This window comes from Parapedobacter sp., assembly GCF_035556095.1.
Taxonomy (GTDB): Bacteria; Bacteroidota; Bacteroidia; order Sphingobacteriales; family Sphingobacteriaceae; genus Parapedobacter.
This window is the reverse complement of the sequence record NZ_DATMFT010000017.1, coordinates 1-57,671: the sequence shown is the minus strand read 5'-3', so window position 1 is coordinate 57,671 and position 57,671 is coordinate 1. Positions and strand designations below refer to the sequence as shown.

56 protein-coding genes (1 of these 56 running past the window's edge) are annotated in these 57,671 nt (G+C 46.4%); 16 read left to right on the top strand and 40 right to left on the bottom strand.

Annotated elements, in window-relative coordinates; genetic code table 11:
* From VNQ80_RS08075 to VNQ80_RS08065, 3 genes are all read right to left on the bottom strand, one after another.
* Positions 1-114, bottom strand: partial view of an Rrf2 family transcriptional regulator gene (locus VNQ80_RS08075; RefSeq protein ID WP_325637287.1) — the start only. 324 nt of this gene lie to the left of the window's left edge; 114 of the gene's 438 nt are visible here — the first part of the coding sequence; its start codon is at positions 112-114; its stop codon lies off the left edge, out of view.
* A 142-nt stretch (positions 115-256) separates the two neighbouring features.
* Positions 257-1,117: a DUF808 domain-containing protein gene (locus VNQ80_RS08070; RefSeq protein ID WP_325637285.1), complete on the bottom strand. Its 861-nt coding sequence runs from the start codon at positions 1,115-1,117 to the stop codon at positions 257-259.
* A 149-nt stretch (positions 1,118-1,266) separates the two neighbouring features.
* Positions 1,267-2,364, bottom strand: a complete 1,098-nt coding sequence (locus VNQ80_RS08065) for an NAD(P)-binding domain-containing protein (protein ID WP_325637283.1) — start codon at positions 2,362-2,364, stop codon at positions 1,267-1,269.
* A 224-nt stretch (positions 2,365-2,588) separates the two neighbouring features.
* Between VNQ80_RS08065 and VNQ80_RS08060 the strand changes: the two genes are divergently transcribed.
* The 4 genes from VNQ80_RS08060 (at position 2,589) to VNQ80_RS08045 (ending at position 6,366) form a co-directional block, all read left to right on the top strand.
* Positions 2,589-3,587 (top strand): type IX secretion system membrane protein PorP/SprF, encoded by a 999-nt coding sequence (locus VNQ80_RS08060; protein WP_325637281.1) that lies wholly within the window; start codon positions 2,589-2,591, stop codon positions 3,585-3,587.
* A 12-nt stretch (positions 3,588-3,599) separates the two neighbouring features.
* Positions 3,600-4,847: a gliding motility-associated C-terminal domain-containing protein gene (locus tag VNQ80_RS08055; protein ID WP_325637277.1), complete on the top strand. Its 1,248-nt coding sequence runs from the start codon at positions 3,600-3,602 to the stop codon at positions 4,845-4,847.
* A 118-nt stretch (positions 4,848-4,965) separates the two neighbouring features.
* Positions 4,966-5,955 (top strand): hypothetical protein, encoded by a 990-nt coding sequence (locus VNQ80_RS08050; RefSeq protein WP_325637275.1) that lies wholly within the window; start codon positions 4,966-4,968, stop codon positions 5,953-5,955.
* 60 nt (positions 5,956-6,015) lie between these two features.
* On the top strand, positions 6,016-6,366 hold the full coding sequence (locus VNQ80_RS08045) for a VOC family protein (protein ID WP_325637273.1): 351 nt from the start codon (positions 6,016-6,018) through the stop codon (positions 6,364-6,366).
* Between the two features lie 147 nt (positions 6,367-6,513).
* Here VNQ80_RS08045 and VNQ80_RS08040 read toward each other — a convergent pair whose 3' ends face one another.
* The 11 genes from VNQ80_RS08040 to VNQ80_RS07990 all read right to left on the bottom strand — a co-directional run bounded on the left by VNQ80_RS08040 (position 6,514) and on the right by VNQ80_RS07990 (position 15,369).
* Positions 6,514-7,332, bottom strand: a complete 819-nt coding sequence (locus VNQ80_RS08040) for a hypothetical protein (RefSeq protein ID WP_325637271.1) — start codon at positions 7,330-7,332, stop codon at positions 6,514-6,516.
* Positions 7,333-7,420: 88 nt separating this feature from the next.
* Positions 7,421-8,101: a hypothetical protein gene (locus tag VNQ80_RS08035; protein WP_325637269.1), complete on the bottom strand. Its 681-nt coding sequence runs from the start codon at positions 8,099-8,101 to the stop codon at positions 7,421-7,423.
* Positions 8,102-8,182: 81 nt separating this feature from the next.
* Positions 8,183-9,295, bottom strand: coding sequence for a helix-turn-helix domain-containing protein (locus VNQ80_RS08030; protein ID WP_325637267.1), 1,113 nt, complete (start codon positions 9,293-9,295; stop codon positions 8,183-8,185).
* Positions 9,296-9,350: 55 nt separating this feature from the next.
* Positions 9,351-9,953: a hypothetical protein gene (locus VNQ80_RS08025; RefSeq protein ID WP_325637265.1), complete on the bottom strand. Its 603-nt coding sequence runs from the start codon at positions 9,951-9,953 to the stop codon at positions 9,351-9,353.
* Between the two features lie 51 nt (positions 9,954-10,004).
* Positions 10,005-11,231, bottom strand: coding sequence for a DUF4185 domain-containing protein (locus VNQ80_RS08020; protein WP_325637263.1), 1,227 nt, complete (start codon positions 11,229-11,231; stop codon positions 10,005-10,007).
* Positions 11,225-11,380 carry a hypothetical protein gene (locus tag VNQ80_RS08015; RefSeq protein ID WP_325637261.1) on the bottom strand — a complete coding sequence of 52 codons (156 nt, stop codon included), beginning with the start codon at positions 11,378-11,380 and terminating at the stop codon, positions 11,225-11,227. Before VNQ80_RS08015 ends, VNQ80_RS08020 begins: the two co-directional genes overlap by 7 nt.
* Positions 11,381-11,774: 394 nt before the next feature.
* Positions 11,775-12,314 (bottom strand): hypothetical protein, encoded by a 540-nt coding sequence (locus tag VNQ80_RS08010; RefSeq protein WP_325637259.1) that lies wholly within the window; start codon positions 12,312-12,314, stop codon positions 11,775-11,777.
* Between the two features lie 33 nt (positions 12,315-12,347).
* Positions 12,348-13,154, bottom strand: coding sequence for a hypothetical protein (locus VNQ80_RS08005; RefSeq protein WP_325637258.1), 807 nt, complete (start codon positions 13,152-13,154; stop codon positions 12,348-12,350).
* Between the two features lie 166 nt (positions 13,155-13,320).
* On the bottom strand, positions 13,321-13,797 hold the full coding sequence (locus VNQ80_RS08000; RefSeq protein WP_325637256.1) for a SecDF P1 head subdomain-containing protein: 477 nt from the start codon (positions 13,795-13,797) through the stop codon (positions 13,321-13,323).
* A complete protein-coding gene (locus tag VNQ80_RS07995; RefSeq protein WP_325637254.1) occupies positions 13,781-14,017 on the bottom strand; it encodes a PLD nuclease N-terminal domain-containing protein in 237 nt (78 codons plus the stop codon). The genes VNQ80_RS08000 and VNQ80_RS07995 overlap by 17 nt, the downstream gene beginning before the upstream one ends.
* Positions 14,018-14,175: 158 nt before the next feature.
* Positions 14,176-15,369, bottom strand: a complete 1,194-nt coding sequence (locus VNQ80_RS07990) for an MFS transporter (RefSeq protein WP_325637252.1) — start codon at positions 15,367-15,369, stop codon at positions 14,176-14,178.
* Between the two features lie 129 nt (positions 15,370-15,498).
* Between VNQ80_RS07990 and VNQ80_RS07985 the strand changes: the two genes are divergently transcribed.
* Positions 15,499-16,176, top strand: a complete 678-nt coding sequence (locus VNQ80_RS07985) for a helix-turn-helix domain-containing protein (RefSeq protein ID WP_325637250.1) — start codon at positions 15,499-15,501, stop codon at positions 16,174-16,176.
* A 9-nt stretch (positions 16,177-16,185) separates the two neighbouring features.
* On the opposite strand, the gene VNQ80_RS07980 is transcribed toward VNQ80_RS07985, so the two are convergent.
* From VNQ80_RS07980 to VNQ80_RS07945, 8 genes are all read right to left on the bottom strand, one after another.
* Complete coding sequence (locus VNQ80_RS07980; protein WP_325637248.1) at positions 16,186-17,406, bottom strand: glycoside hydrolase family 99-like domain-containing protein; 1,221 nt, start codon at positions 17,404-17,406, stop codon at positions 16,186-16,188.
* A gap of 27 nt (positions 17,407-17,433) precedes the next feature.
* Positions 17,434-19,605, bottom strand: a complete 2,172-nt coding sequence (locus tag VNQ80_RS07975) for a glycosyl hydrolase (RefSeq protein ID WP_325637246.1) — start codon at positions 19,603-19,605, stop codon at positions 17,434-17,436.
* A gap of 3 nt (positions 19,606-19,608) precedes the next feature.
* Positions 19,609-20,823 carry a glycoside hydrolase family 99-like domain-containing protein gene (locus VNQ80_RS07970; RefSeq protein ID WP_325637244.1) on the bottom strand — a complete coding sequence of 405 codons (1,215 nt, stop codon included), beginning with the start codon at positions 20,821-20,823 and terminating at the stop codon, positions 19,609-19,611.
* A 12-nt stretch (positions 20,824-20,835) separates the two neighbouring features.
* The gene (locus VNQ80_RS07965; RefSeq protein ID WP_325637242.1) at positions 20,836-22,617 is read right to left on the bottom strand and encodes a RagB/SusD family nutrient uptake outer membrane protein; all 1,782 of its coding nucleotides are present in this window, start codon (positions 22,615-22,617) and stop codon (positions 20,836-20,838) included.
* Positions 22,618-22,629: 12 nt separating this feature from the next.
* Positions 22,630-25,944, bottom strand: a complete 3,315-nt coding sequence (locus VNQ80_RS07960; RefSeq protein WP_325637240.1) for a TonB-dependent receptor — start codon at positions 25,942-25,944, stop codon at positions 22,630-22,632.
* Positions 25,945-26,193: 249 nt separating this feature from the next.
* Positions 26,194-27,354: a FecR family protein gene (locus VNQ80_RS07955; protein ID WP_325637238.1), complete on the bottom strand. Its 1,161-nt coding sequence runs from the start codon at positions 27,352-27,354 to the stop codon at positions 26,194-26,196.
* A 34-nt stretch (positions 27,355-27,388) separates the two neighbouring features.
* Complete coding sequence (locus VNQ80_RS07950) at positions 27,389-28,003, bottom strand: RNA polymerase sigma-70 factor (protein WP_325637236.1); 615 nt, start codon at positions 28,001-28,003, stop codon at positions 27,389-27,391.
* A gap of 84 nt (positions 28,004-28,087) precedes the next feature.
* Entirely contained in the window at positions 28,088-28,474 is a 387-nt protein-coding gene (locus tag VNQ80_RS07945; RefSeq protein ID WP_325637234.1) for a (deoxy)nucleoside triphosphate pyrophosphohydrolase, read from the bottom strand.
* Between the two features lie 190 nt (positions 28,475-28,664).
* Here VNQ80_RS07945 and VNQ80_RS07940 point away from each other — a divergent pair, with 190 nt between their 5' ends.
* The 3 genes from VNQ80_RS07940 to VNQ80_RS07930 all read left to right on the top strand — a co-directional run bounded on the left by VNQ80_RS07940 (position 28,665) and on the right by VNQ80_RS07930 (position 30,193).
* Positions 28,665-29,333, top strand: a complete 669-nt coding sequence (locus VNQ80_RS07940; protein WP_325637232.1) for a DUF2975 domain-containing protein — start codon at positions 28,665-28,667, stop codon at positions 29,331-29,333.
* 4 nt (positions 29,334-29,337) lie between these two features.
* Positions 29,338-29,538: a helix-turn-helix transcriptional regulator gene (locus VNQ80_RS07935; protein ID WP_325637230.1), complete on the top strand. Its 201-nt coding sequence runs from the start codon at positions 29,338-29,340 to the stop codon at positions 29,536-29,538.
* A gap of 109 nt (positions 29,539-29,647) precedes the next feature.
* On the top strand, positions 29,648-30,193 hold the full coding sequence (locus VNQ80_RS07930) for an AAA family ATPase (RefSeq protein WP_325637228.1): 546 nt from the start codon (positions 29,648-29,650) through the stop codon (positions 30,191-30,193).
* A gap of 515 nt (positions 30,194-30,708) precedes the next feature.
* On the opposite strand, the gene VNQ80_RS07925 is transcribed toward VNQ80_RS07930, so the two are convergent.
* The 10 genes from VNQ80_RS07925 to VNQ80_RS07880 form a co-directional block, all read right to left on the bottom strand.
* Entirely contained in the window at positions 30,709-31,041 is a 333-nt protein-coding gene (locus tag VNQ80_RS07925) for a KilA-N domain-containing protein (protein ID WP_325637226.1), read from the bottom strand.
* Positions 31,042-31,055: 14 nt separating this feature from the next.
* Positions 31,056-31,187 (bottom strand): hypothetical protein, encoded by a 132-nt coding sequence (locus VNQ80_RS07920; RefSeq protein ID WP_325637224.1) that lies wholly within the window; start codon positions 31,185-31,187, stop codon positions 31,056-31,058.
* Positions 31,188-31,560: 373 nt separating this feature from the next.
* The gene (locus VNQ80_RS07915) at positions 31,561-32,355 is read right to left on the bottom strand and encodes an NUDIX domain-containing protein (protein ID WP_325637222.1); all 795 of its coding nucleotides are present in this window, start codon (positions 32,353-32,355) and stop codon (positions 31,561-31,563) included.
* Between the two features lie 53 nt (positions 32,356-32,408).
* Positions 32,409-34,850, bottom strand: coding sequence for a hypothetical protein (locus tag VNQ80_RS07910; protein ID WP_325637220.1), 2,442 nt, complete (start codon positions 34,848-34,850; stop codon positions 32,409-32,411).
* A 118-nt stretch (positions 34,851-34,968) separates the two neighbouring features.
* Complete coding sequence (locus VNQ80_RS07905) at positions 34,969-36,012, bottom strand: OmpA family protein (protein WP_325637218.1); 1,044 nt, start codon at positions 36,010-36,012, stop codon at positions 34,969-34,971.
* A gap of 195 nt (positions 36,013-36,207) precedes the next feature.
* Positions 36,208-36,492 (bottom strand): hypothetical protein, encoded by a 285-nt coding sequence (locus tag VNQ80_RS07900; RefSeq protein WP_325637216.1) that lies wholly within the window; start codon positions 36,490-36,492, stop codon positions 36,208-36,210.
* Positions 36,493-36,673: 181 nt separating this feature from the next.
* Positions 36,674-37,627, bottom strand: a complete 954-nt coding sequence (locus VNQ80_RS07895; RefSeq protein ID WP_325637214.1) for a HipA domain-containing protein — start codon at positions 37,625-37,627, stop codon at positions 36,674-36,676.
* The gene (locus tag VNQ80_RS07890; protein ID WP_325637212.1) at positions 37,620-37,952 is read right to left on the bottom strand and encodes a HipA N-terminal domain-containing protein; all 333 of its coding nucleotides are present in this window, start codon (positions 37,950-37,952) and stop codon (positions 37,620-37,622) included. Before VNQ80_RS07890 ends, VNQ80_RS07895 begins: the two co-directional genes overlap by 8 nt.
* A gap of 2 nt (positions 37,953-37,954) precedes the next feature.
* Positions 37,955-38,173 carry a type II toxin-antitoxin system Y4mF family antitoxin gene (locus tag VNQ80_RS07885; RefSeq protein WP_325637210.1) on the bottom strand — a complete coding sequence of 73 codons (219 nt, stop codon included), beginning with the start codon at positions 38,171-38,173 and terminating at the stop codon, positions 37,955-37,957.
* A gap of 194 nt (positions 38,174-38,367) precedes the next feature.
* The gene (locus VNQ80_RS07880) at positions 38,368-38,622 is read right to left on the bottom strand and encodes a hypothetical protein (protein ID WP_325637208.1); all 255 of its coding nucleotides are present in this window, start codon (positions 38,620-38,622) and stop codon (positions 38,368-38,370) included.
* A 364-nt stretch (positions 38,623-38,986) separates the two neighbouring features.
* On the opposite strand from VNQ80_RS07880, the gene VNQ80_RS07875 reads away from it, so the two are divergent.
* Entirely contained in the window at positions 38,987-39,178 is a 192-nt protein-coding gene (locus VNQ80_RS07875; protein WP_325637206.1) for a hypothetical protein, read from the top strand.
* 358 nt (positions 39,179-39,536) lie between these two features.
* Here VNQ80_RS07875 and VNQ80_RS07870 read toward each other — a convergent pair whose 3' ends face one another.
* Complete coding sequence (locus VNQ80_RS07870) at positions 39,537-40,463, bottom strand: hypothetical protein (RefSeq protein ID WP_325637204.1); 927 nt, start codon at positions 40,461-40,463, stop codon at positions 39,537-39,539.
* Positions 40,464-40,566: 103 nt separating this feature from the next.
* Between VNQ80_RS07870 and VNQ80_RS07865 the strand changes: the two genes are divergently transcribed.
* Positions 40,567-40,986 (top strand): hypothetical protein, encoded by a 420-nt coding sequence (locus VNQ80_RS07865; RefSeq protein ID WP_325637202.1) that lies wholly within the window; start codon positions 40,567-40,569, stop codon positions 40,984-40,986.
* On the opposite strand, the gene VNQ80_RS07860 is transcribed toward VNQ80_RS07865, so the two are convergent.
* The 3 genes from VNQ80_RS07860 to VNQ80_RS07850 are packed head-to-tail and all read right to left on the bottom strand — an operon-like array spanning position 40,902 to position 42,319.
* The gene (locus VNQ80_RS07860; RefSeq protein ID WP_325637200.1) at positions 40,902-41,309 is read right to left on the bottom strand and encodes a (deoxy)nucleoside triphosphate pyrophosphohydrolase; all 408 of its coding nucleotides are present in this window, start codon (positions 41,307-41,309) and stop codon (positions 40,902-40,904) included. The genes VNQ80_RS07865 and VNQ80_RS07860 overlap by 85 nt on opposite strands.
* A gap of 10 nt (positions 41,310-41,319) precedes the next feature.
* Positions 41,320-42,096: a hypothetical protein gene (locus VNQ80_RS07855; protein WP_325637199.1), complete on the bottom strand. Its 777-nt coding sequence runs from the start codon at positions 42,094-42,096 to the stop codon at positions 41,320-41,322.
* A 16-nt stretch (positions 42,097-42,112) separates the two neighbouring features.
* Entirely contained in the window at positions 42,113-42,319 is a 207-nt protein-coding gene (locus VNQ80_RS07850) for a hypothetical protein (RefSeq protein WP_325637197.1), read from the bottom strand.
* A 132-nt stretch (positions 42,320-42,451) separates the two neighbouring features.
* On the opposite strand from VNQ80_RS07850, the gene VNQ80_RS07845 reads away from it, so the two are divergent.
* The gene (locus tag VNQ80_RS07845) at positions 42,452-42,889 is read left to right on the top strand and encodes a hypothetical protein (RefSeq protein ID WP_325637195.1); all 438 of its coding nucleotides are present in this window, start codon (positions 42,452-42,454) and stop codon (positions 42,887-42,889) included.
* On the opposite strand, the gene VNQ80_RS07840 is transcribed toward VNQ80_RS07845, so the two are convergent.
* Together VNQ80_RS07840 and VNQ80_RS07835 are read right to left on the bottom strand one after the other, a co-directional pair.
* On the bottom strand, positions 42,840-45,977 hold the full coding sequence (locus VNQ80_RS07840) for a DUF3427 domain-containing protein (protein WP_325637193.1): 3,138 nt from the start codon (positions 45,975-45,977) through the stop codon (positions 42,840-42,842). The genes VNQ80_RS07845 and VNQ80_RS07840 overlap by 50 nt on opposite strands.
* Positions 45,968-46,360, bottom strand: a complete 393-nt coding sequence (locus VNQ80_RS07835; protein WP_325637191.1) for a (deoxy)nucleoside triphosphate pyrophosphohydrolase — start codon at positions 46,358-46,360, stop codon at positions 45,968-45,970. Before VNQ80_RS07835 ends, VNQ80_RS07840 begins: the two co-directional genes overlap by 10 nt.
* A gap of 53 nt (positions 46,361-46,413) precedes the next feature.
* Between VNQ80_RS07835 and VNQ80_RS07830 the strand changes: the two genes are divergently transcribed.
* From VNQ80_RS07830 to VNQ80_RS07810, 5 genes are all read left to right on the top strand, one after another.
* Positions 46,414-47,373 carry an HNH endonuclease gene (locus VNQ80_RS07830; RefSeq protein WP_325637189.1) on the top strand — a complete coding sequence of 320 codons (960 nt, stop codon included), beginning with the start codon at positions 46,414-46,416 and terminating at the stop codon, positions 47,371-47,373.
* A gap of 294 nt (positions 47,374-47,667) precedes the next feature.
* Complete coding sequence (locus VNQ80_RS07825) at positions 47,668-48,960, top strand: hypothetical protein (protein WP_325637187.1); 1,293 nt, start codon at positions 47,668-47,670, stop codon at positions 48,958-48,960.
* Between the two features lie 174 nt (positions 48,961-49,134).
* Positions 49,135-50,577 carry a hypothetical protein gene (locus VNQ80_RS07820; RefSeq protein WP_325637185.1) on the top strand — a complete coding sequence of 481 codons (1,443 nt, stop codon included), beginning with the start codon at positions 49,135-49,137 and terminating at the stop codon, positions 50,575-50,577.
* A 63-nt stretch (positions 50,578-50,640) separates the two neighbouring features.
* The gene (locus tag VNQ80_RS07815) at positions 50,641-53,094 is read left to right on the top strand and encodes a sensor histidine kinase (protein WP_325637183.1); all 2,454 of its coding nucleotides are present in this window, start codon (positions 50,641-50,643) and stop codon (positions 53,092-53,094) included.
* On the top strand, positions 53,087-54,922 hold the full coding sequence (locus VNQ80_RS07810; RefSeq protein ID WP_325637181.1) for a hypothetical protein: 1,836 nt from the start codon (positions 53,087-53,089) through the stop codon (positions 54,920-54,922). Before VNQ80_RS07815 ends, VNQ80_RS07810 begins: the two co-directional genes overlap by 8 nt.
* 542 nt (positions 54,923-55,464) lie before the next feature.
* On the opposite strand, the gene VNQ80_RS07805 is transcribed toward VNQ80_RS07810, so the two are convergent.
* Both VNQ80_RS07805 and VNQ80_RS07800 read right to left on the bottom strand, forming a co-directional pair.
* Positions 55,465-56,868: a GmrSD restriction endonuclease domain-containing protein gene (locus VNQ80_RS07805; RefSeq protein ID WP_325637179.1), complete on the bottom strand. Its 1,404-nt coding sequence runs from the start codon at positions 56,866-56,868 to the stop codon at positions 55,465-55,467.
* A gap of 145 nt (positions 56,869-57,013) precedes the next feature.
* The gene (locus VNQ80_RS07800; RefSeq protein WP_325637177.1) at positions 57,014-57,523 is read right to left on the bottom strand and encodes an ATP-binding protein; all 510 of its coding nucleotides are present in this window, start codon (positions 57,521-57,523) and stop codon (positions 57,014-57,016) included.
* Positions 57,524-57,671: the final 148 nt, after the last annotated feature.

Here is a 57,671-nt window from a genome sequence, read left to right as displayed (position 1 = left end):
CTTGGGGATACGTTCAGCTTCTGCAATGCGCAGGATCTGCATGGGTTCCTTACCGTAATTCCGGCCCAACACAATCAGTGCCTTGATGGCGTATTTCGTTTTTTTGGATAACATGCCTGACTCCTAGTGGTTCTCAACTAACAAAGATAGCAATAATTTTCGGTCGATTCACCGAAGCATTTCCGGTAGCGTCTGCGGCGTTCAGACATCCGCCAACTCTCGAAAACGGAATATCGGGATTATTTTGGGTACCCGGTTATCTTTTGCCAAATATCCGCTTCCCTACACTCACCAATGCCACCGCGATCAATCCCCCGCCGATGCCAAAAGCCAACTCTTTAATGACGGGCGGTACGGTGGGCAACAAATGGTGGAAATAGTCGATATTGTGAACAAAGATACCGCCAGAAACCAGCAGGAGGGCGACGGTGCCGATTACGGCTAGGCTTTTGATGACGATAGGGAGTGACTTCACCAGCAACTTCCCCAGCGTGGATAGCCATCCCTTTTCGTTGCTGTACTTAATGAGGCGATGGCCGGCATCGTCCATCCGGACGATGAGCGCAACGATGCCGTATACACCCACGGTAGCCAGCAGTGCTACCACCGATACGGTCAGGATTTGGATGGACAGGGTTTGGGTCAGCACGGTGCCGAGTGCGATGATCACAATCTCTACCGATAGGATGAAGTCGGTGGTGATGGCCGATCTGATTTTCGTCTTCTCGGCATCGACCGGTTGTGCCTGTTGCTCTTCGATCACTTCGTGCCCCTTTTTCTGACGGTGAAATAAAAACTCGATGATTTTCTCTACCCCTTCATAAGCCAGGTAAAACCCGCCCAATATGAGGATCACCTTGATGGCAGCCGGAAAAAAGGCATTCAACAGCAAGGCCACCGGGACAATGATTAGTTTATTCAAGAAAGACCCTTTCGTGATTGCCCACAGTACCGGTAGCTCGCGCGATGCCAGGAACCCCGTTGCCTTTTCCGCATTGACGGCAAGGTCGTCTCCCAGTATGCCCGCAGTCTTACGTGTGGCGATTTTACTGGTTACGGCCACATCATCCATCAATGCCGCGATATCGTCTAAAACCGCAAAAAAACCTGATGCCATTGTCTATTATGTTGTTGCGGCTGTAAAAATATCAATTTCATCTAGCTATTTATTTTTTTTCAGTTTATACCTCGGTGTCCTTTGAAAATAATTGGTTTTGACAGCCTCATGAAACTTGCATTTCACTAGCAGCATCAACCGTTGAGGGCTCATTTACCCATGCCGAGGTAATCGGTAAGTTCCTGTGCGGCTGCCCTTCCGGCGCGGTTGGCACCGATAGTCGATGCCGATGGGCCGTAGCCCACCAAGTGTATGCGCGGGTCTTTCGCCACCAGCGTAGCCAGCCGGCCCGCCATAATGATGCCCCCCGTGGGTTCGCGTAGCATTAGCGGCATCAGGTGGTCGAGCGAGCTGTGGAAGCCGGTGCACCACAGGATGACGTCTACCTGTAGTGTGCGGCCATCGGACCAGCGTACCCCCGTGGAGGTGATTTCGCTGAACATCGGCTGGCGGTTCAGCACGCCGCGCTCGCGCATTGCCGCTACTGCCGGTGTGATGGGCAGGCCGGTAACCGATACCACGGATGCCGGCAGCAGGCCTTGGCGTACACGTTCCTCCACGAGGGCCACCGCCGCACGGCCCCGCTCGGGCGTAAATGGCCCCGGTTCAAAAACCGGTGGCCGGCGGGTCACCCAGGTTGTGTCCGTTACCTGCGAGATCTCGTCGAGCAGTTGGATGGCCGAAATGCCGCCACCCACGATGAGTACGTGCTTGCCCGCAAAAACAGCAGACGTTTGGTAATCCCGGGTGTGCAGTTGCGTGCCCTCAAATAGGGATGCACCCGGGTATTCCGGTATGTACGGCTTATCCCATGTCCCCGTAGCATTGATGATTCCCCGGGCCGAAAACAGTCCTTTGTCGGTTTCGATGCGTAGTCGCCCCTCGCGTTCGCAAACCACGATTACCTTTACGGGGCGGTATACCAACAGCCCAAATTTACGTTCGTAAACATCGAAGTATTGGGGCACAGCGTTATTGGCCGCTACTTCCACGGCACGCGTGTCGGCCACCGTTTCGGCAAAAGGAAGGCCCGGTAGATCGTGTATGCGGTTTGCCGTGCTGAGCGTGAGCGACGGCCAGCGATATTGCCAGGCACCACCTGGTTGGGGCGACTGGTCCAGCACTACGAAATCGCGCCCCGGGGCCAGTCCCAATTGTTTAAGGTGGAAAGCTGAAGAAAGTCCGGCCTGCCCTGCGCCGATTACGGCGATGCCCGTTTTGTATATCAGTTGGGGTGGAGGTGCCATAGCGTGCTAATTTTTGACTTTAACTACCGGTAAGTCGCTCAGTCGGTTTTACAAACATAATAATCTTATTGCGATGTGAATACCCCTGTTTTGAAATGCATCCTACGGTTCGCCGTGTAGCTTTGCTATCTGCCTATACCGGCATGGCGGGGCAACCGCGGCAAGTTGATGCAATGGATTAAAATTATTACTATTATTGCTGACGGATTATAAACGAAAGATACGTGAGATCAGCGGCCTTGCTCATTATTGTCTGCAACTTTGCTGTGGCGCTCCATGCGCAGCAGCGGCCGCAGTACACCCAATACCTGTTCAACAACTTTCTCATCAATCCTGCGGTCGCCGGTATCGAGCGTTATGTCGATGTGAAGCTTGGTGGGCGCAGCCAGTGGCATGGGGTGGAAGGTGCACCGCAGACCGCGTATCTATCGACCCACTTCCCGGTCAATGGCCGCCACATCCAGGATGGTGCACTGTCGTTTGCTGAAGGTGGTTACAATCCTTATAGCCGGGGTTTCAGCCACCGGTACCGTGCCTCAGCCCCACATCACGGTGTGGGTATCACGGTTCAGCACGACCGCGCAGCGCAATTCGTCCGTACCGATGCATTGTTCGCCTATGCCTACCATCTGCGCGTTGCCGAAACGGTGAACCTATCGGTAGGGGCGAATGCGGGATTTTCGCAGGTACGGCTAGACATGGCCGGCATCGACAACCCCAGCGATCCCGTGCTGGCCAACTATGCCGATAGCCGTATCTCACCCGAGCTGGGCCTCGGTATCTGGCTTTACGGTGCACGCTTTTTTGCGGGTGCTTCTGCTCAGCAACTGCTGGGCAACCCGCTTGCATTTTCAGACTATGCACAGCGCATGGGTGGCCACCAGCAATTTTTCTTTATGGCGGGCTATAAGCTGCACCTTGGCAGCGAGATGGCCCTGGTTCCTTCCGTGCTGTTCAAACAGATGGCGCGAATGCCTTTCGTGGGCGACTATAATCTTAAGCTGGCTTTTCGCGATCGCTTGTGGGTGGGTGGCGGCTACCGCAGCCACGAGTCATTTTCGGCTATGGCGGGGTTCAATATCAGTGCATTGTTCAATGTCAGCTATTCGTACGATTTCAGCACGGGCCCTGTGCGTACGTTGGCACATGGCAGCCACGAGGTCGTGCTGGGTTTCCTTCTCAACAACCGGTATAAGGTGTATTGTCCACAAGTGATGTTTTAGCAAGCTTTAGCCATGAATCGTACCGTGCTAATCTGCTTTTCGTTAGGAGTTGTGTTGCTGTTTAACAGTCGGCTGGTTGCCCAACCGGCATTCACTTTTGATTATCCGGATACGGTAATGTTGTGCGACGGAGATTCCTTTCTCTTGGAAGTAACAGACGTGCAGCCCGGTTACCGTTACCAATGGTACCGTAACGGGAACATCATCGATGAACAGACTTCATCCCTATTCTATGCGACGACTGCGGGGACCTACATGGTGAGGATAAATGACCCCGGCAGCAATTCCGTTTACACTGATTCGGTAACCGTAATTTATCACTTGAGAAGGCCGACCACCACGGACCGCAATATACCCGTTTGTGAAGGCGAAACGCGCACGCTCACACTTACGGGCTATGCGCCAGATGCCGTAAAGCGTTGGTACCGGAATGGAGAACTTATCGTCGGAGCTTCTGATACCGCCCTACGGGTAAGCGAACCCGGAAACTATCGGGTTGAAATTTCTAACGGTACATGTTCGGTATCGTCAGATGAACTTAGTGTGCATTTTCTTGCACCACCGGTAGCACGCATCCAAGCGGCAAGTGACGAACCGATCTGCTCGGGCGCCACCAATGTGCTCACGGCATTACACCCTGCCGATGGCTCCTATAGCTACCGGTGGTCTACCGGTGAGACCACCCAAAGCATTGAAGTGAACAGTGCCGGTATATATACGTTGATACTGACCAACGCTGGCGGCTGCGCCGATACGGCTGAAATCGAAGTGTTGGCTCACGAGCAACTAGTGGCACCGCAAATCCCCGATACGGTTATCTGCGTGGCCGAACGGGAGGTGGTACGCATTGAGGCACCGTTGGGATATACGGCCTATTATTGGAATGGTGGCACCAGTAGCGGCACTTACCTCGACGTCACCAGCCCCGGCACCTACGCCCTCCAAGTGGAGGGTGAAAACGGTTGCTTAGTCAGTACCACGTTTGAAGTGCGTGCGTACTGCAAAGAATTGACCATCCCCAATATGTTCTCACCCAACGGTGATGGGGTGGGCGATGTATGGGAAGTCAGCGGCCTGGAAGAACGAAACGCTGCGGTAACTATTTTCGACCGAAACGGGCAGGCCGTATTCCAGTCGCGTGGGTACAACACTCCCTGGGACGGTTCCTACAATGGGCGCCTTGTACCTGTAGGCACTTATTACTACCTCATCATCGTCGGCGACGAACATTACCGAGGCCCGGTAACGGTGTTGTATTAACGCAGAAGTACGAGGGATACCTGCTACGATTACGAATTCCTTGTTTTCGTGGATTGCCATCCTTTGGCAGAACTCGTATTTTTGACCGGTTTAATACGATAATAAAAACGAATTTTACATGTATCTATTTTCTGAACGGACGACAAAACGACTATCCCATTACCTATTCATTGCCTTACTGCTGTTTTCGGCATGTGCGAAGAACGATCCGCTGGACCCTGACGAGCAACCCGGCGACAATACGCCGTTTGTCGAAGGAACCATCGAAATGGGCATGTACAGCCATGGGGTAGACCTGGGTTTTTTTATCAAGGAAATCGACTTTTCGCGCGATGATGTGCCCCAGCAATTTGCCGCGCTTGCCGAAAACAACGAAGAAGCACAGCAGTTTCTTGCCCTATTGCAGGAGTACTCGTCGACCAATCCTTTTGCCGCACTGGGACTCATGATGAATAGTGTTATTGGGACCTATTACGTCAAGGGCGACGTCGTGCTAGGCAAAGCCCGTGGATTTGGTTTTCAGTTTGATAACTACCACGATGTGAAAAATGATGAGGGAAAGGTATTCATGCGCACGTTGGTACAGACGGATGAGATTGCTGCGGAAGACCGCGAGCTGTCGTTGACCTATGTGCCCTCCGTCGACCTTGGTGTTGGTGGTGGCGGCGCGCTTGACGTCTCGATATATAATCGCGAAGTCTCCGCAGAAAATGCCATAGTGGGCGGATATTCCTGCGAGGTGTCTACGTACACCATCAAGTCCCAGCATATTCCCGATCCCGATCCCAATAATCCGCTTCCGGAGACGCCCATTGCTTACAAGCTGGTGGTCTATACAGCCGGTGCTTTTAATAAAACGATCAATTTCACGCACCCGTTTTATTTGCCGGAAGATGCCGGTATCCTGAAGCTCGAGATTTTCTACGATAGTGGTGAGGAACCCACATTGGTGATGCAGCCCGAAAAAATCACGGCCCGCACCATTACGGATACCGAATTGCAGATCGAGGTGAAAGATCCGGTTTACGACTTTACCGATGTCGGAGTCGCTTGGAAGATGCTCGCTATCCTATTCAGTGGCTGGGGAGTGCTGGAAGACAGCGAGTAACACGTTTATGTGGGGCCATGCTAATTTTGTAGCTTTGTGTTAATAAAAATCAATTAATGCATGGCAGTACGGAGAATTGTGGTAAACACGGCAACGGAAGATATAGACGCCGCACAGCGTTTCTACGGTGAAATCCTGAGCTTGGAAATAGTGATGGACTTAACTTTTATTCGTACATACGGCAATGATAGTACCATGCGGGTACAGATCAGTTTCGCCTCGGAGGGTGGCTCCGGCACGCCGGTGCCGGATATCTCCATTGAAGTTGATGATGTGGACGCAATATACGGTAAGATGCAAGAGGCGGGATTTTCAGTGATTTATGGCATTGTGGATGAGCCTTGGGGTGTCCGACGGTTCTACGTGAAAGACCCTTTCGGTAAGACCGTAAACATCCTTTCGCATTTGTAACAGTTTTTATTAATCGTCTGCGTCAACTACGATTTGCTTTACGCGCTTTTCCCGATTTACTTGTTTTTGTTCAATCTTACCATGATTCTCCTCACGGAAAGGAAGCAGCCTGCTTGACGTGTTAAGCAGGCTGCGGCGCCCCATGGGTTAAGGCGCATCCAACCAACGAATAATATTCAGCAAAAATTGTGCGTTTTGAGTCGCATCGGGGTGGTTCATCCCGCGCTTATGGCTTTTTATCCCTTGCAACTGGGCGGTAAACGGTGCGCCATCCGCAACAATAAATACCCGCCCGCGCCCGCATTGCAAGATAGCTCCGTTGGCTAATCCCGTGCCGCTGATTTTCGGTACGGTTGGGGCGACATGGTGGTTCATCTCCGCTACTTGGGCAGGGAGAAACACCTCATAGTCTTCACCCAATGAAGAAACAACCACGGCATTCGGGGGCGGAAAGAATCCCGTGCCACCCCATACGCGGATGCTGTCTATCACAGCTCCTTCAACGTCCGTCACGGCATTGGACGTGAGGTTGCCCCGCTTACGCGAAAAAATCTCCGGCAGACCATCTTTCCGTTGCGCGAAACCGTTGATGAGGTTAAATCCGAAACGCGCCGCCAGCTTGCTTACCGACCCGGCACACGGCATGTGGTCGGTAATGATAAACAACGAACCACCGTGCTGGTGCACCCACGTATACAGTGTTTCAACCTCCTCGTCCGTATAAACATTTCCTGTGGGCAAGTCCAGGTTCTCCAAGTCGTGCATCGCATTTACGGTCACAAAAACACGGGCGCCGGATAGGGCTTCGACCATTATCGGCCCCTGTGTTGCCAGCCGATAACCATCTGCCTCAAGCACCCGCCCAAAGGCCGAATATTGGCCTTTGAGGCTAAGCGGATTGTTATGGCCCCCATCATATAGGATGAGGGGGCCTTTTCCATCGCTATAATGGGGACGGGCGGCCATGTAGTGAAAACCTGTATCGGCCACACTTTGGGCACAAAGGCAAGTCGGCAGAAGCAACACGCAAAAAAGCATTGCCCGAAAACTGCTATTAGTCATGCGCTATCCTTTCCCATTGGTCCGACTCGAAACAGATGAGTTTTATGGCCACGCCATCTTCTACCACAAACGTCAATGGAAAGGTCAATTCCGCATTAAAGAATACCGTGGGCGAGAACGCGTCAAAGACTAGGGTTTGGTTATCCCATTGTTGTGTTAAGGCCAGCTTCCCATTCTGTATCGCGATCTTTAGCTCCATGTTAGGGTCTTTCTCCAATCGGTACCTTCCCACCAACGGCTTCAACTGTTCTACCGTTAGCGCCACATGCCGGGTAGGATTGTAGGTAACCCTTTCCAGGACAATGCGATCGAGGATTTTAGCCTTATCGATTTTGCCGGCGTTGCCTTCGAGGAATTCAATTTTATACCCCTCATCGTTTGACTGGAACAAGCGGGGGCCAGTACGGTGCAACGGGTACACCCGGCCATCCCATACCTGTTGCGCAACGAATTGCCCGTCTTGCTCGAAGAAACGGATGTGTGCCGCCCGATTGGGAAACCTATAATATCCCGCAAGGGCATCCCACGCCACACTGTCGGTGTAGTTGATCGTGGTCTGTACAAGTGCGGAGGCATGTTCCATACCGACCGTCCGGTGAGTCAATGCTGATAAGCCAAGGGCAATGATCGTACCGGCGCTTAATGACAGGTGTTTTGCTGTTCTTGTTTGCATAATCATCTCTATTTGTTTTGATGATGCAATAGTCAGCATTGAAGTTGAACAAGCTGTTCGGCTGGACCCAAGTGTACGTAATTAGCTCTGCTGGCTGGAAAGATAAGCCTTGGGTGTCATACCCGTTATCTTTTTGAATGCCGCGTAAAAAGTGGTTCTGGAATTAAAGCCTGCATATATGGCAATGCCGCCAATATCTTTGTTGCGGAAATCCGGATGTACCAACAGCCGTTTCGCTTCCGCTACACGGAGTTCATTGATGTATTGGTAAAAATTCTTGCCGAAGCCCTGGTTGAGCACGAAAGACAGCTCGTGGGTACTGATGCCTACCTTATCGGCTAGCGACGGCAAATTGAGTAGCGGATCGAGAAAAAATTCATTATCCACTACCAGCCGGTGTACCTTGTTTTGCAAAAGTTGCACTTGTTCGTCGGTCAGTCGGGCGTATGGTGCAGCTGGCGTGGTTATCGCGTCGATGACCTCAACCAGTTGATCGTTGTCGACCGGATAGATAACCTTTTGGTTCAGCGAATGGTAAGCCATGAATACCGTTAGCGCGAAATATCCAGCAGGAACGATCGCCGCAATGAGCGGATAGTTTTTACCAAGCAGCCAAAGGGCGGTCATGGCCAGCACGGCAAATAAGATAAACGTTATCCACGCCAAGTCGATCTGCTCAACCGTCGCGGAAAATCGCTTGATTTGCCGGTGATGGTGTCGCAAGAGGAAGAATGATAGCGCCCAGTATAAGAGCGCCTGTCCGAGAAACAGGTGCCGGATGACCCACACCATGCTTGCCGGAAGATGAAATGGGATTTGGGTATCTGCATACCTGTTCGGGAACATAACGCATGCCGCGTATAAGCAAAATAAGAAAAAGGGAATGAAATGCCATACGGCTGTCCGTGATGGGGCTGTTGGGTTTACAAAATAAACCAAAGCGAGAAAGAAGCAGGGGAAGGTGGCCCAGCGGGGGAGTTCCAATAAAGGGATGAGCCAGCCCAGCGGGTTCCGGTCCGCCGGGGCGGCCGCCTCAATGAACAGTTGCGCAAACAAAGTGGCGAGACAGAAAAAGAACAACCCCAGCCACCGGTTCGCTTGCCGGTTCACCCGGGGGAGATTGGTGAGCAGCAGAAAAGCCAGTAGTGCTGAAGCACCTGTAGTTAATGCGTGCCAAAGAAACGATGTGTCCACGGCCTAAAAGTACGAAAAGCCGCGGGATACGGCTGTCCGTTTGGATACATTCGCACTAACGAATTCCCATTTGCCGGTCTATCGAACGGAAATCGTCTGAATAATTCGGGGTTGGCGCTATGAAGGAGGCATTGCCTCTAATACGGATTTCTTTGGACTTCCGGATGTTTTCTTCCGACCGGGTCAAAAGTTTCACTACGTTGATGTCCGGTTGGTCTTCCGTCTCACTTAGGGTATTTACTTCAATCTTCAGAATGTATTTTTCGTCTACCATAAGGTTTTCATAGCCGCTAGTGATGAGCCGGTCGTCTATCATGAAAACCGTAGGGCCGGATTTGAGCGAAGTATATTTCTGTTTAAGCTCGTTGAGCGAAATGAATATAGGGGTATACTCTTCCTTCAAGGTCATCCACAACACGGCTTTGTATGTACGCCCGTCCACAACCGTATCTTTAATGACATTGACGCTTTCTATACCGCTGGGCACTAACGTTTGAACAGCCAGGCTTGCTATAAAATCCCCATTAATCATGAATGCGAAATCTTGGTTCTGCGTTGTCTGCGCGTATACCACATCTATGGATAACGAATCTTCCGTTTGGGCGAAGGCTCCGAATGAAAGCAGCATGATGGCCGATAAGGTGGTTAGTAGCTTCATGGCATTTTTTGTAATTGATTTGTACTAAGGTAGTAAAAAAGCGTCTTGGCGCTACAAAAATTTTACTCGGATGAACCTCGGCCGGTAAAGGTTGGGCGTTTTCCGGATATCCGCTAGGAAATCGAAAGAGTTCACGTTATAACTGATGAGTAGTTCCCCTTTTTTAGACAGGTTGAAATGCGCCTTCGCGTTATATACGAATATGCCTTTCTGCTCCACTTCGGGGCAATCCCACAATACCTTGATGGGGCCGAATGGCCCTGCCGGTGAAAGACCGATACGCAACCCCACGGTCGTGCCGATGCCGTCCGTTTGGAAAACAAGTGCATACCGGCCATCGGGTAGCGGCGTTACGCTGAGCTCATTTGATACGCGGTCGGCTATCGGCGCCGCTTTATACATATCGGTATTCCAAGCCGCTCCATCCCAAAAGCGCCACGCCGTAAAGTGCTCAAAGTCCTTGGGTTTCACTCGGGCCACCAGTACCTGCTTCGCCGGGCCCCGCACACCGTACACATATACATAACCATCCGGGGTTGGGGCGCCAGCGGCCGCTGTGTTTACAAAGATGCCGGCCCCGAATGAACCGTTGTTGCGGCTGTCCACCGAATCGCGGATGAAAAATGGCGTGTCCATCTGCCGATGGTCTTTAAAGGGTGGCTGGCTTCCCGCCGGAATGGCAATCAGCGTATTGCCCACTTCTTCGAAGGGGAACACCTTCGCGTCGGTACGCCGAATGCGGTAACCAAAAACATACGTTGTATTGCCCAACTCCTGGTTCACGAATCCGTCGCCGAGCCAAAAATACTCGCCTGGTTGGGCTTGGGGCGTCTTCGGCACGAACACCGATAGGGGCTTCCCCGCGCTATCGCTGTCCCAGAAAAACCGGATACGGCTTTCATCGGGCGTGACCCCATCTAGTATGGCCACCGAATTATTGATCATCACCGAGCCCGGCTGCAACTCACCATCTTCAATCTCGCCGATCATGGTATCGCTAAATACCAGCAACGTTTTGCTTCCTTGGCCAGACTGCGGGGTATCCACGCCGTGGAGCGGTATCGAGAAAATGCCGTCGGCGCCAAACCAGCCCGAGGTACGGTCAAACAGCCGTGTCCATTCGGGGGCTTCTTCCACGGTATAGCTGAGGTTTACGGTGTCGGTGGCCAGCGCGGCATCCTGTTGCGCGGCGGTACGGCTGCCACAAGCCATGCCCAGAAAAAAGGCAACAGCCGCAAGCCCCCTCCATATGATATCGTTATTCTTCAAAATCACCATTGGTCCACCGGCTTCTGTTGGTCAGGTATCCCCATTTTCATCCACACGTTATCGAGTATCTCGGGGTCAGCAGGCGCTGGCCCGGTTTCTTTCTTACATGAAAAAAATATCGTAAATACAAAAACGGTTAGTGACAGCAGGTACCTCATAATGTATAATCAATGATTATGAATTGATGGTAAAGGTACACAATTTGAAATTCCCACCAATGCATAGTGGTTTTGCGGATGCCCCATGAAGCATTTAAAATCAGTTAAAGGTAAGGGTCGCTTTTCTGAAAAGCAATTGTTTTCGATAAAAATAGCGCGCCGGCAATGAACGAGTAACAGCACCGGGAAAAAATTCAAAAAATAGTTTGCAAAGTGTAATAAATACACTATCTTTGCAGTATCATAATTTAGGTTTATAATTGGTTAGTAAAGGTCTCCATTCTCCCCGTTTGGAGATCTTTTTTTTCAGCCATCATTACGGCAGTTGCATCCGATATTTCGTGTCACCGATGTCTAGCAATATCGCACAAGCATGTGCCGATGTGATTAGCTATCAAGGCCTCAATGTCCGCTGTACCAGATAAGGGTGGTGTTTAGCCAATTCTGCGCGGAATACATCCAAACCATACAGAAGCGAGCTGATCCGCAAGCGTCGTCCATCTTTGGTATATAAACGGATCTCGTTCATCAAACTGCTGAAATCAGCTGATTTTATATCGGTCCAAGCGCCACTTTTCGATTCACCCCACGCATTGAAAACGGTTAGCCCCGTCTCGGTCAGCTCAACGCGGTGCCTACGATAATATGCTAAGCAATAAAAGCAGCCAAAACCCGCTGACGGCATGAATACAGCTAGCGACACTATTGAATACCAGAAATCGTCTCCTTTACCCAAGCCTACAAAGCCAACGAGCACAATAAGGCCTAGAAACATAGCGCCACATACGTATCCCAGAATGGCAAAGACCACGTTATTTTTCAATAACGTTACTCCCGGAGAGACGATTGTTGCATTGTTCCCTTGCCGATTTGTCCACCAGTAAATCGCCACAACCGCAGTCACAATCAGCGAGATCGTAATGGTATTCTGCATAATTCAATTAATTTTTTATTTGCAATTTCATTTTCATTGATGTTGCGCTTTTTCAACCCAGTTTTTGAATAGCCTCCTCAAGTATTGCGCATAGCTTGACGAATCGGTCTCTTCTATTTTAATATAAGTAGATGAATCGGCCGGGTTTTTAAGTAGAAAGTTCTCGTCCCAATACGAAAACGATAAATAGATCGATCGTCCGTGAAGTTTAAAACCATGTATTGCAGGAAGGTGATGTATCGGATAGAGGTTGATCTCAACGCTATTTTCTTTCAAATACGTTTCATTGTCCTTTTTGAAGCGCTCTATTTCTCCCACGTAGCTTCCTATGTCATTCTTCCAATATTCGCTGATGTTACCGGGGCACGTTGTTATATAATCGGGACTGATGTAATGCAAATTAAACACCATTTTTGAAAGCTTTCGTTCCTCTTTCCATAGTGCAAATTTTCCTTTAATAGAAAACAACGTAAAGCCAAGTACGTCTATTTCAACTAATTTTTTACTGTCACGCATCAGTTCAATTTCCCGGCCTACGTCATCATAAATACCAATCGTGCCCTTGTAAAATATTTTGTCGTCAATCCCCGCCGGGGAATCTTTTATGGCGTCATTCAGTTTGTTGAACTGTCTGTTTAATTTCATGATGAGCGCCACTATGGACGCAGCCACAATACCGTATAAGGAGACCATGATTTCCACATCGTCCTTTCCGTCATAGAGGCTGTCTTTAATAAATTTATTGACTGGTTCACAGTTATAAAAAACACCTATGCCGATAAGTAATACAAGTAATATCAGCTCAATGATTGTTTGAAGGTTCTTTTTAATCTTTTTCATTGTAGGTCAATTGGTTTAACATTGGTCTTTCAATCTGTATGTCATTTGCAGCTTAATAGGCTTTACGCAAAGTTACTGCATTTGGCATTGCAAAAAAATACTCAAAAGTGAGTATTTGGCGTGCCGAGCCGACCTTGGTGGCCACGTTGTGCGGGAAGCCGCTTTTTTATCCACCTCCATCAGCAGCTATCCGCCGGATGAGCGCATCGGCATCCTTTTGGGCAAAGTTCTCCTTTTTGCTGATTACAGTTACCCCGGATGGTATTTTTGCCTGTATCCGTATCCGATCGGCAAAAAGGGTATCATCCAATACGAAAATCAGGTCTTGTCCGATGAGCGCTTCGGTGGCCTTGGCGAATTGCGCGCTACCGGGCTTATCCAGTTGCACCACAACCTGCCAAAGCGTATCGGTATGGGGGAAATGTTCCGCAGTTAGGGTTTCAAAATTTGATGCTGTTACAATCGGTTCCGGGTCGAGGTAATAGGTAGAACCACGGTCTAACTGCCTGGCTACGCCCCCGCCGCTGTCTACCACGTGGTACCACCCGGTTACGAGCGCGGTATCACCGTTGTTAGCACCGTTGCTACAGGCTGCTACCAGGAAAGACAGGCATAAAATGATAAGATTACATCGTTGTGCCATAATCGCCCTTATTGCCTTTCCTACCCACGATCAAATAAATCACACTCCCGAGAAACGGGGCAACGAGGATGATGATAAGCCAAAGCAGTTTGCTGTTTCCTCGCAGCCTGTTGTTCGCTATGCAATGGATGAGGCAATAAATGTATAATATTACCGTAAGTAAAACGGGCACCAATAAGATGAATTCTTGTGTTCCGATATTCAAGAAAAGCAATTCCATATTTTTCAGTTTACGTGGTTTTTATTTTCATTGGTCTTCTACGAGGTTCCGTGAAGTATTTAAAATCAGCTAAAGGTAAGTTTAGCTTTTCTGAAAAGCAATTATTTCTGATAAATAGCACGAGCGAATAATAAGCGGGTGCCGCTTTCCACCAATCATCACGGTGTACCGGCAGCCCCTTCACGGTTTGTGCTCCGTTTATATCCCCGTAGGTAAAGCCATGCCAGCGCGGCTACCACCATGGTGCCGAAGAAGATGTAGGGTATCCGGGCGATGCGGTCATAATACACCCATCCGGCGATGAGCGCGCCCAATCCGATCCCCGCTTCCAGGGCGATGTACATGGTTGCCATTGCCTTCCCACGTTGGTGTGGGTTGCTTAGGTCTATGGTCCACGCGTTTACGGCGGGCGAGAGGATGCCCCCGCCGATCCCGTATACCGCCGCTCCCGCTACCATCCAAAAGGGGCTTTCGCCCCATGCCAGGATTCCCATCGATAGGATGAGTGTTGCCAGCCCGTACTCGATGACCAACACGCGGCCATGCCGATCCGAAAGCCTACCCGAAAAGAACCGTACGGCCACCGACGATACGGTGAAAGCCACGAAAAACACACCCCGGTTGGATATGCCCAGGTGCGTTGTCCAATCCGGTATCAATGTAAGTATAGCGCCATAGGCGACGTAAGAAAGCAGGGTAACGACCGCCGCGGGGATTACCTGGGGATCGATGATGTCTGTGCGCGATATGCGGAATGACGATGCGCGGAGCCGTTGCCGCTGTGGCGGAGGCAATGTCTCTTTCATGTTCATCAAAATCACGATCGAGAGCAGCGCGAAGACCGAGGAACAGTAAAAAAGTGCATCAATGGAGTAAGCTTGGCTGATGGCGCTTCCCACGGCCGGCCCTATGGCCATCCCCAGGCTGAAGCACAGCCCGTGCATGCCCGCCGCTTCGCCCCACCGCTCGCGCGGGATGATGTCGGCTACGTAGGCTGCCGTTGCCGTGGGCTTGAAGCCCGTGGAGAACCCGTGGATGAGACGCAGGAACAAGAAGCCCGACACGCTGGATAGCACCGGATAAAGGAACCCGCATACAAAGCACACCATGGATCCCACCGCCATCACCGGTACGCGGCCCACGGTGTCGGTCAGTTTGCCGCTGAACGGCCTTGATATCCCGGCAGTGAGCGTAAAAAGTGCGATGATCAGCCCTTTATATTCCCCGCCACCCAAGCTGCTGAGGTAGGCGGGCAGTTCTGGTATCAGCATGTTGAAACTGGCCGAGAAAAGCAGCGAACTCAAGCAGAGCAGGATGAAGGGCAAACGGTAGATCGACTGTGATGCGTGCATGGGCTGCAAAGCTAACCAAATAAATGCCCGTCCGGAAATGCCGGTTCCGATCTCTTGGCCGACGCCCTCCGTTTGGCTTTCGGATTTGTTTACTATCTTAGGGCGCTTGTTTTCCGACCCTTTATAGCTATGGAGCGATATTTACCTTTGCAGAAAGAATTTGAAAAAATATATTGTGTGCTCACCTCTCAAACACTGCTTACGGTCGATAGTGTCCGGCAGGAGCCGTTCCTGCAGGTTATAGACCGGTCCGATTACCTCATAACCATCCACGATGTGGAGTATTACCGTCCGATATGCATCAACGAAAAGCTGAGGCAGTTCTACGGATTCGACAACCGGATTTTGCAGGGCATGGACCATTTTTACTACCTTAAAACCATGCACCTTTCCACCTATTACACATTGATTGAATCGATGGCTTTTTTCCGGAATGACCCACCCGGTTACCTCAATTTGAAATATAAGCTCTTGGAATCTGCCGGGCAATGGACAAAAACCATCGGCACCTCCAAGGCGATTATCCGCAACCGGCAGAGTAAGCCGAAAGTGGCCATGACGGTGATGATGCCTATGGAAACCGAAGCGCCCATATCGCCGTATGAGCAATACCTATCCCTTACCAACCGTGAGCTGCAGATTGTCGAATTGCTTTACGCCGGTCTCAGCAAAAAAGAGATTGCCGAGAAACTATTTATTTCGTCGGGTACCGTCATTACGCATGTTAAGAATATTTACCGTAAGTTGGGTGTCAATAAAATATCCGAGTTGTCGCGGCTGGTCGAGCAATTCCGCGTAGGGGGGTAAAAATTCCTTTCAAAACACCTCTTTAATCGCCTCAAGGTACTGATATTGGAATTCCTCATCGGGTTCGAGGTAGCTCCCTTCGCCCCATTCGTTCCAGGCGTTAATCGTAAGAACGCGATTTGGTGCATCGTTCTGAAGTGCCAATCCCTTCGCTTTTGCCAATGCCTTTTTAAATGCGTACGGAGTGTTATTTACCATTACCGCACCGAATGGATAGTCCCTACGTTTATCCCACCCATCTGCGTTGCGTGTGCGGGGAGATGCATCCCATCCCACCGTCACATTGGGGTAGTACGGCACGGGCAGCGTACTGGCCGGCTTTTCCAACCCATTTGCGGCGCCACCGTACGCAACGCTGTTGAAATACTTATGGGCTTCAGCATCGTACTGGGCTGTCGGAAAACCCTGAAGCGCATTGTGGTGGATCCATACGTAGGAAGTGGTGCTGTTTATCGTAGCCATCTCAAATGCAGTAGTCAACAGCTCTCCTTTAAGCCCCCATAAGACGACGTTCAGGTGCAAATCCGGAAACCCAGCGGCCTTAACTTTGCCCCGGAAACGCTCCAGTGCCTCACGTGCCAACTGCGCATCGCCGTCAAAAACCTTCAGGAACGTGTCAAATTCATAGATCGAAAAGTAAGGACATCCGTCTATTTTCCAATAAGCAGGGTGCTTAAAGTACCGTTCTACAATATAGTCCGTCATTTCCTCAAAGGTCTCGGCTTTTATAGCGCCCATCATCGTGCCTACATCATGGTTGGCCCACATGAGGGCAAAACTAACGTCTCCTGCATTGGAGGCTTGCATAAAGCCATTTTCCAACGCTTCCGAGAGGTACTTGCCCCCTGGGCGCTCAAGCGTTGCGGGATCAAAATAATACCAACAGAAAATGAATGCATCTACGCCGTGCTGACTCGCCACGTCGATTTTCTTGGCCATTATTTCCGGGTCTTCCTCGTTTTCGAATCCCCAAAGCGGTTTCTTTGGTTGTTTATGTCCCGTAAAGCGTGGTTTAGCATCGCGTATAAGCGCCCATTCCGACCGGAAGACCGGTCCCCAATTGGGGAAGTAATAAACCCCAACCTGTACATCCCCCGCCGGGATATCGATGGGCGGTTCGTCTTTGGGCGGTTGTTTTCCCTCATTTTTGCAGGCCGCCAAATTGCCGAACAACAGGCATAAACATATAACAACATACGTCCACTTGCTGGGATTGCTTTTTACGATCATCTTTTTCTGATTTTATAATAATCCGACTTACTGTGTTTTCCTGACCACAATTGCATCATATGGGGCCAGCTTAATGGTGGTCTCACGACTCGTTTCGTTAATGTCTCCGCTATTCGGGTCCCAAAGGGAGACGTCTCCTTCCGACGGAAATCGTACCCTGAATTCCAACGGACCATCACTGTCATTGGCTACCAAGAGCACATCATCGCCATTTATCTTTTTATGGCTGGCGAGCACCGGTAAGCCCATCGGTTCAATGGTATAGTCCCGAGTCAACACTGTTGATAACGCCTCTTCAAAGGTGGATTCATCATAGTTATGTAGGCGTATGGTGTTTTTACTTCTGCTTCCCCCGTCTGAAAAGAGTGTTGCCGAAAGGCGTTTAACGGGTTCCGAAGGGAAATCCATGTCTGAGTTTTCAGGCAGATGGCCAACCGCAATCACTTTGCCTCCTGCTTCGACAAACGCATCAATTACGGCTAGCGCCGCAGCAGGTATCGTTTCTACCTGCGGTAGCACCAGTACCTCCCAAGATAATTTACCGTGGCAGAGTTTTCCGTTGGCTACCGTAGCGTCCAGAATTCCTTGAACGTCGAGATAGCTGAATTCCCAGTGGTGGTCGTACAAATGGTCGGATATGTTATCAAACAGGGTGGCGGTTTCGATTACCTCCTTGGTTCCGCCCGCCATATCGTCCCAGCTCTTGTTCCAAGCAGGTACCGGTCTGGACTTCGTCCAGATGGTTTCGATGGGATAAAGCACAGCCACCTTAGCAGCCCGATGTCCGTGGCTAAACAGCGCGGAAATCCGAGCTACATAAGTGTTAAACGCATATTTTTCAGCTTGTGAGGCATGCTCAAGTTGAAGGTAGTTGTTAAACCGTGTTACACCGCCTACAAGCTGCCGGTTTACCGTGCCCTTTGCTTCAATGGTCGAAGCTTCCTTTCCGTCGCGATGGGGGGGATCCGCAACAGGGCAGATCTCGGACATCACTTCCGAACTGCCGTTAAGTTCGGCTACAGAAGCCGCCAGGCGGGCCGAGTACAAGTATCGCCGTGTAAACTCGGGCATGGCTGTCAGCACGTCGATTCCCGGGATGTCCATTTCCCGAAAACAGGCCATGATGTCACCATACAGCAAGGCTTGTATTGGCAGCGACTCCTCAAGCAGTAGGTGGCCACTTGATTTAATACCCTGTGTGGCACAATACGCTTTGATTGCCTTGAAGTAGTTGTCCCTCATCAGGTCACGTATTACGCTGAAATACTGATACCGGAGCTGCTGCCCTTCTTTATCTTCGTCCAGCAGTAGCGTGGTCAGCTTATCTTTGAGGCTCCAATTAAACCGCGCCAATAGCGTGTCAGACACGTTCTGTTTCCACGGATACACGCCGTATCCAAGGTTCTGGAAGGAATGTGCCATTGATGAAGGTTCGTCTGTAAAGGTAGCATAGAACAAGTTATCCAATTTCTCACCCAGTACTTCAGCATATCGTTTATGGGTCAATTCAATAAAACGTTCCCCCACTTGCGGTAGCAGCAAGCTTGGGTAGTACCGTTCTTTTCCTCCTCTGTCCGTACCTGCTTGGAAGCCGTCGCGGAGCACATTGGTAGCAACCTGAACGATCCGCCACGTGCCGGCAGATACCTGCCAATGGAGCACGCCATCCCGTACCGAATTGCTCACGTCTTCGGTCCGGTCCAAGCGGTTTATGCCTTTTTCCACAGGTACGGCCTTAATCGCCATGAGCTTACCGGGAAGCAGGGGCAGTTGGATGCCCCGCGGACCGGTCAATACGCTGTCTTTAAACAATAAGCCTTCTGCTTCCCACTCCGGATGCTCCTCAAGTATATACCCCCCGGCCATTCCGGAGGGATACCAATTCTCATCATACAACCAAACGTTCATTCCTTTGGAGCGGGCTTCGGTTGCGAAGCGGAAAAGAGATTTCATTTCCGTTTCGTCTTTGAGGTAACCGTCCGTCCAGTTGGCGTTCGTGGCCATCCCGCCATACCCGTTCAACAGGTATTCGGCGATAATACCATCCTGTTTTTCCGGTTCGTCCGGGTAGCCGTGGATATTCAGGTTGGGCCGGTATGCCATTGCCGGTTGCCTGAATTCGTCAGCTAAGGGGCTGCGTTTTACCGTACAGGCCGCTAGCCCCAATACCACGAGCAGGCCCAATCGAGTGTGTTTCATGCCTTAACCCCCTCCAAATACGTCGCGGACTGCCTCCAGGTAAGCCATGCCGTTTACGGTGTCTGGTTCAAGGTAGCTACCCTCTGTCCATTCATTCCAGCAATTGATGTTAATGAATTTCAGTGGCGATTGCTGTGACTCCAAGCGGGCTTTGGTTTGCTGAAGAGCAGCTTTAAAATTTGCCGGTGTGTTGTTTCCGATGGTGTTCATGAACGGGTAGCCCGTATTCGTCCAGGTAGAGCCCAGGTAGCATCTCGGACTCGAATCCCAACCCATGGTCACATTGGGGATGTAGTCCACCGGATATTCCTGCGCTACCTCATCCCAGTGTTCAAAATACCGATCCCTTACGTAATTGTAGTCGGTTGCGGTATCCGGTAGCACTACATGGTGTATCCACACATAGGATGTCGACGAGTCGAAACCGAGCTGGCTAATAAGCTCAGGCGTATTCTCCGGCACCACTTCGCCCGGCAAAATGGGGTTACCCCAGGCGACCAAATTCCAGTGAATACCCGCCAACCCTGCTGCCACGGCCTTATCACGGAGCCGGTCCATCGCATCTTTGGCGGCTTCTCTGCTGCCAAACCCTTCTACAAAACGCTGGATATCATACACTGAAAAATAGGGTTTCCCGTCGATTTTCAGGTAGTTGGGCCGTTTGAAGTAGTGCTCGATAACGAAGTCGCCTATTTCCTCAAACCGCTCCGGTGACACCGCACCGGGATATAAAATACGCTGTTCATCACCCAATTTATATGGATGGATATCCATCCAATCATGGTTGGCCCACATCAAGGCGAACTGCATGTCTGTTGCGTTGGGGGCATTCAAAAACCCGCTGTCAAGGCATTGGTTCAAAAACGGGCCATCTTCATACATGTACCAGTCGAAGATGAAGCAGTTCACACCGTGGCTCACTGCGGCATCGATCTTCTTGGCCATTACCTGCGGATCCTTTTCGTCCAAGTATCCCCATTCCGGCACCAGTGGCTGCCGGTGGTTCTCAAAGCGCGGCACCGCCTGCTTTACCAGTTCCCATTCAGACCATCCCGCACCCTTCTCCAGCTCATTCCGGGCATCGCCGGTATGGTAATTCGGAAAATAATACGCAGCCACAATCCAATCATCCGCTTCGTGCTGGTTGGGTGCCGTTCCACCACAGGCGGCGATCACCAACAAAACCAACAACCAGTATATACATTTCATTTTCTTCATGATTTCTTCTGTTTATTGATAGCCTGGATTTTCCGGGAGCAAATTGGGGTTTGCTGATGTACGGCTGAGACTTATGGGCAAATAATAGTTGCGTTCTGAAAATACAGGGTCGGGGCTCCCCATGATATTGTCTACCGCCCACAGCACGAATGGAGTGGATTGCAGGTCGAATTGCCCTTCTTGTATTTCGGAGCCTAAGAGCATAAGGAGTAGTCCTGTGTAATTCCGTGATAAATCGGTCACTGCCGTCCGCCAACGGCGCAGGTCGAAGTAACGGTTTCCTTCGAAGGCCAATTCGACTTTGCGCTCCTGCCGGATGGCCTCTCGGGTGATTTGCGCGAGTGCGGGCAATCCGGCACGACGCCGAATCTCATTGACCGCCCACAAGGCTTCGTCCAAATGTCCCAGCTCAAACGCTGCCTCCGCACTATTTAAATAGATTTCCCCCAACCTAAACACCAAATAGTCCGTATCCGAATAGTACCGTTCGGGAATGATGGCCTTACTCTCATCCAGGTATTTCAATACACCAAACGGTGTGGGCCGCCCGTAGCTGCGGCCTTTGGCATTGACGCCGCGGTAGGCGCCCACCTCGATCAACTGCGACCAGTCTGCGGTATAAATACCATGGTGATAATCCAATAAATCTCCCGCCCAGGGCGTCCCGTGCGTGTAAATGGAGGCTTTGAAACGCGGGTCCTTTTTGCCGAATAGCTCGTCAAGTGTGTATACGTGATCCGACTTCGCTTGTATGGCTGTAGACGAACCATCTATATTTTCAAAAGACTGTACCATCTCCAGGTAAACACTGGCTTGTTGCCCGCCACCCCATGCACTGTAGCCAAACGGGTTTTGCCACATATCCCAAGAATGGCCCCGCCCCGCGATGCCGGTGAACTTCTCTGCAAAAATCACCTCCTGGTGATCCTTTTCAAGGAATAATTTCCGGAAATTCTCTGTCTTATCTGCATATTTTTCGAAGAGCCCGTATTTTCCACTCGTCATGATGTCTTGCGAAGCTTGGTAGCTTTTCTCCCAGAAGTCGGTTGCCCGCGACGGGTCGATCCCAAGTGTGCCGTTCAGCATCACGGTGCCCCATTGGGCAATACTTGCTGCATACATCGCTGCCCTACTTTTCAGTGCCAGCGCCGCATAAAACGTGGGCCTTCCGGTGTTTCCGCCCACAGCTTCCAGGGGAAGGTCGCCAGCCAATTCGTCAAGCTCGCCGAGGATAAAGTCATAAACCACCTCCTCGGTTGCACGCGAAGGATAAAGTTCCTCCTCCGGATCATCGAGTTGCTGCACCTTGGTAATCAGTGGCACCCCTCCATACCGCTTAACCATATTGAAGTAAGAAAAGGCCCTCAAGAAGCGGGCTTCGGCCAAATAGCGCTTTTTGAAGTCGTCGTCCACATCCGCCGTCGCTATCTTTTCGATAAAGCCGTTCAGTTTCCTGATCGTCGGGTATGACCAATACTCATAAACCCCTCCAGCAACCGTTATCCAATGAGACATGGGGTTGGGCGTCCATGCCGATACGGCCTCGTCTGCAAATGTGCACGCCATCACGTTATCGAACCAGTCCTGATTGGCTCCGTATGGCATTTCGTGATAGAAGCCCATTTCGGCATAGCATTGGTTCAGATAAGAATCGATTAAGACCGGGTCAGACCATACAACCGCGTCAGAAATAATACCCAGCGGTTTCTTGTCAAGTATCGACTTACTGCACCCCAGCATCGTGATCAACACCATGGCGGTTAGCCGAGCAAAGTTTTTATATGTTTTTTTCATTCGTAATTCTCCTTATAAAGTCAGGTTAACACCGAAACTCAACGTTTTCATCTGCGGGTAGTAATATCCCGCATAGCTACTGGGTGCTTCCGGGTCGAGGCTATATTTGTTCATTTTGCTAAACGTAAGCAGGTTCAGGCCCGAAAGCTGTACCCGCAGCCCTTTGATCCGCACGCGCGACAAATATTGCGGGTCGATGCTGTAGCCGATAGAAACCGTTTTCAAACGCAGATAATCAGACGCTACGAAGTTGTAGTCGGATATATAGGAGTTGCTATTGGCTCCGCCCAACCTCGGAATAAGCGCATCAGCACGGTTGCTTTCCTCGGTCCACCGCTCGGTGTACATGATTTCGGGGTAAACCAGCCCGTGTTGCAGTTGTATGTGCTGGTAGAAGAAAAACGCACCCTGCATCAACACCGAAAGATCCAGCCCCTTATAGGCGAAATTCAGATTGAGCCCACCGGTCCACCGTGGTGTTGTTCCGTTACCGATGATTACCTGATCCCTCCAATTCAACAAGCCATCGCCGTTCGTATCTAGGTAGCGTATATCGCCCGGCTTAAGAGAAGCATTTCCTGTGTCTTCGTTATAGATGTAATCCAGTGCACCGATTTCGTCATACGAGGTGAATAGCCCATCGGCGCGGTACCCGATTACCCGGTCCGTCCACTGGCCAGAAAGCCTGTTCAAGCGCATCTGGTCCTCGTCTTCATATCCGGGCTCATCATAATGTTTCCATTTTCCGCGGTTCCACCCAACGTTCATGGCAATGTCCCAGGCGAATTCCGCAGCCTTTCCTTGATGGCCGACGAGCACTTCAATCCCCCGGTTCGTAATGCTATTGATGTTTTCAGTTGGCAGTGCAGCCCCGAAAGTCGATGGGAGCGAATTCCATCTCGATCCCGGTATTTTATCCCTAAGCCTGTAAAACGCGTCGATATTACCATACACCAATCCCTGTTTAATCCTGAAATCCAGCCCCATGTTGTAAATTGTCATCTCCTCCCAAGTCAACCGGGGGTTTGCGATAGAGGTCTCGATAAGGCCAGGGTTTGCTTTGTCGCCAAATATATAGGCCGATCCGAAATTATACCCGGAGAGGTACTGGAAGTTGCCCACATTATCATTCCCGGTTTGGCTGTATGATGCCCTGTATTTCAATACGTCTACCGTATTTGACAAAGGACTGAAAAACGGCTCGTTGGCGACGTTCCATCCAATGGAAATGCTGGGGAAGAATCCGCGGCGCCCTGCTTCTGAGAACTTGGCCGATTCGTCAATACGGAAAGCTGCTTCCATCAAGTACCGGTCGCGAAAGGCATAATTCACGCGACCCACGTAGCTGAGCCGCCCCATTTCCCACGCTCCGCCATTGGCCCGCTGTCCGTTTACCCCTCCTGCAAACAGGTAGTCTACAACGGGCGTGATGTAATTATCGCGGCCGGCCGAGATATCATCAGAGGCATAATCGATCACTTCATACAGTAACATCCCAGAAACGTGGTGATCTTGCGCAAACACACGGTTATAATTCACGTAGAACTGCCCGGTGAGCACCTTGCTTCTGCTGTGGTAATGGGTCAACCTCGGATTGTTAGCTCCGCCCATCGGCGTATAAATCCCGCTTTCGTGGTTATAGGTCCAGGTATCCACGAGGCGTTCGAACACCTTGCTGAACGAATAATCCTGGCGGTAGTTTCCGAAAGCCTTGAGCGATAGCCCTTCTACAACCGGTACGCGGTAGTTCAGTTCCATTGTGCCGAATAGGTTTTGACTGTTGGTTCGCCGGTAACCGGTAATCTCACTATTGGAAATGATATGGATGCCGCCCGTACCGCCACCATTCGCATAGGGAATCTTGGTCGGGTCGGGTAATGATGACGGGTAGAAAGGCTCGGTATTCCAGAAATCCTGCCATACTGAATTTTCTTTTTCGTCAGCGCGCCAGGGGAAGTCCCTGTTCTCTATGCTGGTCGCCAGATCCACTTTGAAGTCCAGGTCCTTGTTAATATTCACGTCCACATTCGAGCGCAAGTTATAACGGGTGTATTCACCGCCGTTTTTCTTAAACATGGACTGTTGGTCTAGCATTCCCACCAAACCATAATATCGCACTCTATCATTTCCACCCCTTACAGAAACGTGGTATTGTTGCTGGGGGGCATGCTTGCGGGTTACCTCTTCCAGCCAATTGGTGTTGGGATAATCGGGATTCGTGCCGGCATAGAACAGATCAACTTCTTCCTGCGTAAAACGCGATGTTTCTTCCGGCAACCCCGCTTGGAGATGGGCTTCGCGGATCAGTTCCGCATTCTGTCCCGAACTCGTGGGCCTGAGCATATTGGTTACCGACTGGAATGTGGCATTTTGCGAAAAGGTAATCGTGGGAGCTTGTTGCTGCCCTCTTTTGGTTGTAATCAGGATCACGCCGTTTCCCGCTCTCGACCCATATACCGCCGCTGAAGCGTCTTTCAGGAACGTAATGGATTCGATTTCGTTCTGGTCGAGCGTATTCATGTTGCCCTCCACATTATCTACGAGCACGAGTGGCGCGTCAAACCCTCTGATGCGTAATGATGAAGCATCGCTCCCCGGCAGCCCGCTTCCTTGTATGGCCGTTAGCCCGGGTACGCGCCCCGCCAGCATGTTAGATACCTGTGCCACGGGGGTCTTAGTTAGCTCCGTAGCGCTTACCGTCGCCACAGATCCCGTTATGTCCGCTTTGCGTTGCGTACCATATCCAATCACCACTACCTCTTCCAAGTCACTCAACGACGCAGTCAGGGAAACGTTTAGGGTGCGCTCACCGCTCCATTCTCGGCTCGTCGTTTCGTAGCCTATCATGCTAAACACCAAGGTGGCTCCTTCGGTGGCCACCACCAGCCTATACGTACCGTCGGTACCGGTCTTTGTTGCGCCAGCATGGCCTTGCGCCGATACGGTTACCCCTTCCAGGGGATTGCCTTGGTCGTCGGTAACCCTTCCGGTTATCTCCCGTTCCTGCACGGTTGAGGCCGGGGTATTCAAAAGAAGCGGCTTTGCCGCTATCACGATCGTTCCGTCTTCTACGTACCATTGCAGGTTACGTTCGGCCAGCAGCTGCTCCATGGCCTGTGGCAGATCGGCCTGCTTGATCGTAACGTTTACACGTGTAGTCGCGATGTCATCGCCCCGGAAGAAAAACGAATAGCCTTGCTGTTTCTGAATCTCTTTCATTACCGCACGCAGTGTGGTATTCTTTGCGTTGAGGGTGATCTTTTGGGCCCTGCTTTCTGCAAATGCATGGAACGACAGCAGAAAAGATAAAAATATCGCTAGCTTCATGGTTACTAATAGTCGATATTTGCCCGGCCATGTCCTGGCCGTTACACATCGTGTAAAAATCATATATTTGTCTTTGTTTGGATGTTGGTAATTGTAGTTACAAATAGCGTTTTCAGCGCTACCACTCCGTCCAGGCAATTTAAGCGGGTGATGTTGCGAGCATCATCCGTTTTTTGCTTGAAATTTCCGATGGGTCAGTTCTTTACGTTTTCATTTGGTTGTCAAAATTTTAAGTTCATCAATTATTGGCTATTCACTGATTACGATCAGTCGGTTCCTACCACTCACATTTTCCACTTCAAATTTCACCCCACTCTTACCGAGGATATTTAAAATGGATTCAAAGGATTTGCTGCGTTCGATCATCCCGAAGAAACGGACTGTCGGAACATTGGACCGATAAATCACATCGAGGTCGTACCAGCGGCCCAGTTGCGAAAATGCTTCCTGCGGAGACAATCCATCGAAGTAGAAATACCCGTCCTTCCAAGCGGTGTATTGTTCGGTGTCCACCTGCCTTATACGGGTTGTTGTATCGTGAATGATGCTTTGTGTTCCCGGTTTTAGCTGATGGGCGATATCAGTCATCAGATTTAACACGTTTACTTTTCCCTTTACCAGCGTCGTTTTGGTCTCCAATTCATCAGGATAGGCCGTGATGTTGAATTCGGTGCCCAACACCTCCACGGTTTGGCCAGCGGATAAGACCTTAAATGGTACATTTGCGTCTCCGCCTTTTATCCGCTGCTGTTTGATGGCGAAATAAGCTTCGCCTTCAAGGGTTACCACACGCTCATTGATCTCAAAGTGACTTGGATATTTCAGTGTACTACCCGCATTGAGCCATACCTGCGAACCGTCGGGCAGCGTAACGTGGTAAGTGCCACCCTTGGGGGTGGTGAGTGTGAGTGAATGCGTGATCGAGTGCTCACCAAGCACGGTGCTCCCATCCATGTAGGTGATTTCGTTCCCTACCACAATGCCATGCTGCTCCGGGCTCAGTTCAATCGTCTGCCCGTCGGCAAGCATTAACGTGGCGCGGTTTCCGCCAGGTAAAATATCGTCGGCGGCCAATTCGATATCACGTTCAACGGGCGGCGTACGGAGCGAGAACCATGTTATTGTCGAAACGGCGAGGAGCATGGCGGCAGCAGCAGACCATAGTGCCAACCGGCGTGTACGCTGCTTACGCATACGTTTCTCGGCGGGCTCCAGTTGGGCAAGTATTTGCAGTAGCATACGCTCCCGCAATACCTCGCTATTCGTCGCAAATGAGGTATCTACTTCATAAGTATCTTTTCCCATTTGGGCATCCAACCAATCGTTCAGTTGGCCCTGTTCGATCGGCGTAATCGTGCCCGCTATTAATTTGCCCGCTAGTGTTTCTATTTCCTCCTTTGACAATGCCATCTATAACCGGTTTTGGTTATATAGTCTGCCATTCTCAGAGAAAGGGTGTACACGAAAGAAAAAAAATAATGATAAGAAGATCGTCCCGCAGTTTTTTGTTGGCGTTTTTCAGATGCATCTTTACTGTATTCTCAGATAGTCTCAGCTCAGCCGCTATCGTTTTCACACTTTTATCTTGCTCGCGGCTCATCCGGAAAACCAGTTGGCACTGCGGCGGGAGCCGGTTTATGCTTTGCATGATGCGTTGCATCAATTCCTCGGCTATTAATTGGCTTTCGGGCGAAGTATTTTCTATCGGTTCGATGGGAGCGTCTTGGGGTGCCATTTGTTCGCGTTCGCGCTTACGGCGGGCCAGTACGGTCAGTGCTTGGTATTTTACGGCCACGGCGAGGTACGTGCTAAGCGTATGGGTAAGCTTGAGTTTCTTTCGTCTATTCCAAAGCCCTATAAAAACGTTCTGCACGCACTCTTCGGCCTCCTCGGCGTTGCCGAGCAGGTTTGCAGCCACTACGAATAGCTTGTCCCAATAACGATTATATAGGTTTACCAATGCCCGCTGGTTACCGGTTTCCAACTGGTAAACAATATCTTCATCGCTATATTGGCTATAATCGGTTCGCACCCGTGCTTTTTGTTGCAAGGTAACCATATTCCGTGTTATACACAATAAACCGGCTTCTCGTCGGGGGGAAATCACTTTTAAAATACGCTGAGCAGCAAGCTTCGAAAATCATCATCCAGCGCCGCCCTTCACCTCTTCCACAATCGGCACGTCCGCCGGTGCCCAGTCATACTGGTCGAGCTCAGCGACGGTTACCCATTTGGCGTCGGCATGCTCTTCGAGCCGAAGGCTGCCACCGATCACATGGGCCATGAAGGGCACTAGCCTAATCCGGAAGGCCGGGTAGTCGTGCTCCACCGGCTGGAGCCGCTTCACCACTTCAATATCCAGGTGCAGCTCTTCCTTTATTTCGCGTACAATGGTCAGCGCATCATCTTCGCCCGGTTCCACCTTGCCCCCCGGAAATTCCCATTTCAGCGGTAGGTCCATGGCGGTGCTGCGCTGGCAGATCAGTATTTTGCCGTGTTGGACGATGATTGCACAGGTAACGATAAGCATAGCAATAATGAAGTTTGGTTAAAGGTACGGTTTTTCAAGTGTTACCCCCCTCTTTGGCTATTACCACTCGGTTTTGTACTATTAAATCATTGATCCATTCAATTTGCTTAAGACCGCTCAGGGGCATTTACAGGAGTTTTTAAAATAAAACATTAAATTTTAATTGTATTATTATAAAAAATTAATAGATTTGGCAACTGTTAATTTAATTGATATGAAGTTCTCGGATAGCAAAATCATCAAATCACTTGATTTATTAACTACCATAATATTGCTTTTTTATGTCGCATTTCTGTGTGTCAAATTATTTGATTCCGGTGCTCCGGCACTGAGCAATAGTTTAAAAGGCTATGCCGTGTATGATATACAGGCCAAACCTCGTGATGATAAAAACGTCCGGAGTTTAGACGATTGGTTCGGGAAGAAAGTAGTAGTTCAGCCGACTAACAAGGCCCTTGTGGATTTAAGGTTTAAATCTTACGGCGAACTATTTTCGTTACCTGCTTTATTGTACCAAGTCTCTCAACTACTTTATTGGCTACTTATTGGCTTCCTCATTTTATGCATAAAAAAGCTCTTTAGTTCATTTCGTAAGGATGAGGTATTTACAACAAGGAACGCCTCGTTAATTTTATGGGGCTCTACGGTATTGATGTTACTGCCTGTCATGCGATCGATAACGCAATATCTTTTTATCAACTGCATCACCAAGTTAAACCTCAATGATTCAGGCTATATGTTGCAAAAGGGGGTTGGATTTATTGCCGCTGAAACGTTGATTGGATTGGCGCTGTTGGCGTTTGGTTTGGTTTTCAAAACAGCGATAGCCATAAAGAAGGAAAACGACTCATTTATTTAGTGGTATGCCGATAGTTATTAATTTAGATGTAATGTTAGCCAAGCGGAAAATGTCGCTAACGCAGCTGTCTGAAAAAGTTGGGCTAACGATAGTCAATCTGTCGATTTTGAAGACAGGGAAGGCAAAGGGGGTCAGGTTCGATACGCTAGAGGCAATATGCAAGGTCTTAGAATGCAAACCAGGGGATATCATCGATATCGAATAGCATACTATATCCATTGTTTTCCTCTGGCTGCCACTATTCTTTCGGCTACAAGGGTAGCATGATTTAACTGGGACTATTTTTACGACCACGATACATTGAATTTAAACGAATGAACAAGTTATATGTCATAACAGGGGGACCTGGCGTTGGAAAAACAACCTTATTGAATGCCTTGGCCGCAGACGGGGTGACAATCGTCACTGAAGTAGCTAGGGCGATCATCAAGGAGCAACTAGCTGCCGGCGGTGATGCCTTGCCTTGGAAGAACAAGGCGCGGTATACTGATCTCATGCTAGTAGCCTCGATCCGAGATTATAAACGGGCGGTAGAAAGGCAACCGAAAGGAATACATTTTTTCGATCGCAGCGTCGTTGATGCGATATGTTACGCCGAGATGATCGGTTATTCCATTTCGCCTTCCGTTGTGAAAGAAGCATCGGCTTGCCAATATCATCCAACTATTTTCATCCTCCCGCCATGGCGTGAAATCTATGAAACTGATACGGAACGGAAGCAAACCTGGGAAGAAGCAACGTATACTTACGGGCAGCTGAAAATCGTATATCAACGTTATGGTTACGAAATCATAGACGTTCCAAAAGGCAGCGTAGAAAAGCGAAAAAAGTTTGTGAATGAGATTATCTCCTCAGACTAGCGGCTTATTATGGTCGGTTTGCTCTCCAAAGACCAATCCGATTCCAAGTTTAACAAATTTTAACAGTTTCAGACCCAAACCGGCACGTCCTTTGAACTACTATTGGCGTAGAATTGTCTTTTCATAATTTAGGTTTATAATTGGTTAGTTTGAAAAACCCGCGTCTCCCCGGCGTGGGTTTTTTATGTTAAGTAGTTGTTTCAACTCAATTCAAATCCCTCAAATGAAATCCTTAACCGTTACCGTTAAAACGTTCTACACGTTCGTCATTAGGGTGCAGAGGTGTCTCGCGCATCGTTTTGGTTCCATGCCTTCAAAAGCGGTTTATATTCTTCAAACCGGTGCTCCCTTATAGGCCTTATGTAGGGTTCGGTCTTGAAATATAGAAGCAAAGCGGGACTTATGTCCTTGTATCTTTCGACGAATTCAAATTTTATCAGTTCGCCGTTTGTTATCCGTTGCTTTATCTTGTTATGATAAGGGTACATTTGATATTTTGGTAGTAGGAAAAGAAGCTAGCCATTCTTCAGTTTCCCCACGGATTTGCTATGTGCCATCAGCGAACGTAATTGAGTAATAGCCATTTTTAATCGCTTAAACTCTTTTATTAAATACACCTTGAATTCAGCGCTTATCCACATGCCGAATTCGAATGCTATATCAGCATGGGCATAAGTACCACCGTATCTTCCAGCCTTTGCGAACAACCCAATTGCATTTGTTTTTTCCACCCATTCTTTCACGCTGATTTTGTAACTATTTAGACCCGCCTGACTTTTAATTATGGCGAATTCGCCATAATTAAACGCCGGATTATTCACAGATTCCCATATACCCAGAAACTCCACGGTATTTCTATTTCTTAGCCAGTCGGATATAAAGAAATCACCGTCTTTTGCCTTAACATGTCAGTTAGTGAAATAAAATCTCCAATACGGTCAGTTATCATAGTGACTTCGATTCCCTTTACATCTAATGTTTTATTTTTTGCCATGTTGTAGGTTGTTATTTGGTTACAAGGCAAACGTACGATTTTATCAATCAAAATGCAAATATTTTTAGTAAACTATATAGTGTTTTGATTGTCATAAAATAGGAGATAGGCTATCTGCAGATTTGAAAAAAGAGTTTCCCAACATCAAAGGGTTGTCTGCAAGAAACCTTCTCTATATGAAGCAATTTGCAGAAGATCTTCGAGCCGGTGGGTACCATATAACTTTCTTCAATCCGTTGAAAAATGTTATTCGTTTGTATTGGCGTGTTCGATCGTTTATTCATGGCAGCTCGCAAAGTATTTGTTTTACAAAATGTACGGCGAAACCGAATTATACCAAAAAACGACACGATTTCAAACTTTGGTCCCGCTTTTAAGAGACAAGCAGGATGTTAGAACCCCCAACTACCAGCTTATCCAAGAGAACCCATTCAGCCTGGGTTGATTCGCTGTCTATGGATAATTGGCCATTGATAATTTCGCCCAAATAAACAATCGTGAATTCCTGTCTCACTTCTCCATCATTGTATGCGATGCGAATATTAGGGTCAGAATACGTTCCAACTATATCGGTGAGCGCCACCTCAAAACCGGTCTCCTCTCTGATCTCCCTGATTGCACTTTGGGCCAAAGACTCACCAAATTCGTGTGTTCCTCCAGGCATCGTCCATTTACCGTTATCTCTGCGTCGCAGCATCAATAGGCGCCCATCTTGGATCAGTGCCACCGCTACCGCAGGTTTTATGGAGTTGGCCATTGGTGCATCCGTTGCATAATAGTAGTCTTTGCGAACAGATGGCAACGTACTCTTCATCCACTCACTCACGAAGGAAGTTGCAGGCACAGTTACTTTATCATTTCCTGCCGGAGCTTTAATAAAGAAGATTTTTGTGCCGTTTTTCGATCGCTGCACATAAGATGTTTTTGGCCGTATTACATAGAAATCCCCTTTCCTGAACATGTATTCTTTCCCCGTATCCATATCGAGGTACTGCGTGCAGCCTTCCAAAACCAGGTGATACTCATGAGCTCTTTCATGAAAATGAGGTGCCTCTGCCTGCTCTTGTTCATACGCAGTTACCCCTATTTCCAATTGCTCGTCGAAGATTTCATTCAGCCGCTGAGGCCTACCGAGGTTCCCCGCCAGATACTGTCTTGTCTCACCCACAAGGCTTTCAGCAATTTCTGCATGGCCAATAAACTCAATCCTATCGTCAGTTTTCATAAAAATGCATACCTATAAATCCCAAAATATCCATTAGACAACGTGTTGTTTATATAAGCTGTTTCATACCGGTATCCAAAATTACTCGCCAAGTCCCTTATCGCTGTTAACCTGAGCGGTAAAAAATGTTCCTCCATCATAAAAGCAACCCGTTCCATCCCTAGCCTCGCCTGGATTACCCCCCAAACTTGATTAATCTGCTCATATATACCCATAGCCTCCGCAAAAAATCTACGCGCCTCTGCGCCATCATTTTTTGTATCGATGGCAAGTTCTGCCAGCACTAGATAGCAATGTCCCATCCACCCCGTTATTTGCTGCTCAACGGCATATTTCAACGCCAAATCAATCGTTTCTTGGGCCTCCTTGAGCTTGCCTGTTTCCCGCATGAGGTCCGCTTCCGTACACAACAAGTATATTTCGTAGCGTCTCAATCCCTCTTCCCGGGCCAACTTCAATCCCAATCTACAGGCATGGGTTGCGAATTTAGTATGCCCTGTCCTCCTCAGCATGTCAACATATTTCCGAAGGCACCTCGCAAGCAGCGCCACATCTTCAGCCTTCTTGGATTGACGTATGGCTTGCAACAACCATTTGCGGCTATCATCAAAATTTCCGTTCAATATGCCCAAGTTACCTCCAATCATAAACAGCAACTCACGGAAATGCTGTGCATAGCGAGTCCCATCAAGATTTGCGACCAATCGTTTGGCTTCTTTGATAATGCCTTCAACCGGCAGGTAAAACATTTGATGGTGTAGTCGCCTGATTTCGAGCTGCAGATTCACATCGTCGGCATGGTCTTCCTTCAATGCATCCCCTATCTGCTTCACCGCATCTTCATAATTGCCTTGTAAATGGAACATGTCCATCAAAATATATCTTATCCGGATATTAAGGACATTATCACAGCACGCATGCATATCTGCTATTAGCGATATCAAGAAATTGGTGCTACCTTTGACCTGCAACAATTGCAATATCCTAATGAACTCCTCGCTATCCAGCCAATCCCAGTTCTTGCTTCTCCCAGCATATGCTTTAAAGTGATAGCAACATTCAGAAAGCAAGCTTTCAATGTAGTCATGTGGGCTGGCTAACGCGCATCGCCCCAGCCGCTTCATGTAGTATTCGAAGATTATGCCGTGTGCTTTTAACAAGCTGCCATCTTCAACTTGATGTGATAGGTTTTCCCTCATCAATGCGTGGAAAAAGAAACGGTTGCCCTCGTTTTCCACAAAAGAGAAGCGCTGGATACCCTCGAAGTGATTGCGTATCCTACTTCCCATAAATGCCGCTGCCAGTTCCTCGAACAATTCCGCATCGTACCATCTGGGAATGCTCATGAGCTTGAGGATTTCCACCTCTCTATGATCCAGATGCATCAGGAACCGTTCTAGTATTTCGCTGTTTACGGCCGTAAAACGATGAGCTTCAACAGCAATCCCTTTGTTAAGCATTTCATGATACTGGTCTACACATAGATCCATGTGAAAAGGGTGCCCGTTGCTCGAAATGTAAATCCTATCCTGCGTTTTTTCGTCGTGTATACCACAGGATCTAAGAAAACCTTTTGCGTCTTTCCGCGATAGGTTACCCAAGAGATGCTGGTCTAGCACCCCTTGCCATTGCATACTTAGCGACTGCCATTTGAGTTTTTCCCTGCTAGATACCACAAACAAGGCAAAAGGCATCAGTTCAACGATATCCCTCATAAACTTATCCGGATAGACATCATTGTTCCAGTACGTCTTGTTCCATAGCACTTCATACGTATCCACAAAAATTATCGACACAGACTGGTCCCGCTCGCATGCATACTCCAGGTCGTACGCAAAGAAAGAAGCCATTTCATCCTCGATTTCATCCGGAGAAAGTCTCTCCAAGCGCTTCAGGTCCTCTTTGAGCTCGCTGTTTAGATTAAACCGTTTAACCATCCCATACGCCCTTTCTACCACGCCACTTAATGCGCCCAGAAAACCTAGCCCATCCACTGCGGCGAGTAGGTTCCCTACAAACCCAATATCCTTTAGGTAGGGTATTTCCTGGTTCTTAAGCGTCAAATCCGGGTTTTTCTTGGCAAAATAGAGGCTATAACTGATCTCAAAATGCGGGAAACTGACCTGATGGTTTTCCTTAAACGAATGAGCGAGCGTAATCAACGTTTTAGCTTTGGAAATCCCCCCGAGATTTCCAAAATCAATCCGCGCGTGCAACGTCGGTTTACGCGCGTTCAGGAGCTGTTTGGTCAGTTCGCGCTGTAGGCTTGTCTTGCCAATCCCGCCCACGCCGTAAAAGACCAGCACGCGGTGTAATCTTTCCTCAATCGGGGTTTCTAGGTGCGCGTGCACACCATTCCAGAATGTTTGCTGAAACTCCTCCCGGTCCGTAAAAAGTCTGGAAGCTGTGTGGTTTCGGTTTCTCCTTATTTTAGCCATAGTAATCAGCCCGGGCAAGGTCTATATTTAGGTGCTACGAGTCTGGGTTAAAAGTAGAAAGTTTCATCCTAATAACCAAAAGTTTTCCGCCATGCCATTCTTGTTAACACCCTATGGGCTAATCCATCCGTACGAGTTCTACGCGTCTGTTTTTTGCTTTGTTCTCTTCGCTGTCGTTGGCTACCAGTGGGGCGTCTGCGCCCAAGCCTTTCGCGGCTAAACGCGATTTTTCGATCCCCTTGCCAACGAGGGCGTCCATTACGGCAACCGCCCGATCGTTAGACAAGGTTTTGTTGTGTGCAGCACTGCCTGTATTGTCCGTGTGGCCTTCGATGCTGATCCGCAGCGCTGCATTTTTCTGCAACGCCTCAGCAATCTGGTCAACCACCGCTTTCCCCTCAGTCGTTATGGTCGACTTGTCCACGTCAAAATTGATATAAAGAATGGATTTCCCTTTTTCGGTAAGATCGGCGGCAATCGCGTCTGCGGTTACCCGTTGGATGGTCTGCTCGAAGGGAGCCTCCTGCACAATCTGTATAGAGGTGGTGTTGGTATTTCCCTTATCGAGCGCGATATAGATGTTGCCATCGTCCCGGCGTATCACATAGGTGGCAATCTCATGGTTCCAAATATCGATACTGCCGTTGCTCCCGGCGTAGGTGCACAATTCTGCATACTTGTCCCGGCGGTCGCCGGTTAGCTTCCCTTCAAATACTTTTACCCCGCCTGCCTGCATGATGGCATCCTCGTAGCTTTTAATGAGGTAGCGACCACTGATTTGCTTATCGCTTTTTCGATCGGGATGCACATGCGCCCGAAACGTTTTCCCTTCCACTTCGTAGATGCTGCCGGGTGTAACGAATACCATAAAATCAAAATCGAGCGGTTTCGCCCGGTTGATGTAAAGCGAGCCCTCCGGCGCAGTGAAAAACGGGAAATCACCGATGTCTGCGGTAGAAACCACGATGGATTGGATGTCGAAATCTTCATCGCTACCGGGCTGGGTCTCCGTTTCACCGGCGGGTGTTTGCGCGGCACTGCCCGCGGTATCTTCCGTAGCGGCCGTATCATCGGTTGCGGCTTGTTCGTTCCGGCTGCCGGAACTGCAGGCAGATAGCAGGATCATCGGGATCAACAACAGGTATATGTGGAGTTTGCTCATGATGCGCTTCAGTTTGCTTTGCAAAGGTAAAGGTAGTACATATCGGCAGCTATGGGAATAGTGGTTTTCCAGTATTTTTTTGCGGCGTGTCAGTGGCCTAACACCCGTCAACCGACGTTTGTGGTTTTTGATCCGCCGCTAGCCATCTGCCAATATCCTCATGATTATATGCTTTTGCAACGAATTTAAGCAAAATCACCAAATATCCACTGCTTTCACCTGTTCAGCAATCGGCAAATCCGCTGGCGCCCAGTCGTACAGGCCAAGCTCATCTACCGTTATCCACCGGGCATCCGTGTGTTCTTCGAGCCGGAGCTCGCCGCCGGCTACACGCGCTACAAATGGAATCAGCTTATCCCCTCCCAACTCCACCTTGCCACCCGGAAACTCCCATTTCAGCAGCAGGTGCATGGCGCTGCTGCGCTGGCAGATCAGTATCTTGCCGTGTTGCGTGATGATGGCACAGGTAACGATGAGCATAGCGATAACAAAAGTTGGTTAAAGATACTTTTTTATTGGAAGCCAGTCAGCCACTTTTGTGCACACCTGCTTAGGCGTATCCTCACCTGCTCAGGAGTAAACATAACAACAAAATATGAAGGTTCAAAAAGTTGTAATACAGTTGTAACATTGTTGGAGGAAGCCTTGGTGGCCACCATTTTCACCCTTCAATTTTCTGATATCTTTCTTCCAACAGATCTTTATACTTCTCTTTGTATTCGTCAGAAAAAAATGAACGATCAATCCATTGCAAAGCAACCGGTTTCCTTTTCTGAAAACGTTTGGCAATACCATTGATCTGCTTGGCGTTTAGTCCTAACAGCAGCCCCAATCTTTGAAAATGCTCCCAATGGAGTTTTCTTTTTTTTCCCTCCAACGTCAATGCTAGCTCCTCCGTATCTCCTGGATTAATAATCGCAACGTTCAGTAGATCGTATGCAGGGGCTAGTGTCCATTTATTGTTCTTAAAAATCATGGAAAAATTTTTCAGGTGCATATCGTTGTTCCCAGTCAGGAAACAGAATACCGCCAATTCTAAGAAATAGAACTTATCGAGCAACGTATTGTCCGAGTACTCGTCCAGCGCTCTGCCGACCTTTTCCATCGAGCCCTTGTATTTGTCAAATGCCTCTGTGATTTGGAACATATCGAGCATATGTATTTTCTCTCCGGCGTCCGTTCGGTCTATTCTTTTTGTAATATAGGATAGTTCGCCGGACTTCAACCTTATGAGACTGGACTTAACAACGTTGATGTCGAAAGCTTCGGCAATACACATAGTGACGTGTTCATTTTCCGGCATTTCAGGAAAATGGTCGGAAGGTGGTTTGAAGATATAATTTCCACCCAAAGCTCCTACTATGGTTAGACGCCCCTTTTCTCCGTCTTGGATCGTATTTTTTACTAACGATAAGGAAAGTTTGGGTTGTACTCCGGGAACAGCTATACTCCGCTCTACGACGTTCTTCGCCAATTCAGCCATTTCAGCCAGCGAATGTTCGAACACCGGTGGCTGCTTCATGCCGAAAAAATCCAGGCTACATTGCTCATGAAAATCACCCAACGTATTCTTAGGTAATTCTTTATAACAGAATAAACACTTTTTGTCACTCATTTTCCTGAGGTATAGGTTGAACACTTACAGCACCGATACAGTTTTGGCAGCACGCTAATAGCAAACCCATACGATCGTTTGGATTGATTTTCCAATTTTTGGAAGCAATGTCCAACAACCAGCCTTCCGGTATTAGTCCCTCAAAAAACGGGAATAAGCGTTTATCCTTATAGGGGTTAGCGCTCACGGGCATGGTGAAGGTTATAAATTCTGTCGGATAGGCTCTGATATAGGCTTCATCATACTGAAAAATATATTCACCATCGTCAGTCTCCGTAAGAGTTCCTGCCAAATGATCCTTATAGTATATAGATGCTTTTCTCATCTTTACTCCTTTGTAGTTAATAGCTCTCTTGCATTCACGGGCGCCAAAGTATGTCCGAACATTTTAAGTACTTGGTTTACTTTTTCGAGATTCAGGTTTTCCTTACCCTGTTCTATTTTTCTGATTACCGTAAGCGCAACACCGGCTCGTTCAGCAAACTCTTCCTGTGTAAGATTTACTTCCTTTCTTTTTTGCTTTACAAAATCTGCGAGTACCATCATGATTATATGCTTTTGCAACGAATTTAAGCAAAATTACGATTTTATATGTAAAAACATATAAAAATCTTTTTTCGCAATAAATTATATGCGTTCAGATATAATAGAAAGTGGAGGAATCAATGTTCAAGCATGATGTTCAACTATTTGAATGTGATGGCACAGGTAACGATGAGCATAGCGATAACAAAAGTTGGTTAAAGATACTTTTTTATTGGAAGCCAGTCAGCCACTTTTGTGCACTCCTGCTTCGGGGTATCCTCACATGCTGCCCTATTTGCCCTAAACTGTTCGATTAATTTCTTCAAATCCGCTTTCGTAGGCCCGTCTTTCTGAAGGTGTCGAGTTTCACCAAGGTAATCCGACACCATATAAGTGGGTACCATATAACTTTCTTCAATCCGTTGAAAAATGTTGTTCGTTTGTGTTTGCTTGGTCGATCGTTTACTCATGGCGGCTAGCAAGGTATTTGTTTTGCAAAATGTACGGCGAAACCGAATTATACCAAAAAGCCACACGATTTCAAACTTTTATTCCACTTTAACCATAAATCTCTAGACAATCTCCCACTTTACGCTCAAAATCATGCTTAAAAACCGCTCTTTGTCCCCACTTTCCTCCACTTTCGTAAATCTGGGTTTTACGTTTTTTAACTTCGGTGCCCTTAGGTTTAAGATGGAATTTATCCTTTTGTCTTTTTGCCTTGCTGCATGGCAGTGACACAAGAAACGATGGGCATCGTGCTAACGTCGTTTAGTTAAAACGATAAACTTTTCACTAACTTTACGAACGAGCTCAACAACCCATTGCTATATCATGCAACTCAAGAATATCGAACCGGCGATAAGCTATACATACGGTGATCAACCCGCCACATGCCCCAAGTGCGGCAACCGCACCACGGTCTATGAAACTACAGGCCTCCCTGTAGTGCAGCAGCACACCAGCCTGTCGGCCAATTGCCGTTACACATTTTTTCAAGTTGCCGAAGAAGACAACCACCCGTAATCCTGCTTGCATTCTAAAGTGGTCGAATTCGACCAATTTAAAATTTGGATTATAAAGTTGTTCCCAAATGCCCAAAAACTCTAGTGTTGTTAATTATCACGTTTAATGAAACGGCTAAATAAGGGATCTCAGCCAAAACCATCCAGATCATGTCCATTGGGGTGGGATACTTTACGCCGGGCGAATCAATGGTCCACAGTCCGCCCAATACCTTCCTCAATTTGACAAGTTGACTTGGCATCGGGAGTATGTTTTCAAGCTATAGATTGGTAGTAGCCTTCATCGTGCCACTGCGCTGGCAGATCAGTATCTCGCCGTGTTGGATGATGATATACGCGACGGAGGGAATGCTTCGTTGTTACCGCGAACGAATCAAACTGTCCAATAGCCCAGTCTTCCTAACTTCAAGTATGGTGGTGAATTTTTCGGGTATTCTTTTTTCCTCCACTTGGGCCAGCCCGAACCATTGTGCAAAATTTCCGAAAAAGCGTATCATATAAGCATACTCAATTAATCGGATGTCGCGGTCATAAGCCGGATTGTGCCGTTCTTTCCACCATTCCGTTTGCAAGGCTTTCATCCATTTTTCGCCATAGAACAGCGCATTACGTGGCTGGCTACCATGTTTCAAGAACAGGTACAGTGAAAATGCCCAGCCCAGTTGGCCGTTTTGTCCATCATCTTCGAGTGCGTACAGGTTCTGCCAATTAAACCGGTTGGTCATAAAGGAGAATAAACTATGAAGCCGCTCGCTGTTGGGCATTTCGGTATACAGTTTGCCATTTTTGGTGAGTGAGAGCTTGTTGTTTCTCTTTTTAGCCAATCCAGTCACCAACAGATGGTCTTTGATCACCCAGATGAATGTAAGGTTGTCTTCGTTCAGTTTTTTGATGTATTTTAAATGCGGAGAGGAAATAAGGTTCTGCTCCACAAGCCGGGTACATACGGCTATTGGAAGGTTTCCCTTTGGTGTCAATTTCAGCTCACCCGCTTTCTGTATTTCTGCCATCAATAGGTCCGAAAGCACCAGGAGGGGCACGGATGCTGCGTGTTCTTCGTTTTGTGGCGCAATCCATTCCAGCGGGCTACCCGGCCCAAATGGATCGTGCAGTAAAATATGCATCTGTTCCGGGCTAACGCCATCGAAATCGTCTAACGGAGCGGCGTTCACCTGTTTCATGTGCTTCGCCATCAACGTATTGATTTCATCCATTGATAGCTTTCCGCTTTGTACCTGTGGGTACGCTTTAATAAACGATTCCCATATTTCGTTTGCAACTCCCATGGAAACGAATATCGAGTTTTTTTGGTCTATACAATGAGTCCATTTACTTTTTCTCTTCCATAGCAAAAGATCTACTACCTTCGCTGGCACGAAACCTTCGATTATGCATGGACCTCGCTACACATCAATTGTCAACTACATTGATGAATACGCTCCGGGGCAAACCTTCGAGCAGCTTGTCGTTAGTAAGTTTCAGCCGTACCTAGGTCGCACCATCCGCGAGCTCTGCACGGAGTTTTTGGCAAAGGAGACTGGAGACAAGCCGGGTATTTACCGGATGCTCACCAAAGCGATTTTGGGAATACCGTTAACTAGTAAAATCGAGGAATTTGAGAAAGGCGACGTTCCTATCCGAGTGGTTTACACCGCCCATCCGAAATATCCGCGGGCGCCGAAGCGCTATTTCTTATGGCATGTCGGTAACAGGCAATCCGACCTTTATCTCGGCAAAATCGAATTCTGGACGCCTCCACCCTTCACCTGTTCCACAATCGGCACATCCGCCGGCGCCCAGTCGTATTGATCCAAGTCATCTACGGTTACCCACTTGGCGTCGGCATGTTCTTCAAGCCGCAGCTCGCCTCCCACCACAAGGGCCACAAAGGGTACCAGCCTAATCCGGAAGGTTGGATAGTCGTGCTCCACTGGTTGGAGGCGTTTTACCACCTCAATATCCAGGTGGAGCTCTTCCTTTATTTCGCGTACAATGGTCAGCGCATTGTCTTCGCCTGGTTCCACTTTGCCGCCGGGGAACTCCCATTTCAGCGGTAAGTTCATTGTGCTGCTGCGTTGGCAGATCAGTATCTTGCCGTGTTGGATGATGATGGCACAGGTAACGATGAGCATAGCGATAAAATTACTTTGCTTGCTTCACAAAATACTTCTCAAACCATTTAGGCAAGTGTAGTTCGGGTTCATCCCAAACTTTTTTCCCGTCGACTACTTTAAAATGGGCGATTAAACGAAAGGGCTTGTCATCAAGAGAGTTATCGAAAAAATACGCTTGATAGGCAATTTCCGCTGCGTCTGCCAATAGCGAAAGTGAACGGTGGTAGCGGCTCTCAATTTTATCGTCAGGCACGTCGTGACCACCCCGGGCTACTCGGAGTTTTACCCGATATTTGTTAATCTCTGCCGATTCGGTGGAGACAAAATACAAGTAAACTTTGTATCCCTTTTCCGCTGCACGGCGCATGATGTCGAGATTAGACCCATGCGAAAACACTGTTTCAAAAGAAAAACGTGTTTCTCGCTCAAGCAAGGCTTCCCTTAGGTACCTCGCAATCACCTGTGCCAGTTGTTCAATTCGCCTTACGAGCTTTGCCTTGAAAACCGTACCCGATAAACTATAAGAAGCACGGAAGTCCTTTTTCGTGAACGAAGGGTTTAGCAGTCCGGATTTTTCTACAAAAGCATCGAAATCTGTTTTGGTGAAATTAACTCCAAAGGCAGAAAAATCAAACAGACCTTCCCGCAAATGTCTTGCTATGTCGTCTGCGTTTATATAGTGTCCGAAATCGAGGGGGAAACCGTTTACTTCTTTATCTCTAATGGCATTAATAATTGTGCTTTTACCGGATCCATTGGGACCAGCGAATACCCGCAAACGTAACGACTTTTGTTTAGGTTGCATTTAAGGTTTGGTTGTGCTACAGCTGTTTGATACGCTCGATGGAGCCGTCCTCATTTTTACGCACTACCCAACCATCTTGTACAGTAACCACATAACCCATCGTGTCCATGGCAGCTTTCGCTGCCTTTTTTCCAGCTGCCTGTGCTTTTGACACTACCATCCGTTTTGTCATGTAAGAATAACCGTCCGCTGTCGTATACTTATCTTTTGTAGATGTGCTCATATTAACAAATATAAGAATTTATTCTTTGAAAGACAATGCGCATCCACTTTCGTAAATCCGGGTTTTACGTTTTTTGATTCCACGGGTTTACTAAATAGATCCATTACCTTTGTCCTCAAAATACAACCGATTATGCGCACACTTCAATCCGAACCCATTGTCAAATCCATTGATGAATACGCTCCGGGGCAAACATTCGAGCAGTTCGTTGTTAGCAAGTTTAGACCGTATTTGGGCAACTCTATCCGCGAACTCTGCGCGAAGTTTTCGGTAAGGGGGAGGGGAGAAAAGCCCGGCATTTACCGAATGCTTACCAAGTCAATTCTGGGTATACCCTTGAACAAGAAAATCGAAGAATTCGAGAAAGGCGATGTGCATATCCGAGTGGTTTACACGGCCCGTCCGAAATACCCTCGGGCACCCAAGCGCTATTTTCTATTGCATATCGATGAGTGGCAAACCGAACTTTACCTTGGCAAGGTCGAGTTTTGGACGCCTGCTGTGAGTGACGGTAACCTTTTTACCCCACCGCCATCTTCGCAGAAGCATTCCATAGGTAGCTCGGAATAGGCTCGCGGAGTTCCCAGGTGATAGACATCGGCTTTTCCCCTTCGTGCTTCACAAACCGAGCATCACCCAAGAAAACATAGCCAGGTGTATTTCCATATTCGTCGCGTTTGGTTTCCCGCACGAAGAGCAAGATATTCTTATTCAACGCCTCCTGGTTGATGTACGACAATCCTTTACCCGAGTCGGCACGTGTTTTATTTTGCGATTGCCAGTGGAAGAGCACATCGTTAATTGCGTAGTCGTCATACAACGTCGTTGGCGAATAATCCTCTTCCGATTTTTGCAGATCGATAAACAGCAGTTCTGTATTTAGCGCCTTATTTTCCGCTACCCCTTCCCGGTTCGTCGACTTCTTATCCAACGTACTCAGTCCAAAGGCAGCCAATATCTGATCACGCGTATATCGCGCATGCAACATCAGCGGTTGTTTGTAATCCAGCGTGGTAATGGCCATTTCTATGAAGTCAAGTCCATCCAAGCGGTATTGCAAATAAGCGATCAGTTCTTCTACCAACAGCTTGTTCTCACCGATTGCCGCAATACTTTCCAGCAACCCTGCGCTCGTATGTTCCGAGTAAAAATCATAGTACAGCATCAACAGCATCTTCCGCTCGCTTTCAGAAAACTCACGGCCATGCATAGCAAACCCACGCTCCGCCAGTTCCAATACAAACGAAAAATAAGCATGCGATGCCGTGCCAGACCATTTATTTTTGATCATCGCGAGGTATAGCTTACCGTTGTGATCGTCCCACGCCGATGTCACCCCCGCCTCATCGCAAAGGCGAGACCATAGGTCCCGCGCGTAGATCGCACGAACATCCATACTATACATGTAGAGAAAGTTTGCCAAGGTAAGTGGCAATTCTGTATGATGGCGAAACGACTGTATCTTAGCCAACAGATTACGCCTTGAGAGATTCGTGGCCTGCTTGATGTTCGCCAAAATCGTTTCCTTGGCTACTTTCTCCAATACGATGGCGCAGCCCAGCGGCAAGTGTGGAAAGTCATCTTGAATTTCCTTCTGCACCGTGGTGTTCGTCTTGCCAATCAATGCCCGAAACTTCGATTCAAAATCATATTCTGGTCGTGCATTGCCCACAAAGTCAAGTACCGTCAACACATCTTTTCCCTCACACAGGCGAAGGCCACGCCCCAACTGCTGCAAAAACACTGTTAGGCTCTCCGTAGGGCGGAGAAACAACACCGTGTCAACCTCCGGTATATCTACACCCTCGTTAAAAATATCGACGATAAACAGGTAGTTAATCTCTTTCGTACGTAGCTTTCGTTGGATATCGCCGCGCACCTCGCGCGAAGAATCGCTGGTCAGATAGGCAGCTTTCAAGCCAGCCTCGTTAAACGAATCACACATAAATACCGCATGGTCCTTGCTCACACAAAAGCCCAATGCAATCACGTCATGCATATCCCTCGTGTATTGCTCCAAGCTAGCGATAATCGCTCCCAAGCGCGCCCGATTCTTGATATATAACGTAGTTAGCTCCTGCGTGGCATAGCGACCCTTTTCCCAGCGCACGTTAGTCAAATTTACCTGGTCTGCTATTGCAAAGTAGTGAAACGGCGTAAGCAATTTGTTATTCAATGCTTCCGGCAGCCGGATTTCCGCAGCAATGTGGTTACAAAAGTTAGGAAGTATCGATTGCCCATCCATCCGTTCAGGGGTAGCGGTCAGTCCGAGCAATATTTTAGGCTTAAAGAAATAAATCACGCGCTGGTAGCTCGACGCCTCGACGTGGTGTACTTCATCAAACACGATATAATCATAATAAGTGGGCGCAATATCTTCGTGTGGTAGCCGACTGTTCAACGTTTGTACGGAAGCAAATACGTGCCGCCTATCTGTCGGCTCCTCGCCATCAACCCACAGCTCCCCAAAATTTTGATCACGGAGAATGTTGCGAAACGTATTCCGTGCATGCACCAAAATTTCCTTTCGATGCACGATAAATAAGAACGTTGCATTCGGAAGTACCTGCCGATACCGTTTAAAATCAAACGCCGAGATGATTGTTTTGCCGGTTCCCGTAGCAGCCACCACCAAGTTCCGAAACCGCCCATGGCGCGAGCGCTCTACATCCAGTTTTTCCAGTACCTCCTGTTGGTAATGATAAGGCTTGATGTCAAAAAAGCTAATCACATCACTTCCATCTTTGGCGCCGGTATTTTGTTTTAATGCACGTGCTAACCGCTCATACGACCGCTCGGGATCATACCTTTCAAACTCGGCATTTTGCCAGTACGTCTCAAACGTTTTTTGAAACTTATCAATCACGTGGGGAATCTCCCGCGTCGTTATTTTCACATTCCATTCCAACCCATCAGTCAGCGCTGAGCGTGATAAGTTAGACGACCCAATATACCCTGTATGAAAACCCGTATTCCGAAAAAACAGATATGCTTTGGCGTGTAAGCGTTCATTTGCGGTATTGTACGATACTTTTACCGTTGTATTCGGCAGTCCGGCCAATTCTCTAATCGCCTTCGCATCGGTAGCCCCCATGTAGGTGGTGGTCAGTATCCGCAACTGCCCGCCCCGCGCGGTAAAGTCTCGAAACGCCTCGCGTAGAATCACCACCGCTTTCCATTTGATGAACGATACCAAGAGGTCAACACGATCGGCCGAAGCAATTTCCTTTTTCAGCTCGCTATCCAAGGATAGCCCTACATTACCTCCGGTAAACAGCTCACTATGTGTGAGACGGGTGTAGGGCATAATTTCCTTCAATCGTAAGTCTAGGTTGGGGTAGTGGCTATTCAGCCGATCAAATACCGCTTTCAACACCTGGCCCGAGGCATCAATCAAATCCTGTTCATGCTCATATTTGTCTATCTCTGCTTTGAGGAGTAACACAATCTGATTAGCGATTTCAATTTGCTTGGCTACGTCCGCTTTAATCATGGTCAGCGCGCGTTGTATTGCCCATGAAAGATGTTGAGCAAACAATCGTGCGGACTCTTCCTTATCTATCTCGGTTTCGCTGATGTAATATTTTTGCTCATCCAATGCCGCTAAGCGGTTGCGTAGCATGGAGGTTATGAGCTGTTCGTATATCCCTAGTTCCATAAGGCATCGGCTTTCAGTTGTTCAACAATGGGCATATCCGCGGGCGCCCAGTCGTATTGATCCAAGTCATCCATAGTAACCCACTTGGCATCTGCATGTTCTTCGAGCAGTAACTTGCCGCCTACCGCATGCGCTACAAAAGGCACTAGTCTGATCCGGAAAGTAGGGTAGTCATGCTCCACGGGTTCAAGCCGTTTTACTACCTCGATGTCCAAATGCAGTTCTTCCTTTATCTCGCGTACAATGGTTGTAGCATCGTCTTCGTTCGGCTCCACTTTTCCACCCGGAAACTCCCACTTCAACGGTAAGTTCATGGAGCTACTACGCTGGCAAATCAATATTTTGCGTTCATGGATGATGATTGCACAGGTCACGATGAGCATGGAAAGTGTTTTGTTTGGCTAAAGGTACAATCTTTCCGTTATCTTTACAATCTGTGGCTGACGCATTAAAGACATATCTTTACGCCCTCACCCACCTCAAACGAGGAGGCACCCGATATGGAATCGCTCCGCATAAACCCGTATTGGTGCTTACGCTGATGGAGTTGGTAGAGAAAGGTATTGTTTTAGACAACCGCTTCGAGGCCGATGCCGATCTGGTGGGACTGTTTTTGGAAAATTGGCAATTGCTCGTTGCTACACCGCATCAAGCAGATTTCACCCAACCTTTTTATTATCTACAAAGCGACAAGGTTGGCGGTGAACCTTTTTGGCACCTGCAGGCCAAGCCCGGTTGTACCATCAACGCCCACATCAAAAGCGTAAATACACTTGCTGACGTATTAGACTATGGCGAATTACGCGCAGCGCTCTTTGCACTTATCCAAGATTTAGTAAGTCGTACTATCCTGCAAACGGCTTTATTGGATACTTATTTTCCCGAGCGCAAGGCATACTTCTTTGCGGCTAAACACAGTGGTGAAGGTTACTTACACGATGTGGAGTCGTACATCCTCCAGGAACCAGAAGCCCATTACAAAACCATTCATATCGATACCGAAGAAGAAGTATTTGTACGCAATGGGCTGTTCAAACGCCACATCATCCAGCTCTACCAAAGCTCCTGTGCATTTACGGGCATGCGCTTAGTATCCAGGCACGGCCATAGCTTTGTAGATGCTTGCCATATTGTGCCGTTCAGTGTTAGCCATGATGATCGAATTGGTAATGGCATTGCACTATGCCCCAACATGCACCGAGCCTTTGACCGTGGGTTGCTTAGCGTGGATGAAGATTACCGGATTATCGTATCGCCACATTTTACGGAGGATGAAAGCCACGACTATAGTCTGCGCAGGCTTCAGGGAAGGCGCATCAATGGTCCAAAGTTAGCCCAATACCTTCCTCAATTTGACAAGTTGACTTGGCATCGAGAACATGTTTTCAAGCAATAGATTTCTTATTCGATCAAATAACATCTAAAGTACAATTCCCTTGTTAGCAGCTGCTTTCCCTAATATTTATTGACAAGTTTATCTCCACCAATCAAATAACCATCAAATAAAAATAGTACGTTCGTTAATCTAAATCGTTATCTCCGTTGACTAAGATTCGTTAATACAATAATGTTTATCAAATTAAAATACGCTGAATAACAGCAGCTTAAAGTCTATTTGTTTGACTCAATCAAATAACCATCAAATAAGAGTCAAGCCCAATATGGGACATATTTAGCGTATTTTCGTGATTTGTTAGTTTCGTCGTCCAATATTGACTTCTTCAAGCTTATTTCTAATCTTGAAATAGAGCGTGGTCGTGACTATTTAGCTAATGATTTCAATAACGACCCTACTTTAATGTCACTTAAGCATGGAAAAAAGCTAAAAGATTTGACGTTGGATGAGAAGGTACACCTTGCCGATATTGGGGAAAAAGCTGTTTATGATATGGCGATCCCTATGACGGATATCTACCAGGTAATAGGCGAGGAGAAAGCAAAAAAATTGCTGGCATACTTTACTTTATTACGTAAGGAGAATCCAGAATATCTATATTATACTGATCCCTGCAGCTATTTGAAGGCTCCTATTATCATAATGGATGGTCTAAGTATCGTCATGGTCTTTTCCAAACAGCTGATCAATGCCATCTATGAATTCCTGTACGAGGTATGTAACGAATCTACGGTGCCTGGAAAGAAAGTCTCCGAGCGTCGCGATCAATACCTTGAGGATAAAACAGCCGAGATATTTGGTGACTTTTTCGGTTCTAAAGCTTGCTTTTTCAGTTCATATTATTTGAATGGCAATGAAAAGGATTTAATCATTTTGTATGGACGGAATGCCTTTGTCGTAGAATGTAAAGCACATAAGTACCGCACCCCACTCCGCAATCAAGACAAGGCCTATGATCGCATACGTGATGATTTTAAAAAATCAATTGGGAAAGGCTACCAACAGGCAAAGGAGGTCGAAGACTATTTTCTTGACGAAAAAAGCTTTGATCTTTTTGATGAGCGGAAAAAGAAATTAATAACGATAAATCCATTGGACTATGACGACGTTTTTACTATTGTTGTAACGCAGGAACGTTTCGGACAGATACAATGCGACCTCAGTTATCTGCTCGATATTGCTGATGATTGTAATTTTCCTTGGTCAGTTGGTGTACATGATTTGGAAACCTTCCTGATTACTTTAAAAAGAAAGAAAAAATATATAGAGGAATTTACGGAATTCTTATTAGCAAGAGAAAAGCTACAGGCTCGCGTCATGTGTTATGATGAATTGGAACTTTGTGCCTATTTCCTTTTTGACAAGCAACAATTTCTAAAGAATTGTGATCAAAATAAAATGTTCTTTTCCAGCCCAGATGCCAACAGGTGCTTCGACCTTCTTTATGAAGTTGGATTTGGTTTTAAAGATGAAGTCAATTTAGCGGAAAAACTGAAACGCCGTCATTTTGAGGCCGCTTCGTTCATTAAATTCCATCAGTTGAAACCTGCTGAACGGGTAACAGAATTCTTGAGGAATGGCAACTAAAATTATGATACCATGTTCTACCAGATCGGTTTCAAGCATAAATACTTAAAAGCTTATTTAGGTATCGGCCACCTATTACTAGAAAATAATTCCAAATAACCAAAAAATGCTTAAAACATCCTTATCTTTGCTAAGATGGGGGCTTTATATATCACAAGAAGCAATCAAAAACCAATGATTAACAAGATAACTGGTCAGACAAATATATATAAGTATTCTCGTGTTATCAAACGAGACATTACATCTTTTGCGTCAATTGATAAACAAATCAAGGAGCATCTGGAAGCAATCGAAGAAAGAGATAGTAACGTGTGGAGCAATCCCTCTTACAATAAGAACGAGTTTGTTCATAGTATATTCCAGTATCCGGCCATGATGGTTCCTGAGGTTCAGCGACAAATCATCGACGTAATTTTTAGATATACGGGTAGTCAGCAGATTAATGCTATGTTGGACCCTTTCATGGGTTCTGCTACTTCGTTGGTTTCAAGTATGCATTATGGCATAGATTGTTATGGGCAAGATATTAACCCACTTGCAATTTTAATAGCTAAAGTCCGCACCTCGTTAATCAATGTCAACTTCAAAAAGCTAAGAACTAACGTCAAACATTTATTTTCTCTGATTGAGCAAGATAAGGATGAAGCTATCGAATGTGAGTATTACAATATCGACAAGTGGTTTAAGAACACTACTCAACTGGAGCTTTCACGAATAGTACGGGCTATCAGACAAGAAGAAGATATCTTAATCCGCCAATTCTATTGGGCGAATTTAGCAGAAGTAATTCGAGTTTGTTCTAACGACAGGACATCTACCTACAAGTTACATGCAAGACCAATTCATGACATTCAAACTCGTGTAATGTCAGCAGTTAGCGAGTTTAGAAAGCAATTAGAAATAAGTATAGATGGGTACGCGGAATTCAAGGAATTCCTGCGAAAAAAAGGGCGTATCAATGGTCATGGATACCTAGGTAATATCTACATCAAGCAGGGCGATTCTAAAAAGGATATTACTTTTGAAGGGCAACCACAACAATTCGCTAATTTACTTGTGTCTTCTCCTCCTTATGGGGATAATCATACGACCGTTACTTATGGCCAATATTCTTTCTTGCAATTACAATGGATCGATTTAGAGGATATTTATAGTGGTTGTAGCGACGCGTTTCTAAAGTCTACAGCTGAAATCGACCGTATCTCAATAGGAGGTAAGAGGAAATTACAAGATTTCTCTAATCGACTGGGGCATCTACTCAATCTGTCTGCCTCTTTTCGACAAGACTATTTAGTTTTTAGAAAACAAGACCCTGTAAAAAAAGAAAAGATTGTTTCTTTCTTATATGACTTGGACATGGTGTTGACTAATGCGGTAAATTCACTCGCAGCAAATTCTTATATGGTGTGGACTATGGGTAATAGAAGCGTTGGCCAGCAGACCGTGAATAATGTTCAATATTTAAAGGAAATGCTTGAATCAAAAGGCTGTATATTTGTTCATTCCCTCGCTCGAACCATCCACAATAAACGAATGGCAAAAAACAATGGCTTGTCACCTTTAATGAATACTGAGGAGATTTTGATTTTTAGAAAGCCGCAAATAGATCGAATTTAAATTATTTTCCCTTTTGTTCAATTTGAACCGAATTGCTTTTAGTGTTAGTAACTAATAGACGGAATGAATTATCAGTTCGACATAACCCCACATATTGTTAAGCAACTTGGAGAGCAATTAGTCTCCGATGAAATTACCGCATTACTTGAGCTTATCAAAAACTCTTATGATGCGGACGCAACTTATGTCTCTATTGAAATAAATACCTCCGACGAATACCTTCAACAACCACTCTTTTATTCCAACCACCAAGGATTTATTGTTGTAGAAGACGACGGGTTTGGAATGGATGAGAATACCATCATCAACTCCTGGCTTATTATTTCATATTCTGAAAAGCGACAGCTCAAAGAAGAAAAGAAGACCACCCCGAAAGGCAGAACACCCCTGGGAGATAAAGGTTTAGGAAGACTAAGTACGCAACGATTAGCGGATATTTGTGAAATTTTTAGCAATAAGAAAGATAGTGAGGGTGTTCATATAGGCTTTAATTGGAAAGATTTCGAAACTGCTGTATCTTTAGGCAAGGTTCACATACAAAGTGGGACCTACAAACCTAAACGAAAACATGGGACTACCTTGGTTCTAGCAAACTTAAACCATGCAGAAGTTTGGAAGGGACAGAATTTAGAAAAATTCAAAGGGCAGGTTTCGCAAATCATATCTCCTTATAAAGAGAACCGACCATTTGAGGTTTTTATAAAAATAAACGGGACAACAATCGATCTTGACAAATCCAACGACGAATTAAGAGATTTGGCAGTTTCCAGATTTGAATTTGAGTTTGATGGTTCCGTTCTTTTTCTTGAAGGGAAAACTAAATTAGCCAAATTTATAGGTATTAAACCAGAAGAGTTTAAAGAATATCTCGAACCGGATAATGGTAGGAAGTTCTTCTCTTTTCTAGAAGAAAAATACCCCAACATAAGACGATCCAAGGACAACTTTTTTATCGAATTTCAGAGAACATTTGATTTTCAAAAGGACATTGGGCATTTAGAAATTTACGATGGAGAACGTGCAAATCCTGGCCCATTTAATGGAAAGATAGATGAATTTAATTTTAAATCTGGCTTTCATGACGAAGATATCAAAGAGATTTTTGGCGAATTTTCAGCTTATAAAGATTTTGCCCAAAATCAGACTGGAATCAAGCTTTTTAGAAACGGTTTTGCTGTAAAACCATTCGGTATTGATGGCGATGACTGGTTACGATTGCGGGAATCTCAAACTTCGGGTGGTTCCTATTATCCATTGAGGCCGGCTAATGTTATTGGTTACTTTGCTATTGATGAGGGTCTGAATCAAAATTTGAAAGATAAAACCGACCGAGAAGGTTTGATATCAAATCCATACTCCAGGAATTTTTTCACGTTATCACTTTTTATTAGAGATGAGATAAACCGCTATCAAGAAAATATCCGAAGGGCATACAATGACTTCCTCAAAACATATAAGACAGAAAAGAGTGGTATAAAAACCGTAAGTCAGGCATTTACCCAACTAAAAGAAACTCAAGCCAAAACGGAGGAAGTCAAACAGGATTTTGGCGAGGCCGTTTTCACCGTTGATAAGGCAATTAAAGATTCTGAAAAAATAGTTACCGCGGTTAAAAGCAATCCTATGTTCTCAACCGACTTAGAGAAGAAAACCGCGGACCAGGTTGAAAATATACTTAATGAACTAAAAGATATTCAAAACACCTTGCAAAAGCTGGAGAAAGTTATTGTCAGGGCAGAGAGGTTGAATGAAGTTATTGATATACTTGAGCCAAAAATACAGATTTTAGAAGAGCAGCTTGCAGATTTTTCGGAATTGGCAAGCCTTGGATTAACAGCTGAAGCGGTTAGCCACGAATTTGCCTCGATTGCGGACAGGCTATCAGAAAGGGCCAGTTTCTATTCCAATAGACTACAAAACAAAAAGTTGGCCGAATCAGACATTTATGTATTAATAGAGTACATCAATACGACCGTTAATGGACTTAAAGTTCAACTAAGGCATTTAGATCCTGCCTTGAAATACAATAGGGAGAAAAAGTCAAACTTTAAGCTATCGAGTTTCTTCAAAGAGGAAAAAGAGTATTATCGTAATCGATTCGAAAAACAGGGTGTTGAATTCGTCATAGATTGTGTAGATGATTTTTCCATAAAAATTAATCGTGGTAAGTTTACCCAAGTAATCGATAATCTTATTGCTAATTCCGAATATTGGTTGCAAGTTCGCCAACAAAAGGAAAGCAGTTTTAGCCCTAAAATTTTTGTAAAAATTGAAACCCCATGGGTCTATCTTTATGATAACGGGTATGGAATAGCTCCTGCCGTAGAACGTCAGATTTTCGAGCCTTTTGTCACTACAAAATCTAAAGGAGAAGGACGAGGTTTAGGTCTATTTATCGTTAGCCAACTACTCGACTCTTCGGGGTGTTCAATAGTTTTGGAGCTAGTTCAAAACAAGGATAAAAGGAAGTTTATATTTGCTATCAACCTCTCAAATATTATGGTAAGTAATGGATGAAAAAATTACAATAAATAGTAATGGGGAGACTATAGATATTTACCCCCGACAAGTTGACATATCCACTTTACGAGAAAAGGCAATCAATTCCGTTCACCAAATGTTGGATATCGAAAACATCGCTTATATTGTTTACATCGATGATAAATTCGATGATGAAGCTCTTAAAGAGGAGTATATTGGTCATCTACTTGCCATTAAAAATAACGGTGACAAAATTCTCTCTGAGAATTTCCAATCAATCGAATGGTCACATCCGGAGCCTAAGTTTAGAAATGAAATAATACGATTGTGGGATCAAGTTCCAAACAAAAGAGCCTTGTTATTTGAAGTTTGTCTCTTTTTACGAGATCCAGAAAGCGCCAATGTGATTCCTGTATTGGAGATAGAAGAATGTTTTGGCGATAGAATTAAGTTAATGACTCCAACCCAGTGGGTTCAGGATCAATATACAATTATAAAAGCATTGAAAAATAACAAAAGGGCACTTTGCCTTTTTGATTTTGAGTTTCAAAATAGTGATGAAATACTGGGAAATCGGAATGGTGCCCAGTTGGCAAAGGAATTGATAGAGATTGAAGATTTATCAAATAAAGTTGTTTGTGGTATATTTTCCCATAAGTTCGGTGCCGAAGATGAAGATGACAAGAGAAACGAATATTCGGTAACTTATCAGATTAACAAAGAAAAGTTTTATACCATATCAAAATCCAGGTTTTCGTTTGATCCTAAAATTGCTGCATTTTCCGAAGGAATAAAAAACTTGTTGCTACTTCCGTATGTCGAAGAGTTAAAAGCGCAGTCTACAAAAACATTCAAAGAATCAAATGAAAAGGCAACGCTAAGAATTAAAGAAATATCCCCTAAGACGTTCAATCATATTATACAAAAATCGTCTCTAAAAGAAGGTATTTGGGAAGTCAGTACGTTGTTTAGGCTGTATGGAATTTTATCTAAAGAAGAGAATCTAAGATACATTTCAGACGTAACAAAGCGAGCAACATTTAATACTGCGGTTAAAAAAATAAGGGATATCGACAAAATCGAAACAGGTTATAATAATAAGGAAAGCAATAATCAAACAAATAGCCTTAGAGAAAGTGAAACCTATATAACAGGAAATTTTGTTAACAATCTGCACTTACCTATTTCCAATGGGGATATTTTCAAAATAAAAGATAAAGAATACATACTACTGGTTCAACCGTGTAATCTTGCTTTACGAGCTAACGATGATAATTGCGGAAAAAGATCATACGACTATAATAATGCCTTGTTGGTTCCTTTAAAAGAAGGGGCCAAGAAGAAACTGGCTTCTCCTGCAATCGAAAAAGTTGTTAAGCCGGGTTTAATTGACAAGGTCAAATATGCGGACTTTTCTGGATTTAAAAATGTGCCTTTAGACCTATTGGATTTGGCTGTTTTCCAAACTTCGGGCGATGCAATATTGGACATGAAAGTGGAAAAAATAGCGAATGAGCTTATACATTTCCCCTGGCTTGAAAGATATTCATATATCTATAAAGAGTTTGCTAAGTATGAAAAAGCGCTGAATCACTTTAAGAATATTAGAGATAAAGTCGGAGCAAACGATCAGGATATCCGAGCATTAAAACCGTTCATTTATGCCCCAGAATGTTTAAAAAGTTTCAAAATTAATGGAGAAGATATTTACGATTTTGATAATAGGGTGTTTAAGTTTAAGATTAAAAGGGTAGCCCATTATAAATCGCCGTTGTCTGACGACTTATTACAGAGATTCATGCAGTATCTTTCGAGAAATGCTTTTGAACATGATTTCTCCCAACCTTCAATTTCCAGGCCGTAGCAGTAATCACTCAATCCAAAGCTATAAGAGAGGATTGGTAGGTGCATTAAGGGGGCAGCGCCAATATTTTATTCATCGTTGACATAAAATGCCATCAAATAATCCTCTGTGTGAAGTTCTCTATGACGATACGAGTTTATAATCAATCGCTTTATGCACAAGTTTATTTGTCTTCGTTAGAAAGCGGATATTGAGCCTTAGTTCTTCAAATCTTATCTGTTGAGCCCTGAGTTCATTCATAAGGGGCTCGGCAAGCCCAAATAACTCTATAGAAAATTGACCTTTGGCTGATCCATTCTTTGACTGAATTAATATTTGTAGTTCGCTATCTGTCCACTCGTAATGGTCGGGATTATCAAAATATGGATGGACAATATTTATCTCATCACCATCATTATATTTATATGACGGTTTACTCTTATTATCCACTAATTGAGCACCCACAAACATTTCATTCGGATTCCAATATCAATTCTTCTTACCCTTTACGAATAATTATTCTGAGATTACTGTAATAGTTATACTCGGTGACACAGCTGATGTTAAACGGTTTTTAGTTTCCGTTCAAGGATTTCTTCATAGTATTTTCTTGCGAGCTTTTCTGCTCTATGTCCAATATTTTCAATTTCCCAGGAGTCATGATCCTGGATGAATTTTTTGACAGAGGAATATGATGAGCTTTTATAAATATTCTTCTTTTCGGCATAGCTTAAATTACCCGCCTTACAATTAAGTTTTTTTTCCAATAGAATTAGGTTTCCAATATTAAAAGTGATTTCCCCCTGCGTTTCGGAAACGATATGTTCAATACTACCAATATCTGAAAAAACATCCTCATCCTCACTTAGCATACTTAATTTTTGAACAGCATACTTTGTTTTAACATTACTTGGTTTGTCTTTCTTAGTGAAGGTCAGGGAAGTGAAACCGCGAGAGAATTGTTCAAAATCAGGAAATAGTTTATCCAAAGGTTTAATGAGCAATTCATCGATTTTGGCATGAGATTCTGATTTGCTCTTACATTTCCTTAAATTAATGGCAAATTTGGCATAGATAGTTTCAAACCTGCTTGCTCTTCCAGATATAATCGCATTATAGGCAAAATGAAAGTTTTCTAAATATTGGACCGTTTCTTTAAACTTCTTTGAAGAGACAAATCCTTTCTCTTTTATCTTAAATAACGCAAGCAAAGCAATTCTAACTTGTACAATATTAAAATAGTTCATCAACACATTCAGACTTTGAACAAGCCAGAAGTATTCCTTTCTATTATCATAGTCTTCTCTTCTTGGGTTAAGGATTTCAATGTAATTCCTAGCGTTTTCTTGAATTTCCAATAGAAATTCTTTATATCTATCTCTTTTCTTTGGGTTTATTTCTTTTAAAAAATCATCATATAACTTCGTGCCTGAGGATTTTTTATAAGTTGAAATCCAAAAATGCCTATAGAACGTCGCTAGACCAACTGTTTCACTTCTAGAAATAAGTATTTCTTTAATTTTCTCCCATTTTACTTCTGCAAAGTCAGCAGAGCCTTTTTCATCAACGATCTCAAAGATTTTATTTTTTATCAAATCAACGTGAGACAATTTTTTCCCTTTGGCATTTAAGATTTCAAATATCATATTGGCATTACTCTTGTCGGGAGTCGAAATTGAAATAAAAATTGTACCTAAAATTTGATCTCTTATCGCCTTGAGTATTTCTACATAACTAAGTTGATCTACATCATCACCACCCAACTTTTTCTTTAAATAGGACCTCAGACTTTGTTCTTCTAATCGGTTGTATAAATATTCGAAAGAATCTTTAATGCATTCTTCTTCCTCGGTAGAGACTTCCTGGACATCTTTCTTTTCCCGATCTTGTATATAAAATGAAAAGTATGGATAATGAGTTTTACTTTCTAGAATTCTAACCTCTTCTCCATCATCATTTTGAGTCATGATGTATCTAAACACCTGCTCACTTAATGTCTCTGTCTATTCCGATTAATTTGACCCACCGTTCTTATAATTTGACCCACCCCCTGAAGACATCAAAGAACGGTTTCTATTATCAATAATAGCACTAATATCCGGATAGTGCCAACTATAATTTTTTTCCCCTGAGTGAATCGCCTTTCAGCTCGACTCGGTGTGCATTTGCTGTCAATCTGTCAAGGAATGCATCGGCCACGGCTGGGTCGTTCAGGTAATCGTGGTAGCTTCCCACGGGCATCTGGCTGGCCACGATGATTGACTTACGCTCATAGCGGTCTTCCATGATCTGCAGCAGGGCGAGCTTGACTTCGGTCGGCATTACCTGCAGGCCGAAGTCGTCCAGTATGATCAGCGGTATGCGTTCCATTTTGGCCAGCAGATTAAGGTAGGTGCCTTCCAGTTTGGCCATGGTGATTTTCTCGATGAGTTTGTTCATGTTCATGTAAAGGGTTTTATAACCCTGTGAACAGGCCTGGTAACCCAAAGCGCAGGCCAGGTGTGATTTCCCGGCCCCGGCCGGGCCGCTGATCAGCACGGGTTGGGCCTGGCGGATGTAGGTTCCCTCCAGCAGTGCGGCCAGCTGCTGTTTGCTGAGGTTGCGTTCCTGCGAGCAGATCACGCTTTCGGTATCCGCCCTACCAAGTACATCTTTTATGCTTAACTAATCGGCTGTAGTTTTACGCCCACAAATAATATGATTATGAAAGAGCGTAGAGATTACATGTTTACCGTTGTGCGCCAATGGCGCGAGAGCGGTTTGACACGGA

Coding starts and splice junctions, on each gene's coding strand:
- VNQ80_RS08035 (WP_325637269.1), bottom strand. CDS start 8,101: ATGCAAACAAGAACAGCAAAACACCTGTCATTAAGCGCCGGTACGATC.
- VNQ80_RS07815 (WP_325637183.1), top strand. CDS start 50,641: ATGAATTATCAGTTCGACATAACCCCACATATTGTTAAGCAACTTGGA.
- VNQ80_RS07875 (WP_325637206.1), top strand. CDS start 38,987: ATGCAACTCAAGAATATCGAACCGGCGATAAGCTATACATACGGTGAT.
- VNQ80_RS07805 (WP_325637179.1), bottom strand. CDS start 56,868: ATGACTCAAAATGATGATGGAGAAGAGGTTAGAATTCTAGAAAGTAAA.
- VNQ80_RS07845 (WP_325637195.1), top strand. CDS start 42,452: ATGCGCACACTTCAATCCGAACCCATTGTCAAATCCATTGATGAATAC.
- VNQ80_RS07965 (WP_325637242.1), bottom strand. CDS start 22,617: ATGAAAAAAACATATAAAAACTTTGCTCGGCTAACCGCCATGGTGTTG.
- VNQ80_RS07835 (WP_325637191.1), bottom strand. CDS start 46,360: ATGCTCATCGTGACCTGTGCAATCATCATCCATGAACGCAAAATATTG.
- VNQ80_RS07880 (WP_325637208.1), bottom strand. CDS start 38,622: ATGAGTAAACGATCGACCAAGCAAACACAAACGAACAACATTTTTCAA.
- VNQ80_RS08015 (WP_325637261.1), bottom strand. CDS start 11,380: ATGAGGTACCTGCTGTCACTAACCGTTTTTGTATTTACGATATTTTTT.
- VNQ80_RS08000 (WP_325637256.1), bottom strand. CDS start 13,797: ATGGCACAACGATGTAATCTTATCATTTTATGCCTGTCTTTCCTGGTA.
- VNQ80_RS07895 (WP_325637214.1), bottom strand. CDS start 37,627: ATGAGTGACAAAAAGTGTTTATTCTGTTATAAAGAATTACCTAAGAAT.
- VNQ80_RS07995 (WP_325637254.1), bottom strand. CDS start 14,017: ATGGAATTGCTTTTCTTGAATATCGGAACACAAGAATTCATCTTATTG.
- VNQ80_RS07890 (WP_325637212.1), bottom strand. CDS start 37,952: ATGAGAAAAGCATCTATATACTATAAGGATCATTTGGCAGGAACTCTT.
- VNQ80_RS07860 (WP_325637200.1), bottom strand. CDS start 41,309: ATGCTCATCGTTACCTGTGCCATCATCATCCAACACGGCAAGATACTG.
- VNQ80_RS07950 (WP_325637236.1), bottom strand. CDS start 28,003: ATGGTTACCTTGCAACAAAAAGCACGGGTGCGAACCGATTATAGCCAA.
- VNQ80_RS07885 (WP_325637210.1), bottom strand. CDS start 38,173: ATGATGGTACTCGCAGATTTTGTAAAGCAAAAAAGAAAGGAAGTAAAT.
- VNQ80_RS07945 (WP_325637234.1), bottom strand. CDS start 28,474: ATGCTTATCGTTACCTGTGCAATCATCGTCCAACACGGCAAAATACTG.
- VNQ80_RS08070 (WP_325637285.1), bottom strand. CDS start 1,117: ATGGCATCAGGTTTTTTTGCGGTTTTAGACGATATCGCGGCATTGATG.
- VNQ80_RS07930 (WP_325637228.1), top strand. CDS start 29,648: ATGAACAAGTTATATGTCATAACAGGGGGACCTGGCGTTGGAAAAACA.
- VNQ80_RS07990 (WP_325637252.1), bottom strand. CDS start 15,369: ATGCACGCATCACAGTCGATCTACCGTTTGCCCTTCATCCTGCTCTGC.
- VNQ80_RS08010 (WP_325637259.1), bottom strand. CDS start 12,314: ATGCAGAATACCATTACGATCTCGCTGATTGTGACTGCGGTTGTGGCG.
- VNQ80_RS07900 (WP_325637216.1), bottom strand. CDS start 36,492: ATGCTCATCGTTACCTGTGCCATCATCACGCAACACGGCAAGATACTG.
- VNQ80_RS08045 (WP_325637273.1), top strand. CDS start 6,016: ATGGCAGTACGGAGAATTGTGGTAAACACGGCAACGGAAGATATAGAC.
- VNQ80_RS07975 (WP_325637246.1), bottom strand. CDS start 19,605: ATGAAACACACTCGATTGGGCCTGCTCGTGGTATTGGGGCTAGCGGCC.
- VNQ80_RS07955 (WP_325637238.1), bottom strand. CDS start 27,354: ATGGCATTGTCAAAGGAGGAAATAGAAACACTAGCGGGCAAATTAATA.
- VNQ80_RS08065 (WP_325637283.1), bottom strand. CDS start 2,364: ATGGCACCTCCACCCCAACTGATATACAAAACGGGCATCGCCGTAATC.
- VNQ80_RS07985 (WP_325637250.1), top strand. CDS start 15,499: ATGGAGCGATATTTACCTTTGCAGAAAGAATTTGAAAAAATATATTGT.
- VNQ80_RS07970 (WP_325637244.1), bottom strand. CDS start 20,823: ATGAAGAAAATGAAATGTATATACTGGTTGTTGGTTTTGTTGGTGATC.
- VNQ80_RS08050 (WP_325637275.1), top strand. CDS start 4,966: ATGTATCTATTTTCTGAACGGACGACAAAACGACTATCCCATTACCTA.
- VNQ80_RS07865 (WP_325637202.1), top strand. CDS start 40,567: ATGCATGGACCTCGCTACACATCAATTGTCAACTACATTGATGAATAC.
- VNQ80_RS07850 (WP_325637197.1), bottom strand. CDS start 42,319: ATGAGCACATCTACAAAAGATAAGTATACGACAGCGGACGGTTATTCT.
- VNQ80_RS08005 (WP_325637258.1), bottom strand. CDS start 13,154: ATGAAAAAGATTAAAAAGAACCTTCAAACAATCATTGAGCTGATATTA.
- VNQ80_RS07905 (WP_325637218.1), bottom strand. CDS start 36,012: ATGAGCAAACTCCACATATACCTGTTGTTGATCCCGATGATCCTGCTA.
- VNQ80_RS07870 (WP_325637204.1), bottom strand. CDS start 40,463: ATGGGAGTTGCAAACGAAATATGGGAATCGTTTATTAAAGCGTACCCA.
- VNQ80_RS07810 (WP_325637181.1), top strand. CDS start 53,087: ATGGATGAAAAAATTACAATAAATAGTAATGGGGAGACTATAGATATT.
- VNQ80_RS07910 (WP_325637220.1), bottom strand. CDS start 34,850: ATGGCTAAAATAAGGAGAAACCGAAACCACACAGCTTCCAGACTTTTT.
- VNQ80_RS08025 (WP_325637265.1), bottom strand. CDS start 9,953: ATGAAGCTACTAACCACCTTATCGGCCATCATGCTGCTTTCATTCGGA.
- VNQ80_RS07855 (WP_325637199.1), bottom strand. CDS start 42,096: ATGCAACCTAAACAAAAGTCGTTACGTTTGCGGGTATTCGCTGGTCCC.
- VNQ80_RS07840 (WP_325637193.1), bottom strand. CDS start 45,977: ATGGAACTAGGGATATACGAACAGCTCATAACCTCCATGCTACGCAAC.
- VNQ80_RS07960 (WP_325637240.1), bottom strand. CDS start 25,944: ATGAAGCTAGCGATATTTTTATCTTTTCTGCTGTCGTTCCATGCATTT.
- VNQ80_RS08020 (WP_325637263.1), bottom strand. CDS start 11,231: ATGGTGATTTTGAAGAATAACGATATCATATGGAGGGGGCTTGCGGCT.
- VNQ80_RS08055 (WP_325637277.1), top strand. CDS start 3,600: ATGAATCGTACCGTGCTAATCTGCTTTTCGTTAGGAGTTGTGTTGCTG.
- VNQ80_RS08040 (WP_325637271.1), bottom strand. CDS start 7,332: ATGGCCGCCCGTCCCCATTATAGCGATGGAAAAGGCCCCCTCATCCTA.
- VNQ80_RS07935 (WP_325637230.1), top strand. CDS start 29,338: ATGCCGATAGTTATTAATTTAGATGTAATGTTAGCCAAGCGGAAAATG.
- VNQ80_RS07920 (WP_325637224.1), bottom strand. CDS start 31,187: ATGGCAAAAAATAAAACATTAGATGTAAAGGGAATCGAAGTCACTATG.
- VNQ80_RS07980 (WP_325637248.1), bottom strand. CDS start 17,406: ATGATCGTAAAAAGCAATCCCAGCAAGTGGACGTATGTTGTTATATGT.
- VNQ80_RS07820 (WP_325637185.1), top strand. CDS start 49,135: ATGATTAACAAGATAACTGGTCAGACAAATATATATAAGTATTCTCGT.